This window comes from Pseudomonas alcaligenes (genome assembly GCF_014490745.1).
GTDB lineage: Bacteria > Pseudomonadota > Gammaproteobacteria > Pseudomonadales > Pseudomonadaceae > Aquipseudomonas > Aquipseudomonas alcaligenes_C.
Window position 1 is genome coordinate 4835676 of sequence record NZ_LZEU01000001.1, and the last position, 56012, is coordinate 4891687.

Consider the following 56012-nt stretch of genomic DNA (forward strand, 5'->3'; position numbering starts at 1 on the left):
TGCTGCTCGCTCCAGTCGCGCTCCACCGCCTGCAGGGCCAGATGGCGCAGGCCACGGCGGGCCGGGCCTTCGAGAGCGAAGGGCTCGTCGCTGGCAATGGCTTCCTCGGCATCGGCCAGACGCAGGCCCAGGCGCTGCTCGAGGAGGAAGCGCGCCGGGTTGCGGAAGCACAGCAGCAGCTGCGCCGGCTCGATGGTCAGCCAGTCCTCGCCCGGCTCCGGCAGCTGGGTGATGAAAGGCGGCGGGCTCAGCAGCGGCGCCTCGGCCAGGCGCTGAGCGGCGCGGAACCAGGAACCGGCGAAGCCCAGCTGCTGGCCGCTCTGCTGGAAGTTGCCAGGGGCGAACGGCTGCAGCGGATGGGCCACGCTGATCGCCGCGCTGGCCTTGCCGCTGGCCGCCACGGCGGTGATATCCACCGCTTCGAGCAGCTCGCTGACCAGCACCGAAGGCGGCAGCACGGCGTTGTCGCGCGGGTCGCGGCCGACGTAGCTGAGGTACAGGCCGTCGCGCGCCGAGAGCAGGGTTTCCAGCAGCAGGTAGCGGTCGTCCAGCCGTCGTGCGCGGTCGCCACGGCGGGGCTTGTGGCTGATCAGGTCGAAGCCGGCCGCCGGCGTGCGACGCGGCAGGGCACCGTCGTCCAGGCCAAGCAGGCAGACCAGGCGGAACGGCAGGCTGCGCATCGGCACCATGGTGCAGAAGGTCACCGCGCCGGTGAGGAAACCTGAAGCCCCGCCACCAGCCTCCAGCGCCGTGCCGAGCTGCTGGCGCACCAGGGCCAGCTCCAGCGGGCGCTCGATGCCCGCATCCGCCGCCTGGCGGGCCAGCGCGGCGCAGGCCTGGCTGAGCAGCAACAGGGTATCGCCGGCTTCGCGCTCGTCGAACAGGCTGTCGATCAGCCCTTGCAGATCCAGCGCCCAGTCGCCCAGCGGGCGCGGCCGCTGCAGGCTTTCGGCCAGGCCGGCGAGCTTGCCGACGAAGGCGCACAGGCGACCGAGCAGCTGGCCGCGCGCACCTTCCAGGGCATCCAGCGGCAGGTTGTCACCGAGCAGCGGGATGCCTTCGCCGGCCAGTTGCGGCGGCGCGGCGAAACCCAAGAGCAGACGGTCGAGGCCCTGGGCCCAGGTAAAGGCATTGTCTTCCGGCAGGCCGAGGGCGGCATGGTGGCCGGCATCGCGGCCCCAGCGCACACCGGCGTCGCGCAACCAGTCGCGCAGCAGCGGCAGGTCTTCCGGTTCGATGCCGGCACGGCGGGCAATGGCCGGCTGCTCCAGCCAGGCGAGGATTTCCTCGGCGGCGAAGCGACTCTCGGGCAGCGCCAGCAGATCGATGAAAGCTTCCAGCAGCGGCAGCTCGGCACGCAGGCTGCGGTCAGCCAGGCTGAAGGGAATGCGCGGGGCACCTTCACGCGGGGCAAACACCGCTTCGATGTAAGGAGCGTAGCGCTCGATATCGGGAGTCAGCACCACCACCTGATCCGGCGTCAGGCTGGGGTCGGCGGCAAAACGGGCAAGCAGCTGGTCATGCAGGATTTCCACTTCGCGCAGCGGCGAGTGGGCGATATGCAGCTCCAGCGAGCGGTCATCGGCGCGCAGCTCGATTCGCTCGTCCGCACTACGCGTTCGGAGCCGCAGGATATCGTGCTGCAGGGCATGCAGCAGGCTGTCGTCGTGCAGATCGGCGTCTTCGCTGTATAGCCCGGTTTCCTGGCCGCCCTCGGCCGAGGCCAGGCTGAACAGGCTGTCGAAGAAGTCGCGGCCCTGCTTGCCGAGGCTGGCCAGCAGCGGGTGGCCGACATCGAGGTACCACTCGTCCGGGCTCAGCTCCGGCTGCTTGGCCAGCTCGCGAATGTCGCGGATCTCGCCCCAGGCCTCGCGGCACGGGTTGAGGGCGAAAATGATCACCTCCGTATGCCGCGCCAGCCCTTCGAGCACGCGCAGGTGATGGGGCGGCAGCGAGCTGATGCCGAACACCAGCAGGCGCTCCGGCAGGCCAGTGATGGGCGCCGGGTCGTACAGCCGTTGCAGCAGGTCGTCGAGCAGGCGCGCGCGGTGCGGGTGGCCGTCCTTGGTCAGCTCGCGCCAGAGCAGGGCCTGCCAGGCTTCGTCGGCGCCCAGGTCGCACAGTTCGTCGCGTTCCCAGGCGGCCAGCCAGTCGTCGCGGTACAGCAGGTACTGGTCGAACACGTCGGCGATGCGCGTGGCCAGGGACAGCCGGCGACGCTCGTCGCCGCCTTCCAGGTAGCGCGCCAGGCGCGGCGCCAGCTCCAGGTTGGCCGACTCGCACAGCCAGTCGTACAGGCGCCAGCTGAGGGTCAGCGGGGTGAAGGCGGACTGCTCGGGCAGCTGGCCCAGCACCAGCCGCGACAGCTCCCAGACAAAGGCCGAGGGCAGCTGCACTTCCAGCTGCATGGCGATGCCCTGTTCGCGCGCCAGCTGCAGGGTCAGCCAGCGGCCGATGCCCTGGCTCGGTACAACCACCCGTGCCGGGGCGAACGGGTCGCGCGCCGGCGTGGCGAGCAGGCGGGTAGCCAGGGCGCCAAGGGTTTCCAGGTCGGGGGCGTGGTACAGGCTGAGCATCGGGCTGCGCGTCTCGAAAGCAGTGGCGGCAAGGGTAACAAGAAGCGCGGCCCGGGGAGGACGCCGGCGCGGATTATTTGCTACCGTGCCGGGGCCAACATAACAACCATTCAAGGAGGAAACATGGCATCCGGAAACCCCTCGCTCTCGGAAAAGGCCTTCAGCAACCTAGAGGTTGCCAGCGATCCGATGACCCTCGGCGGTACCGTCAACAAGACCGCCATATTGCTGGCCCTGATGCTGATCCCGGCCGTGTGGATCTGGGGCCGCTTCTTCGCCAACCCCGAAAGCGCCGGGCAGCTGCTGCCACTGATCTTCGGCGGCCTGGGTGCCGGTTTGCTGCTGTCGCTGATCGTGATCTTCTTCAAGCGCAGCGCCCCCTACCTGGCACCGCTGTATGCCCTGGCGGAAGGCCTGGTTCTTGGCGGGGTCTCGGCCTTCTATGAGGCGCAGTTCCCCGGCATCGTGCTGCAAGCCGTGGCGCTGACCTTCGGCACCCTGTTCTGCCTGCTGGCCGCCTACCGTAGCGGGCTGATCCGCGCCACCGAGAACTTCAAGCTCGGCGTCACCGCCGCCACCGGCGCCATCGTCCTGCTGTACCTGGTCAATATGGGCCTGCGCCTGTTCACCGATATCAGCATGCCGTTCATCCATGAAGGCGGCTGGTTTGGCATCGGCTTCAGCCTGTTCGTGGTGGTGGTCGCCGCACTCAACCTGGTGCTGGATTTCGACTTCATCGAGCAGGGCGTCGAGCAGCAGTGCCCGAAATACATGGAGTGGTATGCCGCCTTCGGCCTGATGCTGACCCTGGTCTGGCTGTACCTGGAAATGCTTCGCCTGCTGTCCAAGCTGCGCAAGTAAGCACACACCCGCAGGTAACGAAGGGCCGCCGATGCGGCCCTTTGCATTTGTGCGCAACGTGCTGCCAAGGCTGGCGCCCGCCGTGATCTGCAACTAAAGCTAACGGTAAGGGAGAAAACCGCCGCCCCGGCCGTCCAACAACAAGCTCCCGGCAAGCGAGCCCCACGGGAGGCTACGCCATGCTGACCCTGCTCAACCTGCTGTCTGCCATCGCCCTGCTGGTGTGGGGCACCCATATCGTGCGTACCGGCATCCTGCGCGTGTACGGCTCGCAACTGCGGCGCATCCTCAGCCACAGCGTGCAGCGGCGGCCGCTGGCGTTCGCCGCAGGCATCGGTGTCACCGCCCTGGTGCAGAGCAGCAATGCCACCGCCCTGCTGGTCACCTCCTTCGTCGCCCAGGGCCTGATGGAGCTGGCCCCGGCGCTGGCCATCATGCTCGGCGCCGACGTCGGCACGGCGCTGATGGCCCAGGTGCTGACCCTCGACCTGTCCTGGCTGTCGCCGCTGCTGATCTTCGCCGGGGTGGTGCTGTTCCTCTCGCGCAAGCAGAGCCGCCTGGGCCAGGTCGGGCGGGTGGCGATCGGCCTCGGCCTGCTGATCCTGGCGCTGCAGCTGATTGTCCAGGCAGCCAAGCCGATCGCCGAATCGCACAGCATCGAGGCGCTGTTCGCCTCGCTGACCGGCGACCTGCTGCTGGATGCCCTGGTCGGTGCCCTGTTCGCCCTGATCACCTACTCCAGCCTGGCTGCCGTGCTGCTCACCGCGACCCTGGCCGGCAGCGGCATGATCGGCCTGCCGGTGGCCATCGGCCTGGTGATCGGCGCCAATATCGGCAGCGGTGTACTGGCCCTGCTCGGCAGCGGCATGCAGTCGACGGCCGGGCGCCGGGTGGCCGTCGGCAGCCTGCTGTACAAGCTGCTCGGCCTACTGCTGGTGGTGCCCCTGGTCGATCCGCTGGTGCACTGGATGGCCGGCCTGGGCATCAACAGCGGCAGCCTGGTGATTGCCTTCCACCTGGCCTACAACAGCCTGCGCTGCCTGCTGCTACTGCCCAGCGTGAACCTGATGGCACGCCTGTGCAGCCTGCTGCTGGCCGAGCGTGGCAGCAGCAACGGCGTGGCCGCGCCGCGCCATCTCGACCGCACGGCCCTGGAGACTCCCAGCCTGGCGCTGGCCAACGCGGTGCGCGAGACCCTGCGCATCGGCGACCTGGTGGAGCAGATGCTGGCCCAGCTGCCGGAACTGCTGCGCGATGGCGACGCCGAGGTCGGCCGCGAGGTGCGCCGCCTGGATGACGATGTCGACGCCCTCTACAGCGCGGTAAAGCTGTACCTGGCGCAGATGCCGCGCGAGGATCTGCCGGCCCATGACAGCCGGCGCTGGGCGGAAATCATCGAGCTGGCGGTGAACCTGGAGCACGCCGGCGACATGATCGAACAGATGGTCGGCAAGCTCGACCACCACAAGCGCCCGCGCCACCAGGCCTTCTCCGAGACCGGTCTGGCCGAGCTGCTGGGCCTGCACCAGCAGCTGCAGGCCAACCTGCGCCTGGGCCTCAATGTGTTCGTCAGTGGCACCCGCGACAATGCCCAGCGCCTGCTGCGGGAAAAACGCCGCTTCCGCCTGCACGAGCGCCAGCTGGCCCATGCCCACGTCAATCGCCTGAGCCGTCAGGTGGTGCAGAGCATCGAGACCAGCGCCCTGCACCTGGAGCTGATCGCCGACATGAAGCGCCTCAACTCGCTGTTCTGCAGCAGCGCCTATGCCGTGCTGGAGAATGACGACAGCGCGCCGGCGGGCAACACCGACGGCCTCGACGACACGCCGCTGCAGACCCCGCCCGCCAGCTGAGGCGGTATCACTGGGGTTGCAGATAGCGCGCCTTGATCCGCTCCAGGCTGCCATCGGCGCGCATGCTCGCCACTGCCGCACTCAGACGCCGCACCAGCCGGTCAGTGCACTGCCGCGAACAGGCCAGGTACTGGCCGGTGGAGCCCAGCGCGGCGCCGCGCAGCAGCGCCGGGCCGCCCTCCTGACGCTGCAGCAGGTCGGCTTCCAGTACCGGGTTGTACCAGGCCTCGACCCGTCCGGCCTGGAGCATGTGCAGGGCCGACGGCCCCTGGTTGACCTCCACCAGTTGGCTGGGCGCAAAGCCCTGTTCGAGAAGGATGGTGTAGCCTGCCGAGCCGCGCGACACGGCAATGCTGTGCAGGCGACTGCGCGCCTCGGCAAAGGATGCAATGGGCTGCTCGCGGGTGTAGAAGGCGCGCTCGACCTGCATGATCTCGGCGATCCAGGTGAAACTGCTTTCGCGCTCGGGTAGACGTGCCAGGGGAATGATCAGGGTGTCCTGCAGCAGCGGCACGCTGCTCAGTGCCCGTGGGCTGGGCACCACGATCAGTTGGTAGCCGTAGCCGGCCCGGCGCAGGGCTTCGAGGGTGATATCACCGATGATGCCCTTGTGCTCGCCCTGGTTGACGGTGATCGGCGGGACTTCCATCAGGTACAGCGGCAGTTCCTGCGCCCAGGCGCCGGCCAGCTGCAACCCCAGCGCCAGCAGCAGCCAGCCTCCGCCTCGCGCACGTCGCGCTCCCTGCATCCCTCATCCCCTCTGTGGTTGTTTCTGCAGTGTTGACCCGCCGCCGCGGCCCCGCCAGTTTCCGCGCAGCGCCGGCCTGCTGGTATTCTGCCGGCTTTTGCGCCGCCCATCCGCCGTTCCGCCCGAAGTCGCCATGCCCAACTGGAAACCCCTGCTGCACCGCCTGCTCGCCCTGATGCAACGCTATCCCGGGCTGATCGCCCTGTTCGGCTTCCTCTCCGGGATGGCCAGCTTCATTCTGGTCGACCGCCAGGAGCGGGTCGGCAAGGTGATCGCCGTGCTCATGCTGCTGAGCTGGGCCTGGCTGCTGCTGGAGGGCTTGCTGACCCGCGGTGCGGCGCGCTGGCTGCGCCTGGAAGTACCGCCGGTGGTGCTGCGCTACCTGACCCAGATGATCCATCAGGAGAGTCTGTTCTTCGCCCTGCCGTTCTTCTTCGTCACCACCGCCTGGAACAGTGGCCAGCTGGTATTCACCAGCCTACTGGGCGCGGCGGCGCTGGTCGCCATCATCGACCCGCTGTACTACAAGTGGCTGGCCGCCCGGCGCTGGCTGTACCTGATCTACCACACCCTGGCGCTGTTCGCCGTGCTGCTCACGGCGCTGCCGCTGATCCTCCACCTGACCACCGCCGAGAGCTACCGGCTGGCCCTCGGCGTGGCCCTGGTGGTGGCCCTGCCGAGCCTCGGCGGGGTGCTCAGCATGCAGCGCTGGTGGCGCTGGCTGGCCTTCGCCGGGCTGACCCTGGCCCTTGGCGTCGGCGGCTGGCTGGCGCGGCCCTGGGTGCCGCCGGCGACCCTGTGGCTGACCGAGGTGGCGGTAACCGACGAGCTTCACGAGCGCTCGCCGGGCGCTGGCCTGGAGCAGGTCAGCAGCGCCCAGCTGCGCGAGGAAGGGCTGTACGCCTACACCGCGATCAATGCACCGCGCGGGCTCAACGAGCGCATCTACCATGTGTGGCGTCACGAAGGGGTGGAGATGGATCGCATCGCCCTGGATATCCATGGCGGACGCAAGGCCGGCTACCGCGCCTGGAGCCACAAGCGCGTGTTCCCGGCCCAGGTGGCCGGCGACTGGCAGGTGCAGGTGGTCACCGAGACCGGCCAGCGCATCGGCGTGCTGCGTTTTCGCGTAACCGATTAGCCACTCCGGCCGCTACAGGCGGAAGCGCTGCACCATGCCGTTGAGGTCGCTGGCCAGGCGCGCCAGCTGATCGCTGGCCACCGAGGTTTCATGGGCGCCGGTGGCGTTCTGCGCGGCGATGTCGCGGATCGCCACCAGGTTGCGATCCACTTCCCGCGCCACCTGGGCCTGTTCCTCGGCGGCGCTGGCAATCACCAGGTTCATCTCGTTGATCTGGCTGACCCGTGTGGAGATCAGCTCCAGCGCACCATCCGCCTCGCTGGCCAGGCTCTGGCTGCGCACCGCGTACTCGCTGCTCTGCGCCATGGCATCCACCGACTCCTGACTGGCGCTCTGGATGGCGCTGATCATCCGCTCGATTTCCTGGGTCGAGACCTGCGTGCGCTGGGCCAGGGCGCGCACCTCGTCGGCTACCACGGCAAAGCCACGGCCCTGGTCGCCGGCCCGCGCCGCCTCGATGGCGGCATTCAGCGCCAGCAGATTGGTCTGCTCGGCGATGGTGCGGATCACCTCCAGCACACGACCGATGGCGATGGCCTCCTCGGCCAGGGTACCGATGGTGCGCGAGGTCACCTGCAGGCGCTCGCTGAGCTGCTCGATGGTGCTGCGCGTGGTGCTGACCTGCCGGCGGCCGGCCTGCGCCGTCTGTTCGGCCTCGCGCGAGGAGTCGGAGGTATGGTTGGCGTTGCGCGCCACCTCGTCCACCGCCGCCGACATCTCGGTGACGGCGGTAGCTGCCATCTCGATCTCGTCGTTCTGCCGGGTGATGCCGCGTGAGGATTGCTCGGTCACCACATGCAGCTGCTCGGCCGCCGAGGCCAGCTGCACTGCCGCACCCTGGATGCCTTGCAGGGTGCTGCGCAGGTTCTCCTGCATCAGCTTGAGGGACTCCTGCACATCGGTGATCTCGTCATGGCCGCTGCACTGCACCGGCTGGGTCAGGTCGCCACCGGCATTGCGCGCCACCACGGCGCGCAGCTCGCTGAGACGCAGGTTGATGCCGCGGCTCATCACCCAGGCCTGGGCACCGCCGCCGAGCAGGATTACCAGCAGCAGGCCGGCGATCAGGGCGAAGTTGCTCTCGTACAGGGCCAGGCCCTCGTTGTACTTGCGCTCGGACTCCTGCAGCTGCACGTCGATCAGCTTGGAAAACTGCTCGGAGAGCGGGTCGATGCGTGGGTACAGTTCTTTGGCGGTGAAGGTCGCCAGGCCCTCGCCATCGTTGCCGCGCAGGATCGCCTTGAGCCGTTGTAGCGGATCACGCGCAGCCTGCATCAACGGCTCGATCTGGGCGATCAGCTGCTTCTCGTCGGTGATCAGTTCGGTGCGCTTGTAGGCCTGCCAGATCGTGTCGATCTTGCCTTCGGCCTCCTCCACCCGGCGCAACGCCTCGGCAGAGGTAATCCCGCCGTTACGCGCCTTGTGGCTGGCATCGACGATATTCACCGCGTAGAGGTCGGCGATCACCTTGAGGTCGCGCAACGGCACCACGCGATCCAGGTAAACGCTGTTGAGGTCTGCTAGTACGCCGCGCAGGCCGTTGAGGCCACTGACGCCTATAGCCAGGCTGCCCGCCATCATCAGGACGATGAGGACGAACAACCTTGTCCGAATAGTCCAGTTTTTCATGGTCGGCCACCTACAACTACAACAGGCGCATGCCTAAGGAAACCATAGTTGTATTTTGCCAGCAGTGCCCGGCCGGCACGGCTTGCCGACAGCCGGCGCAGGCCGCCGGCAGCGTGGCGGAAGGTTCGCGAGCGGCTGCCGTGCCGCTACAGGCGGAAGCGCTGCACCATGCCGCTCAGTTCGCTGGCCAGGCGCGCCAGCTGGTCGCTGGCCACCGAGGTCTGGTGCGCGCCGGTGGCGTTCTGCGCGGCGATGTCGCGGATCGCTACCAGGTTCTTGTCCACTTCCCGCGCCACGTGCGCCTGCTCCTCGGCGGCGCTGGCGATCACCAGGTTCATCTCGTTGATCTGGCTGACCCGCTCGGCGATCAGTTGCAGAGCGCTGTCCGCCTCGCTGGCCAGGCTCTGGCTGCGGCTGGCGTATTCGCTGCTCTGCGCCATGGCGCTGACCGACTCCTGGCTGGCGCTCTGGATGGCGCTGATCATCCGTTCGATTTCCTGGGTCGAGGTCTGCGTGCGCTGGGCCAGGGCGCGTACCTCGTCGGCCACCACGGCAAAGCCGCGGCCCTGGTCGCCGGCCCGCGCCGCCTCGATGGCCGCGTTCAGCGCCAGCAGGTTGGTCTGTTCGGCGATGGTGCGGATCACCTCCAGCACGCGGCCGATACCGATGGCCTCCTCGGCCAGGCGGGCGATGGTCACCGAGGTGTTGTCCAGGCGCTCGGTGAGCTGCTCGATGGTACTGCGCGTGGTGCTGACCTGCTGGCGCCCGGCCTCGGCGGTGGCCTCGGCCTCGCGCGAGGAATCGGAGGTGTGGTTGGCGTTGCGCGCCACCTCGTCCACCGCCGCCGACATCTCGGTGACGGCGGTGGCGGCCATCTGGATCTCGTCGTTCTGCCGGGTGATGCCCTGGGCCGAGTCGTCGGTCACCGCGTGCAGCTCGTCGGCCGCCGAGGCCAGCTGGGTGGCCGAGCCCTGGATGCTCTGCAGGGTGTCGCGCAGGGTGTCCTGCATGTCGCCGAGCGAGCGCTGCACCTGGGTCACCTCGTCAGCGCCCTCGGCCCGTACAGCCTGGGTCAGGTCACCGCTGGCGATGCGCTGCGCCGACACGGCCAGCTCGGCCAGCGGCTGGGTGATGCTGCGGCTGAGCAACCAGGCGGCCAGCAGGGTGAACAGCACGCTGGCGCCGAGGATCAGGCTGAACGTCCAGGTGGCGCTGTTGGCATGCTGCTCGGCGCGCTCGCCGGCCATGGCGGCACCGCGGTTGTTCAACTCGATGATGGCGTCCAGGGCATCGGTCAGCGCGGCGAAGCGGCTGGCCGACTCGCTGGCAGCGGCCTGGTCGAGCTGGCCGGCGCGAATGCTCGCCACCACCTTGCCGAGGGACTCTTCGTAAGCCTTGCTCTTGCCGCTGTAGTCGGTGAACAGGCGGCGATCCTCGTCGAGGATGATGGTTTTCTCGTAGGCCGCATCGTAGCCGGCGACCCGCTCGCGGATCGTCTTGGCCTCGGCACTGAGGCTGTCATCGCGATCCGGATGGGCCATCACTTCGTACTCGGCCAGGCGCAGGGCCTGGCGGTCGGACTTGATCTTGGCCATCAGGTCGAGGCCCAGCATCCACACGTCCTTCACTTCCACCAGCTCGCCGCGCAGGCTGGAAAGCTGGCTGAGGGCCATGCCGCCGGTGAACAGCAGGATCAGGGTGAGCACCCCGAAGCCGATCAGATTGCGTAGACCGACACTGACTGAGCGCAGAAACATGGCGTACTCCGGAACTGCTGGGCTGACTCCTGCAGTCTAGTCCCACGCAGTAGGCCGGCAAGCCGCACCGGCCGTGGCCTTCAGCCGAAGAACCAGTAGCACACCAGGATCGACGCCAGCACCCCGACCAGGTCGGCGAACAATGCGCAGCCCACCGCATGACGGGCGCGCTGGATACCGACCGAGCCGAAGTACACGGCCAGCACGTAGAAGGTGGTTTCCGTGCTGCCCTGCATGGTCGCCGCCACCAGCGCCGGGAAGCTGTCGACGCCCTGGGTCTGCATGGTCTCGATCAGCATGGCGCGTGCCGCGCTGCCGGAGAATGGCTTGACCAGGCCGGTGGGCAGGGCCTCGACGAAGCGGCTGTCCCAACCCAGCTGCTCGACACCCCAGCGGATGCCGTCGAGCAGCACGTCCAGGGCCCCCGAGGCGCGCAGCACGCCGACCGCGCAGAGCATGGCAACCAGGTAGGGCAGCAGGTTCTTGGCCACCTCGAAACCGTCCTTGGCGCCTTCGACGAAGCTCTCGTACACCGGCACCTTCTTCAGCGCACCGAGCAGCAGGAAGCTGAGGATCAGGCCGAACAGGGTGAGGTTGCCGAGCAGCGAGGACAGCGCGGTGAGCGCCGTGGCGCTCAGGCCGGCCAGCACCGCCATGAAGCCGCCGAGCAGCAGGGCACCGCCGCCGAACCAGGCCAGCAGCACCGGATCCCACAGTTTCAGGCGCTGCATGAAGGCCACCGAGAGCAGCGCGCTCAAGGTCGACACGCTATTGGCCAGAAGGATCGGCAGGAACACCAGGGCCGGGTCGCTGGCGCCCTGCTGCGCGCGGTACATGAAGATCGATACCGGCAGCAGGACGAAGGACGAGGCGTTCATCACCATGAACAACACCTGGGCGTTGCTCGCCGAGGTCGGGCTGGGGTTGAGCTCCTGCAACGCCTTCATCGCGCGCAGGCCGATCGGCGTGGCCGCGTTGTCCAGGCCCAGGCCGTTGGCGGTGAAGCTCAGGGTGACCAGGCCCAGCGAATGGTGGCCACGCGGCACCTCGGGCATCAGGCGGGCGAACAGCGGGCCGAGCAGGCGCGCCAGCAGCTCGACCAGGCCGGCCTTCTCGGCAATGCGCAGAAAGCCCAGCCACAGGGTCAGGGTGCCGAACAGCAGGATCATCACGTCGACCGAGGTCTTGGCCATGGTGAACAGGTTTTCCACCATGGCCGCCCATACCCCCGGGTCGCCGCCAATCCAGCGCACCAGGGCAGCCACCGCTGCCACCGCGAAAAATCCTAGCCACAGGCCATTGAGCATCGAGCGTCCCCCGTCGTTGGCCCGGATGATAACGATCCGCCGCCACCCGCGCGACCACCACCCACATTCCCCACGGAGACTGACCTACGCCGCCTGGTGCTCCACCAGACGACGGAACTGCCGTGCCGTCAGCGGCTTGGCGAACAGCCAGCCCTGGCCGCACTCGGCACCCTGCTCGGCCAGATACAGGGCCTGGGCCTCGTGCTCGATGCCCTCGGCCACCACCTTCAGTTGCAGCGCGGCGGCCATCTGGATGATGTGCGGCGCCACCCCGCTGCTGGCAGCGTCGTGGCCGAGGGCGTCGACGAACGACTTGTCGATCTTCAGCACATCGGCCGGCAGCTCCTGCAGGTAGGCCAGGCTGGAATAGCCGGTGCCGAAGTCGTCGATCAGCACCCGGTGGCCATAGCCACGCAGCTCGGCCAACACCCCCTTGGCCGCCTGGATATCGGCCAGCCCCGACTCGGTCACCTCGAAGGCGATCTGTCCGGCGCCGACCCGGTACTGCAGCAGCAGGCGGGTGGCCAGCGCGCCAATGCGCGGCTCGGCGACATCGCAGGCCGCCAGGTTGATCGAGATGTACAGCCCGGGGTGCTGGCGCAGGCAGTCGCCAAGCTGAACCAGCACCTGTTCCAGCACGTAGTCGGTGATGTCGCGGATCAGCCCGCTGCTTTCCGCCATGGGGATGAACATGTCCGGGCCCATCAGCCGGCCGTCAGCCCGGCGCCAGCGCACCAGGGCCTCGGCGCCGACGCAGCGGCGACTGGCCAGATCGTAGATCGGCTGGAAGCGCACGCGCAGGGCACGACGGCGCAACGCCGCCGGCAACGAGCCGGGCAGCGACAGCTGGTAGCTGACCAGGTGATAGGTCAGCACGCCGAAGAGCAGGGCCAATAGCACCGCCGCCGGCAGCCAGCCGGACAGCCCCTCGCGCAGACGCTGCTGCAGCACGCTGCGGTCGGCGAACAGCACCAGATCGAAGTCCGGGCTCTGGGTCGGCATGCGATAGACCAGTTGGTGCTGGCCGACCAGCAGGCTCTGACCGGTCGGCCAGCCACCTGCCGGCGGCCAGGCTTGCGGCGGGCCGAGCACCGGCAAGGCGCTGTTCGTAGCGTGGGTAACCAGCAGCAGGCTACCGCCGGGCGGCAGCTCGACTACATCGGCCAGATGGCCGCGAGCGGTGGACAGGCGGAAATAGCCGCGCTGCACCACCAGCGCGGCGAGGTCGTCGTCCGGCTGGGCGCTGGTATTGAGCCAGTAGCTCTGCTGTCGGCCCTGGATATCCGGCGGGCGCTCAGCGCCGAAGGAGCTGCGCTTGGGCGAGGATGAACAGTGCTGGTCGCCGCCGATAAAGGCCGCCTCATAGACGAAGCGGTGGCTGAAGGTCACCTGGCGCAGGGTTTCCACCATGGCCAGGTCGCAGCCGCGCAGGGGCTGGCGCTCCAGCAGGTCGAGGGTTTCCTCGAGCTGGCCGAAGATCTGCTCGAGGCGTTGCAGGAAGCGCTGGCCGGCGGCCTGCAAGCGCTCGCTCTCGGCCTGCTGGGCCTGGTGGTTGGCCAGCCAGAGGCCGCCCAGGCCGAGCAGAACGACACTGCACAAGGTAGCCAGCAGGGCCATCGGCCAGGGTCGATAGAGGGTGCGGCGCAGCCGCGGCAGCTGGGGCGGCATGGGCCGGACTCCACGCGAGGATTCCTCAAGGTATAGCCCAGCCCCCGGCACGCGCCGCAATAGCCGACAGGCAGTGCGGCGGCCTAGTGCGCCATGCGGTTGAGAACCAGCAGCAGGGCAGCGCTTTCGGCATCCGCCACCCCATCGTAGCGGGCCGGGCGGTACTTCATCTGGAAGGCGGCGAGCACCTTGCGCGTGGCCGCATCGAACTGCCCGCTCTGCGGCGTGCTGTAGCCCAGGCGCGCCAGTTGCTCCTGGAACCACGGCGCATCGGGCACCCGCTCACTCAGGGCCGCCTGCTCGCGGGCCACCTCGGCAGCGTCCGGCCAGCGGATCAGCCCGGCCTCGGCCAGGCGCCGCCAGGGGAACAGCGGGCCGGGATCGGTCTTGCGCTGCGGGGCGATATCGCTGTGGCCGATGATGCTGTCGATCGGCAGCTGGTGGCGCTGCACGATGTCCTTGAGCAGCACGATCAGGGCCTCGATCTGCGCCTCGCTGTAAGGCTGCCAGGCCTGCCCCGTGGGGGTCTCGGTATAGCCCTGGTTGACGATCTCGATGCCGATGGTACTGGCATTCAACCAGGTACGGCCCTGCCACTCGCTCTGCCCGGCATGCCAGGCCCGGCGATTTTCATCGACCAGACGGTAGATGGTGGCCGGCGCATCGTCGGCAATCAGGTAGTGGCTGCTTACCTCGCCGCGGCTAAGCAGCGCCAGGGAGCGGGCCAGGTCGGTGGAGGTGTAGTGCATCACCACGTACTGCACGCGGCTGCTCTGGCTGCGCGCGCTCAGGCTGTCGTTGATCTGCGGGCCGCCGGCACAGGCAGACAACAGCAGAGCGGTAAGGGCGAGCAGAACGAAGCGCATGGCAGGCAGGATGGCAAGGCAGGGAGCGGCAGTGTAGCCGCCCCCGGTTCAGGGAGCGATATGCAGGATGCTCTGCAGGTTATCCAGCAGCATGTCGACGCTGAGCATGATCAGCAGCATGCCGGTCAGGCGCTCCACCGCCATCAGCCCGCGCGGGCCGAGGAAGCGCTGCAGCCAGGAGGCCTGCAGGAGGATCGACGCCGTCGCCAGCCAGGCCAGGAATACCGCCAGGTACAGTTCCCACAGCTCGCCCTGGTGGGTATTGCGCAGGGTCATCAGCACCGCCAGCGCCGAGGGCCCGGCGACCGCCGGGGTGGCCAGCGGAACCAGCATCGGCTCGCCATCCGGCACATCGCCGAGCAGGCCCTGCGGGGTGGGGAAGATCAGGCGCAGGGCGATGATGAACAGGATGATGCCGCCGGCGATGGCCGTAGCCTCGCGCGACAGGCCCAGGCCGCTGAGGATCTTGTCGCCGAAGGTGAGGAACAGCATCAGCAGGCCGAGGGCGAACAGCAGCTCGCGCGCCACCACGCGCATACGCCGCTCGGGGGCGACATTCTTCAGCGCAGCCAGATAGATGGCGATATTGCCGAACGGGTCGGTGACCAGAAATACCAGTACGGCAATGCCGAACATATCCATGACGAACTCCTTAACGATGCACACAGTCTAAACGTGCGCAGTCCGTAGCGTCTGTCAGCAATGCGTCGAGCCGATAGCGACAGAGCGCGGCGGCTGCGGACGGACGGCAGTGCGTCCTGCCCACAGCGGCGTATTGTCAATGCCAAGGGCTCAGCAAGGAGAAGCACCATGCGCCGCCAGCTGCTCTGGTTCAAACAGGATTTGCGTCTGGACGATCACCCGGCCATGCAGGCAGCGCTGGACAGCGAGCGCCTGCTGCCACTCTATGTTTTCGACCCGACCTGGCTGCAACCCGGTTCACTGGGCCAGCGTCGCCTCGGCGTACACCGGGCGCGCTTTCTGCTGGAGAGCCTGGCCGCCCTCGATGGTGAGCTGCGTCAGCGTGGCTCTGCTCTGCTGCTGCTCAAGGGCCGCGCCGAGCAGATTATTCCCCGGCTGGTCGAACAGTTTTCCCTGCAGGAAGTGCTGACCCTAGAGGAAATCGCCCCCGAAGAGCGCGCCCAGGTCGCGGCCGTGCGCGCGCAGCTGGGCTCTATCCCGCTGCGCGAGCTGGCCGGCAACCAGCTGTTCCGTCGCGAGGAACTGCCCTGTACGGTCGAAATGCTGCCAGCGGTCTATAGCCAGTTCCGCGAGCTGATCGAACAGCGCCTGCAGGTGTTCCAGCCCAGCACTGCGCCCACTCGCCTGCCTGCCCTGCCGGAAAGCGCAGAAGCCTATCTGCAGCCATTGCCCAGCCTGTCCCAGCTCGGTCTGGGTGAGCCACTGAGCGTGGCCAACAGCGCCTTCCCCTTCTCCGGCGGTGAACCGGCGGCCCAGGCACGTCTGCGCGACTATCTCTGGTTGAGCCAGGGCGTACGCCAGTACAAGGACACCCGCAACGGCCTGATCGGCAGCGAATACTCTTCGAAGCTTTCGCCCTGGCTGGCCAACGGCAGCCTTTCTGCCCGCCGCGTAGTGGCGGAGCTACGCCGCCATGAGTCGCAGTACGGGCGCAATGACTCGACCCACTGCCTATGGCTGGAAATGCTCTGGCGCGACTTCTTTCGCTGGACGCTGGTGCGCCATGGCAGTGCCCTGTTCAAGGCCGGCGGCCTGAAGGCCACCGAGCGGGCCTCTATGCTGCTCGACCAGCGCTTCGGGGAGTGGTGCCAGGGCCGTACGGGGATGCCGCTGGTAGATGCCAACATGCGCGAGCTGGCCGCCACCGGATTCATGTCCAATCGCGGTCGCCAGGTCGTGGCCAGCTACCTGGTCAACGATCTGGAGCAGGACTGGCGGTACGGTGCAGCCTGGTTCGAGGAACACCTGCTGGATTACGACCCGGCCAGCAACTGGGGCAACTGGGCCTATCTGGCCGGGGTTGGCAGCGATCCCCGGCACAAGCGCCAGTTCAACGCCCTGCGCCAGGCCCGCCAGTACGACCCGGACGGCGCCTATGTCAGCCTATGGCTACCGGAGCTGCGCAGCATACCGCAGCACCTGCGCCACACCCCGTTCCTGCTGCCACAGCTGCAGCTCAACGCCATGGGCTATCCGCGCCTGGACAGCATTCCCGAGAGCTGGAAACCCTATCTGCCAACGGCCGCCTGAGGATCACGGGCACTGTCGCCAATATTTTCTGTTGCGCAAAAGCCAAACCCCCAACCCGATTGCTCGGATTGGGGGTTTGGGGATAGGAGCTTGACGATGACCTACTCTCACATGGGGAAGCCCCACACTACCATCGGCGATGCGTCGTTTCACTACTGAGTTCGGGATGGGATCAGGTGGTTCCAACGCTCTATGGTCGTCAAGCAATTCGGTTGGGGACTCGGTGTTTAGTCGCTTCCCCTAATTGGGTATGTGATGTCGTGGTATTGCGTGTTCTGGCAAATTTTCGGTCTGTTTGTCGACTTCACCGTCTAACAGCCAAATTGTTTGGGTGTTATATGGTCAAGCCTCACGGGCAATTAGTATTGGTTAGCTCAACGCCTCACAGCGCTTACACACCCAACCTATCAACGTCGTAGTCTTCGACGGCCCTTCAGGGAGCTCAAGGCTCCAGTGAGATCTCATCTTGAGGCAAGTTTCCCGCTTAGATGCTTTCAGCGGTTATCTTTTCCGAACATAGCTACCCGGCAATGCCACTGGCGTGACAACCGGAACACCAGAGGTTCGTCCAACCCGGTCCTCTCGTACTAAGGTCAGCCCCTCTCAAATCTCAAACGTCCACGGCAGATAGGGACCGAACTGTCTCACGACGTTCTAAACCCAGCTCGCGTACCACTTTAAATGGCGAACAGCCATACCCTTGGGACCGGCTTCAGCCCCAGGATGTGATGAGCCGACATCGAGGTGCCAAACACCGCCGTCGATATGAACTCTTGGGCGGTATCAGCCTGTTATCCCCGGAGTACCTTTTATCCGTTGAGCGATGGCCCTTCCATACAGAACCACCGGATCACTAAGACCTACTTTCGTACCTGCTCGACGTGTCTGTCTCGCAGTCAAGCGCGCTTTTGCCTTTATACTCTACGACCGATTTCCGACCGGTCTGAGCGCACCTTCGTACTCCTCCGTTACTCTTTGGGAGGAGACCGCCCCAGTCAAACTGCCCACCATACACTGTCCTCGACCCGGATAACGGGCCAGAGTTAGAACCTCAAGCATGCCAGGGTGGTATTTCAAGGATGGCTCCACGCGAACTGGCGTCCACGCTTCAAAGCCTCCCACCTATCCTACACAAGCAGGCTCAAAGTCCAGTGCAAAGCTACAGTAAAGGTTCACGGGGTCTTTCCGTCTAGCCGCGGATACACTGCATCTTCACAGCGATTTCAATTTCACTGAGTCTCGGGTGGAGACAGCGCCGCCATCGTTACGCCATTCGTGCAGGTCGGAACTTACCCGACAAGGAATTTCGCTACCTTAGGACCGTTATAGTTACGGCCGCCGTTTACCGGGGCTTCGATCAAGAGCTTCGCTTGCGCTAACCCCATCAATTAACCTTCCGGCACCGGGCAGGCGTCACACCCTATACGTCCACTTTCGTGTTTGCAGAGTGCTGTGTTTTTAATAAACAGTCGCAGCGGCCTGGTATCTTCGACCGGCATGAGCTTACGGAGCAAGTCCTTCACCCTCACCGGCGCACCTTCTCCCGAAGTTACGGTGCCATTTTGCCTAGTTCCTTCACCCGAGTTCTCTCAAGCGCCTTGGTATTCTCTACCCAACCACCTGTGTCGGTTTGGGGTACGGTTCCTAGTTACCTGAAGCTTAGAGGCTTTTCCTGGAAGCATGGCATCAACCACTTCATGTTCTAAAAGAACACTCGTCATCAGCTCTCGGCATTAAGACCCCGGATTTACCTAAGATCTCTGCCTACCACCTTAAACACGGACAACCAACGCCGTGCTGGCCTAGCCTTCTCCGTCCCCCCATCGCAGTAACTAGAAGTACAGGAATATTAACCTGTTTCCCATCGACTACGCATTTCTGCCTCGCCTTAGGGACCGACTAACCCTGCGTCGATTAACGTTGCGCAGGAACCCTTGGTCTTTCGGCGTGCGAGTTTTTCACTCGCATTGTCGTTACTCATGTCAGCATTCGCACTTCTGATACCTCCAGCAAGCTTCTCAACTCACCTTCACAGGCTTACAGAACGCTCCTCTACCGCATCACTTACGTGATACCCGTAGCTTCGGTGTATGGTTTGAGCCCCGTTACATCTTCCGCGCAGGCCGACTCGACTAGTGAGCTATTACGCTTTCTTTAAAGGGTGGCTGCTTCTAAGCCAACCTCCTAGCTGTCTAAGCCTTCCCACATCGTTTCCCACTTAACCATAACTTTGGGACCTTAGCTGACGGTCTGGGTTGTTTCCCTTTTCACGACGGACGTTAGCACCCGCCGTGTGTCTCCCATGCTCGGCACTTGTAGGTATTCGGAGTTTGCATCGGTTTGGTAAGTCGGGATGACCCCCTAGCCGAAACAGTGCTCTACCCCCTACAGTGATACATGAGGCGCTACCTAAATAGCTTTCGAGGAGAACCAGCTATCTCCGAGCTTGATTAGCCTTTCACTCCGATCCACAGGTCATCCGCTAACTTTTCAACGGTAGTCGGTTCGGTCCTCCAGTCAGTGTTACCTAACCTTCAACCTGCCCATGGATAGATCGCCCGGTTTCGGGTCTATACCCAGCGACTAAACGCCCTATTAAGACTCGCTTTCGCTACGCCTCCCCTATTCGGTTAAGCTCGCCACTGAATATAAGTCGCTGACCCATTATACAAAAGGTACGCAGTCACCCAACAAAGTGGGCTCCCACTGCTTGTACGCATACGGTTTCAGGTTCTATTTCACTCCCCTCTCCGGGGTTCTTTTCGCCTTTCCCTCACGGTACTAGTTCACTATCGGTCAGTCAGTAGTATTTAGCCTTGGAGGATGGTCCCCCCATATTCAGACAAAGTTTCTCGTGCTCCGTCCTACTCGATTTCACTTCTAAGATCCTTTCGCGTACAGGGCTATCACCCACTATGGCCGCACTTTCCAGAGCGTTCCGCTAAAATCAAAGAAGCTTAAGGGCTAATCCCCGTTCGCTCGCCACTACTAAGGGAATCTCGGTTGATTTCTTTTCCTCAGGGTACTTAGATGTTTCAGTTCCCCTGGTTCGCCTCTTGCACCTATGGATTCAGTACAAGATAACCATCTTATGATGGCTGGGTTCCCCCATTCAGAGATCTCCGGATCACAGTCTATTTGCCGACTCCCCGAAGCTTATCGCAGGCTATCACGTCTTTCATCGCCTCTGACTGCCAAGGCATCCACCGTATGCGCTTCTTCACTTGACCATATAACCCCAAGCAATCTGGTTACTGTCTCAATCGTGAAGACGACATTCGCCGAAAATTTGCATAGAGAACACGCAAATTTTACCTTGACTCGACTCATTACCAGTGAAAGTAATAAATCGGTCTACTTCTATCACATACCCAAATTTTTAAAGAACAGTTCTGGCGCAAAGACCAGAACTCAACATCTCAGCCACTTCAGTAGCAGATGCTCAGTTCTGAGCTTTCAGCGATCTCGAGTTAATGGTGGAGCCAAGGAGGATCGAACTCCTGACCTCCTGCGTGCAAAGCAGGCGCTCTCCCAGCTGAGCTATGGCCCCATCTACGGACTTGGCCACATCCCTTGACAATTGGTGGGTCTGGGCAGATTCGAACTGCCGACCTCACCCTTATCAGGGGTGCGCTCTAACCAACTGAGCTACAGACCCAATCGTCTAACTCTCGGGTCTAAACCCAATCGCTTTTCGCAAGTGAATCAAGCAATTCGTGTGGGAACTTATGACGAAGCTGATGTCGTCGATTAAGGAGGTGATCCAGCCGCAGGTTCCCCTACGGCTACCTTGTTACGACTTCACCCCAGTCATGAATCACTCCGTGGTAACCGTCCCCCTTGCGGTTAGACTAGCTACTTCTGGAGCAACCCACTCCCATGGTGTGACGGGCGGTGTGTACAAGGCCCGGGAACGTATTCACCGTGACATTCTGATTCACGATTACTAGCGATTCCGACTTCACGCAGTCGAGTTGCAGACTGCGATCCGGACTACGATCGGTTTTATGGGATTAGCTCCACCTCGCGGCTTGGCAACCCTTTGTACCGACCATTGTAGCACGTGTGTAGCCCTGGCCGTAAGGGCCATGATGACTTGACGTCATCCCCACCTTCCTCCGGTTTGTCACCGGCAGTCTCCTTAGAGTGCCCACCATAACGTGCTGGTAACTAAGGACAAGGGTTGCGCTCGTTACGGGACTTAACCCAACATCTCACGACACGAGCTGACGACAGCCATGCAGCACCTGTGTCTGAGTTCCCGAAGGCACCAATCCATCTCTGGAAAGTTCTCAGCATGTCAAGGCCAGGTAAGGTTCTTCGCGTTGCTTCGAATTAAACCACATGCTCCACCGCTTGTGCGGGCCCCCGTCAATTCATTTGAGTTTTAACCTTGCGGCCGTACTCCCCAGGCGGTCGACTTAATGCGTTAGCTGCGCCACTAAAATCTCAAGGATTCCAACGGCTAGTCGACATCGTTTACGGCGTGGACTACCAGGGTATCTAATCCTGTTTGCTCCCCACGCTTTCGCACCTCAGTGTCAGTATCAGTCCAGGTAGTCGCCTTCGCCACTGGTGTTCCTTCCTATATCTACGCATTTCACCGCTACACAGGAAATTCCACTACCCTCTACCGTACTCTAGCTCAGTAGTTTTGGAGGCAGTTCCCAGGTTGAGCCCGGGGATTTCACCTCCAACTTGCTGAACCACCTACGCGCGCTTTACGCCCAGTAATTCCGATTAACGCTTGCACCCTTCGTATTACCGCGGCTGCTGGCACGAAGTTAGCCGGTGCTTATTCTGTCGGTAACGTCAAAACAGCAAGGTATTAACTTACTGCCCTTCCTCCCAACTTAAAGTGCTTTACAATCCGAAGACCTTCTTCACACACGCGGCATGGCTGGATCAGGCTTTCGCCCATTGTCCAATATTCCCCACTGCTGCCTCCCGTAGGAGTCTGGACCGTGTCTCAGTTCCAGTGTGACTGATCATCCTCTCAGACCAGTTACGGATCGTCGCCTTGGTGAGCCTTTACCTCACCAACTAGCTAATCCGACCTAGGCTCATCTGATAGCGCAAGGCCCGAAGGTCCCCTGCTTTCTCCCGTAGGACGTATGCGGTATTAGCGTTCCTTTCGAAACGTTGTCCCCCACTACCAGGCAGATTCCTAGGCATTACTCACCCGTCCGCCGCTGAATCAGAGAGCAAGCTCTCTTCATCCGCTCGACTTGCATGTGTTAGGCCTGCCGCCAGCGTTCAATCTGAGCCATGATCAAACTCTTCAGTTCAATACTGCTTGGGTTTTGAGAAAACCCTAAACTTGGCTCAGCAATCGCAAATAAACTCTCGAATTCACGAGTGTTACTTGTGTTGCTGATAATCTGGTGACTATCAGTCTTACATCACAAGCACCCACACGAATTGCTTGATTCAGTTGTTAAAGAGCGTTTCGGCGAAGTCTTTCGTCTCAACCGAGGCCGCGCATTCTACAGCAGCCCTTCTTTCCGTCAAGCTGTTTTTGAAGAATTTTTCGTTTCCTCTCAACCGCTTGCGCCTCCGAGAAACTCTAGCTCCTCGTCAGCGGGAGGCGAATTCTACAGCGTTCAAATCCGCTGTCAACCACCTCTTTACCGCCCCTCGACTCTTTCGAACCGAAGCGCCAACAGGATCAAACCACCACCCCATCAGCCCGGCGCATTCTACTCGAATCCGCCGCCAGTGCAACCCTTTTTTTCGCCTAACTCATTGTTTAGCAAGGAGTTTTCAGATCAGGCTGCGCCGGAAGTGGTGCGCATTATAGGGGCGGCAATTCTCACGTCAACGCCTATCTGCCGTCTTTCTGGAGAAAACTGCGGCACGCGGGCAGGCCTATATATAGAGAAAGGCTGCCAAACCGGAAGAAGCTGCCGCTAGCCCAGCTCGACGCGGTTGCGCCCGCTGCGCTTGGCGCGGTATAGCGCCTGGTCAGCGCGCTCGAAGGCCTGCTCGCCATTCTCGCCTTTGGCAAAAGCGGTCAGCCCGGACGACAGGGTGATGGTCACCGGCTCGCCGCGGAAATGGAACGGGCAGGCTTCGATGGCGTGACGCAAGGTTTCCAGCAGTTGCTGCCCGCCTTCCAGCGGGGTGCTAGGGATCAGCAGGACGAACTCCTCGCCGCCGAAACGGGCCAAGAAGTCGGTCTTGCGCAGGCGCTTGGCCAGTTCGTTACCGATCAGCTTCAGAACCTTGTCGCCGGCAAGGTGGCCGTACTCGTCATTGATCCGCTTGAAGTGATCGATATCCAGGACGGCCAGCAGCAGTTCGCCGCCATAGCGCTGCCAGCGCGCCATCTCGAGCTCCAGGCGCTCGCCCCAGGCGGCTCGGTTGGGCAGCCCGGTGAGTGGATCGGTCAGCGCCTTCTGCCGCTGCTCTTCTATATGGTCGCGGAACTGCTGGGCCTCGCTTTCCATGTCGGCCACCTTCTGCACCAGGCTCTGCAAACGCTCGGCGACCTGATCCTCGCGACTGTCACGTAGCCGCTGATGCTCGCTGACGGTATGCAGAAGACCATCGAGGCGCGCCTCCAGAGCGCGCTTCAGGCCATCCAGGTCAGACGCTTCCTGAACACTGGCCTGCAGGCCGCTGACCTGCTCACGCAACTCCTGATTGAAGCTGCGGGCACTTTCGACTGACTCGCTGTAACCCTCATGGGCCTCGGTCAGGGTACCGAGAAAGGCGGCCAGGCGTTCGTTGAGCTGCTTGAGATAACCGGCGAACTCACGCTGGCCACTGTCGCTGACCGCCAGCACCAGCACCGCCAGATCGTCCAGCACCGGTACCAGCTCATACCAGTTGAGGCCACCCTGCAGGCGTTCACGCAGCGCATCACCCTGGGGCTGGTGGCGCGGCGGCAGATCCAGCTCATCGAGCAGCTTGAGCAAGCTCTCGGCCACATGGGGAGCGACCGCGCTATAGCCGGGCTCAGGACGATCCGGCAGGGCGAAGGCCGGATCGCCCTCGCCGGTGAGGATGCGTGCATCCAGCGGCAGACTGTCCAGCGACGCCGCCATTCCAGTGCTTGCTACGGCCGCCTCACGGAGCGCTACTGGGGCAGCAGGCGTGGCAACACCCTCAAGCGCGGCAACCGGTACCGGCTCAGCTGAAGCCGGGACGGCGGATTCCACCACTGCCGGCGCCTTGGCCGGCAGCTCGAGGTCATCGTCATCATCGTCCGCGTCAGTCGCCTTGGCAGGCGCAGGCTGCGTGGTCGTCTCGACAGCAGCCTGGCCTTCCAACGCCTGCTCTTCCTCGCGCCCGCCAAACAGGCGCTGCAACAAACCCGGGCGCGCGGTCTCGGTGCTGCCGATCACCGCCAGGGCCTTTTCCTGCAAACTGCTCAGTTCGGCCAGCAGGGCCGGTAGTTCGCGCGAGCTACTGGCCCGCTCATCGATACGCTTGGCGTACTGCTTGAGCGGCTTGCGGATCTCGCGCGGCAGCTCCAAGGCCAGCAATTGATTGGCCAGCCCGGTAAGGCCGGCAACGTTGCCCTCGACCCGCGCCTGGCGGCGCTGCTCGGAGTCGAGCACGGCCTTTTCCAGACGTGGAATCAGTGCCGACAGGCCCGCATCCATCTGCTCGCCACGAATGATTTCGCGCAATTCCTGCATGCATTGATCGACGGCCTTGTCCGAGCCCTCGGCCGCCAGCGAACTGCGCACCAAGCCGCGGCGCAGCAGATCCAGACGCTGATCCCAGCGTTTCTCCAGCTGCTCCTGCTGCTCCAGACTTTCCAGGTATTTGGCTTTCCAGCGCTGGGCATCATCGGTCATGGTGGCGATCCAGTAGCAGGCAGATTCAGCGTAGGTGGTGGCAGGTCGCCCAGCGCGACCGGCAGACGAATGTCCACGGCCACAGGCAGGTGATCGGAGACGGATTGACCGAGAACCTCGACCCGCTCCAGCGCCAGTTCGGAGCTGAGCAGGATGTGATCCAGGCAGCGCTGCGGACGCCAGCTGGGAAAGGTGGCCTCGATCTGTGGCGCAATCAGCCCCAGATCGCGCAGCGGTGAATGCTGCAACAGATCGGTGGCATGGGTATTCATGTCGCCCATCAGTACCAGATGGCGGTAGTGCCCGGCCAGTTCGCGGATATAGGCGAGCTGCCGGGTACGGGTTCGCGCGCCCAGCGCCAGGTGCATCATCACCACAGCCAGGGCATCGGCCCCTTCGCCGAAACGCAGTAGGATGGCACCACGGCCCGGCGGCCCGGGTAGCGGATGGTCTTCCAACTGGCTGGGTTGCAGACGGCTGAGCACGCCGTTGCCGTGCTGCGCCAGGCGGCCGAGGTTGCGATTGAGCTGCTGGTACCAGTAGGGGAAGGCGCCCAGCTCGGCCAGGTGCTCGACCTGATTGACGAAGCCGGAACGCAGGCTGCCGCCATCGACCTCCTGCAGGGCCACCAGATCATAGTTGCCGAGCAGGTTGCCGATGCGCTGCAGGTTGTCGCTGCGCCCGGCATGCGGCAGCAGGTGCTGCCAGCTGCGGGTCAGGTAATGACGGTAGGACGCACTGTTGATGCCTACCTGGATATTGAAGCTGAGCAGGCGCAGCCGACCATCACTGGGCAAACCGCCGGAATTCGGACAATGCTGGTTGACCCGCGCCTCGCGCAGGCTCGCCGAACGCCCGAAACTCCAGCGGCGCAACATGATGGGGCTGGACTCAGTTAGCCGCGCGCTCTTTGGCGATCAGCTGCTCGGCGACATCCAGGGTCTGCTCGGGGCCACCGGAGCTGCGCACGTCGAAACGGTACTTGCCGTTGACGATCAGGGTCGGCACGCCGGTGATCTGGTAGGCCACCGCCAGCTTCTTGGCCCGCTCCATCTGCCCCTTCACGGCGAAGGAGTTAAAGGTGCTGAGGAACTTGGCGCGGTCGATGCCCTGGGTCTCCAGGAAATCAGCCATTTCCTCCGGAGTGGACAGCTTCAGCTTCTGCACATGGATGGCATCGAAAACCGCGCTGTGCACGCTTTTTTCCACACCCATGGCTTCGAGGGTGATGAACAGCTGGCCGTGGACGTTCCATACGCCGCCGAACATGGCCGGGATGCGCACGAAATGCACGTCCTTCGGCAGCTTGGCGATCCAGGGGTTGAGGGTCGGTTCGAACTGGTAGCAGTGCGGGCAGCCGTACCAGAACAGCTCGACCACTTCGATCTTGCCGGGCTCGGAGACCGGCACCGGGCTGCTCAGCTCGACGTACTGCTTGCCGGCCTCGATGGTCTCGGCCTGGGCGCTGAGGCCGAACAGGCTGAGGGTGGCGAGGGCGGCGCTGAAAATCAGGTTACGCATGCAGAACTCCTTGGCAATGGGAACCGCGAGGGCGGGCGGCTGTTCGACCTGCGGGCCTTCGACGGGTTCCGGCATTGTAGCGGAGCCGCTGCCTTTTATGCGCTGGGCGATCAGCCTTCGCTGTGCAGCAGGAGCGGCAGCTGCTCGGCCAGCTTCTCGTTGTTCAGCGGCGCCCGGATGAAACCACGCTGGGTACCGTCCGGCGCCAGGATGACCAGGTTGCCGCTGTGGTCGACAGTGTAGTTCGGCTTAGTGGTATCGGCCGGGATATAAGGAATGCTGACAGCGCTGGCCAGCGCCTGGATATCGGCCGCGGCACCGGTCAGGCCGACAAAGCTGGCATCGAAATAGCCCAGGTACTGCTTGAGCTGCTGCGGGGTATCGCGGTTCGGATCGACACTGACCAGCACCACGCGCAGGCGCGCCTGGGCCTCGGCCGGCAGCATGCCCTTGAGCTGGCGCAACTGGGCGAGGGTGGCCGGGCAGATGTCCGGGCAGAAGGTATAGCCGAAGAACAGCAGGCTCCACTGGCCCTTGAGCTGATCCAGCGCCACTGCCTGACCGTCTTGGTTGGTCAGGCTCAGCCCCGGCAGACTGCGGCTCTGCGGCAGCAGGACGATGCCGGCATCCAGCTGCGCCACCTTGTCCAGGCCATCGCCCTTGCCGTTCAGCACCTTGTGCACGGTCAGGCCCAATACCAGGGCGACGATCGCGACCAGGATGAAGACTGTCTTGTGGGTTCGATTCATGGACTCGGTTCTCTAAGGCGATGGGGGCACGCGGGCGCAACGGCTGCCACGCCCGGCGCGCACCTTGCGCCGCCGCGTTACAGGCTCAGCAGCAGGTAGTGGTCGGCGAGCAGGGCGATGAACAGCAGGAACAGGTACCAGATACTGTACTTGAACGTATTGATCGCCGCGTGCGGTTTGCTGTCACGGTACAGCACCACGGCCCAGTACATGAAGCGCCCGCCCAGCAGCGCGGCACAGGCCAGATAGAGCGGCCCGCTCATGTGAATGGCATAGGGCAGCAGGGTCACGGCGAACATCACGGCGGTGTACAGCAGGATGTGCACCTTGGTGTAGTGCTCGCCGTGGGTCACCGGCAGCATGGGGATGTCGGCCTTGGCGTATTCCTCCTTGCGGTGGATGGCCAGCGCCCAGAAGTGCGGCGGCGTCCAGGCGAAGATGATCAGCACCAGCAACAATGGTTCAGCGCTGACATGCCCGGTGACGGCGACCCAACCGAGCAGCGGCGGCGCCGCCCCGGCCAGCCCGCCGATCACGATGTTCTGCGGCGTGGCACGCTTGAGAAAGCCGGTGTAGAGCACCGCATAACCGAGCAAGGAGGCCAGGGTCAGCCAGGCCGCCAGCTCGTTGGTGAAGGTCAGCAGCAGCGCCATCCCGGCCACCGCCAGCAGCAGGGCGAAGCCCAGCGCCGCCACGGGCGACAGGCGCCCGGCGGTGACCGGACGCTTGTGGGTGCGCGCCATGATCGAGTCGATACGCCGGTCCACCACGTGGTTGACCGCCGCCGCCGCGCCAGCGCACAGGCCGATGCCGAGGTTGCCGAACAGCAGCACCTGCCAGGCCACCCCGGCACGGGTGGCGAGGAACATGCCGACCAGCGAGGTGATCAGCATCAGCACCACCACGCGGGGTTTGGTCAGCTCCAGGTAATCGCGCCAGCTGGCGTGTTCCCGGTGGGCTTGCAGCAGAGTAGCCATGGGGGTCTCTCCTTGATTGTTCTTATTTGCCCAGCGCCAGCTCGGCGGGCGCCGCAGCCTGCACTGCGCGCACCGCGTTGGCGGCCCGCAGGCGGTAATTGACCAGCACCAGGCTCAGCAGCAGGGCCGCGCCCCCGGCGTTGTGGGCCACCGCCACCGCCAGCGGCAAGTGCAGCAGCACGTTGCTCACCCCCAGGCTGACCTGCAGGCCCAGCGCCAACAGCACCAGACCTGCCAGCCGGCCAAGCCCGCCAGCACGCAGGCGCCAGGCCAACAGCAGCAGGATCAGGGTCACCAGCACGGCGCCGAGGCGATGGGTCAGGTGGATGGCGGTACGGGCCTCGCTGTCCAGCTGGCCGCCGAGGTAGTTGGGGCCAATATGCTGGGTCAGGTGAAAACCGTTGGCGAAGTCCGCCGCCGGCCACCACTGGCCATGGCAGGTCGGCAGGTCGACGCAGGCCACTGCCGCATAGTTGGAGCTGACCCAGCCACCCAGGGCGATCTGCCCGATCACCAACAGCAGCGCCAGCATGGCCAGGCCACGCAGGCGCGTCGTCACTCCGGACAACACCGGCAGCGCAGCGGACAGGCGCAGGCTGAGCAGGAACAGCAGGGATAGGGTGGTGAAGCCACCCAGCAGGTGCGCCGTGACCACCTGCGGCCAGAGCTGCAGGGTGACCGTCCACATGCCGAAGGCGGCCTGAGCGATCACCACGCCGAGCAGCAGCAGCGGTAGCTTCAGCGGCTGATCGGGCTCTGCGCGGCGGCGCAGGGCCTGCACCGCCAGGGTTAGGATCAGCAGGCCCAGGCTGCCGGCGAAGTAGCGGTGGATCATCTCGTTCCAGCCCTTCTGCGCCTCCACCGGGGCATGGGGGAAATTGGCTTCGGCATGGGCCAGCTGTGCCTCGCTCTGCGGCACACTGATGAAACCGTAGCAACCGGGCCAGTCCGGGCAGCCAAGGCCGGCATGGGTCAACCGGGTATAGGCACCGAGCAGTACCACCAGCACCGCCAGCAGGGTGGCGAACAGCGCCAGGCGGTAGCCGGGCAGGGGTTTGCGTGCAGTCATCCAGGGCCTCTTCTTATTGTTCTGTGCGGGTATGTCAGCCGATCTGCGACAGCTTCAGCAGCAGGCGCAGGTCGTTGAGGATCGCCTTGCCCTTGACCGTGGCGTCGTAGCGCAGCACCAGGTTGCCATGCGGATCGACGATCCACAGCTGCGCCCCGCCGGCATCCTTGGCGACCGCTGCGTTGGTGTAGGTCGTCAGATCGAGCCGGTAGCGCCCCAGCTGCGGGTATTCGCGCTCCAGCTGGGCCTCGAGATCCGCCGCCAGCGGGGCGGCAATCGCCAGGCCGTGGCTGGCCCGCGAAGCGTCGCGATTCAGGCCGATATGGATCTGCCGGGCGGTATACACCAGTTGCCGACAGGCCTCGTCGCAGCCCTGCGGGGCGGTGACCAGCAGCTGCCAGCGTGCCTGCGCGGCATCCAGCACGCCCAGATCGCCGAGCGTCTGGCCATTACCGATCAGCACGCCGTGGTAGCTGCGCGACTCCGGCACCCAGAACTTCATCTTGTACATGGCCGTGGCCAGGATCATCGGGCCGATCACCAGGCTCAGCAGCAGGATCAGCTGCAGGCGCCCGCGACCGCGTGGAGCGGCGGCCTCAGAGGAGGGGCTGAGAGGATTCAGGGTCGTGCTCATGTTCAGGCTCCCGCGCATTGCGCAATCCGAAATAGAGGTAAAGGCAGCAGAGCGCCGCGGCCAGGGCGAACCACTGCACGGCGTAGCCGATATGGGTCTGCGGGGTCATGGCCACCACGGGCCATTGCACCTGATAACTGGCCGGCCCCGGCTCCAGCCGCACTTCATGGGCCATGCCGCCACGGCCGAGCTGTTGCCACAATGCTTCCGGCTCGACCCGGGTGATCAGCCGCGGCCAGCTCTGCCCAGGCGGATCGGCCTGCAACTGAAAGGCGTTGCCGGGTGGCAGATAGACCTGGGCCTGCAGCTCCAGGGTCTGCTCCGGGGTGGTGAACTGCGGCGGCGTGCGCCGATCCGGCCAGGGCAGCCAGCCGCGGTTGACCAGCAGCCACAACCCGCTGGGCTGGTCGTAGAAGGGTTGCAACAGTTCGACGCCGGGGCGGCCGTCGCGGGTGCGGTTATCCAGCAGCAGGCTGTGCCCGGCATCGAACTGACCGTGCAGGCGAATGCGCACGCCGGCCACATCCTGGCGCTGCTCCAACTCGGCCAGGCTGATCGGCGCGGCCTGCTGGCTGGCCTCGTGATGCGCCAGCAGGGCGCGCTTCTCCTCGGCCCGGGCCAGCTGCCAGAAACCGAGCGTCACCAGCAGCGGCAGCAGCAGGGCCACCACCACACTGGGCAGCACGCCGGGACGGAAGCGGCTCACTGCCGCCCTCCGAAAGCCGACAGGCGCCTGGCTATACTCAACCTGCAGTTCATTCCCCACCCCCGGAGTCACGCATGCTCAAGCTCGCGATCGTCCTCTTTCTGCTGGCCACCCTGGTCAGCCTGTTCAGCGGCCTGTTCTTCCTGGTCAAGGACGAGGGCCACGGCTCGCGAGTGGTCAATTCGCTAAGCGTTCGTGTTGCCCTGACCGCCGTGACCGTGGCGTTGATCGCCTGGGGTTTCTACAGCGGCCAGTTGTCCAGCCATGTCACCTGGTGACGGCAGTCCCGTCACAGCACGTAGACGAAGATAAACAGACCCAGCCAGACCACATCGACGAAGTGCCAGTACCAGCTGGCCGCCTCGAAGCCGAAGTGCTTGTCCCCGCTGAAATGCCCCTTGCTGATGCGGATCAGCATGATCGACAGGATCAGCGCACCCAGGGTGACGTGAGCACCGTGGAAGCCGGTGAGCATGAAGAAGGTCGCGCCGTAGATACCCGAGCCCAGGGTCAGCCCCAGTTCGGTGTAGGCCTCGTGGTATTCGTAGGCCTGCAGGAACAGGAAGCAGATGCCCAGCGCCACCGTCAGCGCCAGCCACAGCTTGAGCGGGCCGCGATGATCCTTCTTCAACGCATGGTGGGCGAAGGTCACGGTGAAGCTGGAGCTGACCAGCAGGATGGTGTTGATCAGCGGCAGGTGCCAGGGGTCGATGACTTCCTTGGGCGGCGGGAACAGCTTGGGATCGGGGGTATGCAGCAGCGGCCAGTTGAACTCGAAGTTCGGCCACAGCATGTTGGCTACGCCCTTGGCGCCATCGCCGCCCAGCCAGGGCCCGGCGAAGTGTCGTACATAGAACAGCGCACCGAAGAAGGCGGCGAAGAACATCACCTCGGAGAAGATGAACCAGCTCATGCCCCAGCGGAACGAGCGATCCATCTGCGGGCTGTACAGGCCGCCGCGGCTCTCCTTGATCACCGCGCCGAACCAGCCGAACAGCATGTAGGCGAGGAACAGCCCGCCGACGAAGAAGATCAGCGGCCCGTGGGAGTCCGGGCGGGCGGCCTTGAGGTCGTTGAACCAGGTGCCCAGGCCATAGACGGTGGTGAGCATGCCGATGGTGGCGATGATCGGCCACTTGCTCTGGGCGGGAACGTAGTAGTTCTCGTGACTCGACATTTCTTGTTCTCCTTATGGAGTCGGGGTCGCCTGCGCGACGGGCGGTTTGCGCGCAGTGATATCGAACAGGGTGTAGGCCAGGGTCAGGTGCTTCACATCGGCCGGCAGATCACGGTCGACGATGAAGCGCACCGGCATCTCGATGCGCTCGCCCGGCTGCAGCACCTGCTGGGTAAAGCAGAAGCACTCGGTCTTGTGGAAGAACGCCGCGGCCTTGGATGGCGCCACGCTGGGAATGGCCTGGGCGGTCATCGGGTGATCGCTGGGGTTGGAGGCGATGAACAGCATCTCGTTGCTCGCCCCCGGGTGCACCACCAGGTCATCCGCCTTGGGGCGGAACTCCCAGACCATGTCCACCGCATTGGTGGCGAGGAACTGCACGCGCACCTGGCGCTGCTCGTCCACCACCTGGCTCCCCTCGTAGGCCTTGGCCGTCTTGCCGTTGATGCCGAAGGCCTGGCACATCACGTCATAGAAGGGCGGCAGCACGAACACGCCGAAACAGAACATTGCCACCGCCAGCAGCAGCAAACGGACGATCAGCCGGCGGTTGTCCAGGGCAGTGCTCAAGGCCGTACTCCTACTTCACTTCCGGCGGGGTGGTGAAGGTGTGGTAGGGCGCCGGCGAAGGCACCGTCCACTCCAGCCCTTCAGCGCCATCCCAGGGCTTGTCGCCGGCCGGTTTGCCGCCACGGATGCACTTGATGACGATGAACAGGAACAGCAACTGGGTGGCGCCGAAGGTGAACGCGCCAATCGACGAGATCATGTTGAAGTCGGCGAACTGCAGGTTGTAGTCGGGAATCCGCCGCGGCATGCCAGCCAGGCCGACGAAGTGCATCGGGAAGAACGCCATGTTCATGCCGATGAAGCTCATCCAGAAATGCAGCTTGCCGAGGGTCTCGTCGTACATGTGGCCGGTCCACTTGGGCAGCCAGTAGTAGGCCGAGGCGAAGATGCCGAAGATCGCCCCGGGCACCAGCACGTAGTGGAAGTGCGCCACCACGAAGTAGGTGTCGTGGTACTGGAAGTCCGCCGGGGCGATGGCCAGCATCAGCCCGGAGAAGCCACCAATGGTGAACAGGATGACGAAGGCCACGGCGAACAGCATCGGCGTTTCGAAGGTCATCGAGCCCTGCCACATGGTGCTGGCCCAGTTGAACACCTTCACCCCGGTGGGCACGGCGATCAGCATGGTGGCGTACATGAAGAACAGCTCACCGGTCAGCGGGATGCCGACGGTGAACATGTGGTGCGCCCAGACGATGAACGACAGGAAGGCGATCGACGCGGTCGCATACACCATCGAGGTGTAGCCGAACAGCGGCTTGCGCGCGAAGGCCGGGATGATCGAGCTGACGGCGCCGAACGCCGGCAGGATCATGATGTACACCTCGGGGTGGCCGAAGAACCAGAACACGTGCTGGAACAGCACCGGGTCACCGCCACCGGCCGCGCTGAAGAAGCTGGTGCCGAAGTGCACGTCCATCAGCATCATGGTCACGCAACCGGCCAGTACCGGCATCACCGCGATCAGCAGGAAGGCAGTGATCAGCCAGGTCCAGACGAACAGCGGCATCTTCATCAGGGTCATGCCCGGAGCACGCAGGTTGAGGATGGTGGCGATCACGTTGATCGCGCCCATGATCGAGCTGATGCCCATCAGGTGGATGGCGAAGATGAAGTAGGTGACCGACTCCGGCGCGTAGGTGGTGGACAGCGGCGCGTAGAAGGTCCAGCCGAAGTTCGGTCCGCCGCCGGCGGTGAACAGGGTGCTGACCAGCAGGCCGAAGGCCGCCGGCAGCAGCCAGAAGCTGAAGTTGTTCATCCGCGGCAGGGCCATGTCCGGCGCGCCGACCATCAGCGGGATCATCCAGTTGGCCAGGCCGACGAAGGCCGGCATCACCGCGCCGAACACCATGATCAGGCCGTGCATGGTGGTCATCTGGTTGAAGAACGCCGGCTCGACGATCTGCAGGCCGGGCTGGAACAGCTCGGCGCGGATCACCATGGCGAACGAGCCGCCGAGCAGGAACATGATGAAGCTGAACCACAGGTACATCGTGCCGATGTCCTTGTGGTTGGTAGTCAGCACCCAGCGCATCAGGCCCTTGGCCGGCCCATGGTGGTGGTCATGCCCGGCATGACCATGGGAATCGATCACTGCACTCATGTCCTTACTCCTGAGCCTGTTTGAGGGCGAGCACGTCTTTCGGGGTGACCATGTCGCCCATGGCGTTACCCCAGGCGTTGCGCTCGTAGGTAATCACCGCGGCGATGTCCACTTCCGACAACTGCTTGCCGAAGGCGGCCATGGCGGTGCCCGGCTTGCCGAAGAACACGATGTGCAGGTGATCCTCTTTCGGCCCGGTGGCGATCTTCGAGCCCTTGAGCGCCGGGAACATCGGCGGCAGGCCCTGGCCCTCGGCCTGGTGACAGGCCACACAGGTGGTGTGGTAGATCTTGTCGCCGCGCGCCACCAGCTCTTCGCGCGTCCATTCCTTCTCGGTCAGTTCCTTGAGCTTGGCGGTTTCTTCCTTGCGCTCGGCCAGCCACTTGGCGAAGTCTTCCTGACTCTTGGCTTCGACCACGATCGGCATGAAGCCGTGATCCTTGCCGCATAGCTCGGCGCACTGGCCACGGTAGAGACCGGGCTTCTCGATGCGCGTCCAGGATTCGTTGACGAAGCCGGGGATGGCGTCCTTCTTCACCGCCAGGGCCGGCACCCACCAGGCATGGATCACATCGGCCGAGGTGATCAGGAAGCGCACCTTGGCGCCGACTGGCACCACCAGAGGCTGGTCGACTTCCAGCAGGTAGTGCTCGTCCTTCTTCGCCTGGTTGTGGATCTGTTCCTGGGGCGTGGCCAGGTTGCTGAAGAACTCGACGTCCTGGCCCAGGTACTTGTAGTGCCACTTCCACTGGTAGCCGGTGACCTGGATATCCAGGTCGGACTCCGAGGTGTCGTAGATATCGATCAGCGTCTTGGTCGCCGGCACCGCCATCACCACCAGGATGACGAAGGGCACGACGGTCCAGAGGATCTCTACCGTGGTGCTCTCATGGAAGTGGGCCGGTTCTTGGCCGGTAGAGCGGCGGTGGATCAGCATCGACCAGAACATGGCGCCGAATACCAGCACGCCAATCACGACGCAGATCCAGAAAATGGTCATGTGCAGGTCGAAGACGGTACGGCTGACCTCGGTGGCTCCGGGTGCCATGTTCACCGTCCAGGCGGCTTGCGCCGAGCTGAATGCCAGCCACAGCAGTAGGCCCATCCAGACTCGTGGATGTCGCATCATTGCGGGTTCCCCTCGTTGTTCTTGTTATCCCGCCGGCTAAGCCTGCGGCAAAGGGATCGACTGCCAAAACGGCTGGCTACAACTGTCGAAACCTCTCCGTGCCGAAGCCCGTCCGGTTCCATCAGGTTCACGCCTTGCGATTTCGAGTATAGCCAGCAAGTGCCGCAGCACAACGCGAAGGGAAAATTTGCGAAGGCTCTGCGCTGCACCTGCGCAGGCCGCGGCAGGCGCGGGGTGCAGCGCAGAGCCGGCGGCTTGTTATAGCGGCCTCGCATAACCTTTAAAAAATTATGACAATCCGTTCTTAAGCTTTGCCGATGGGCAGCTAAGGTCAATCCTCGCTTACGTCATGTCCTTGTCATGGGAGCCGTCATGAATACCCTCGCTTTGCGCGAACTGATCCAGCACGCCCTTGCTCACGAAGCCCGCACCGGGCACCTGGCCCACCTGCTGGAAGGCCAGCTGGCGCGCCTGCACCCGAGCATCCAGCTGCCCGCCGACGATGCCCAAGGCGTGCTCGAGCGCTTCGTCGCCGCCTATGTCGAGCAGGTGCCGGATGTGCTGGATGCGGCCCACGCCGTGGCCCAGGAAGCCGGCATCGAGGGCCAGGTCAAACCGGTGCTGCAACTGGCCGAGCAGTTCTTCCTCAGCCCGCCCGGCCTGCTGGAGGGGCACCAGGGCCTGGATGCCCTGCTCGACGAGTCCTACCTGGCCCACCGCCTGGTGGAAGAGGTCAACGACCGCTACATCGCCCATTTCGGCCAGCCGCTGATTCCGCTGGATACTACGGTGGCCAACCTGATCGCCCACCAGCTGATCGGCGAGCCCTTCGCCAACCAGCTCGACGAGGCGGTGCACCATGCGGTAGACGAAATGCTCGACCCGGCCGTGTTCCAGCAGGCCTCGGCCCAGGAATACCGGGTGCGCCTGAGCAACCCGCAGACCCTGGCGGCCTGGCAGAACTGGCCCTGCCTGTCGCGCCAGCTCGGCGTGGAGCTGGGCCTGCCGGCCTAGCGCCGGCAGAAAAAAACAGGCCCGCAACAGCGGGCCTGATTGTCACGCCTGCGGGTAGCGTGCTCTGGGCGTGGCCATCGGCACCACCTCGCCATCCAGCGCCAGGAAGCTGCCGCTTTCCGCATCGTAGGCACGAATCGCACTGGTCTCGATGTCGTAGACCCAGCCATGGATGAACAGCTGCCCGCTGGCCAGCTTGGCCGCCACCGAAGGGTGGGTGCACAGGTGGTTGAGCTGGGCGATCACGTTCTCCTCGGTGAGGATGCCCAGGGTGTCGTGGCCACCGCAGCCGCAGTTCTCCTCGACCACCTTGAGTGCCACCTCGCTGTGGCGCAGCCAGGCCTTGACCGTGGGCATGCGCTCCAGGGTTTCGGGCGCCAGCACCGCCTTCATCGCACCGCAGTCGGAGTGGCCGCAGACGATGATGTGCTGCACACCGAGCGCCAGCACCGCGTACTCGATGGCGGTGGAAACCCCGCCCATCATCTGCCCGTAGGGTGGCACCACGTTGCCGACGTTGCGGGTGACGAACAGGTCGCCTGGCGCACTCTGGGTGATCAGCTCGGGAACGATGCGCGAATCGGCGCAGGTGATGAACATGGCGCGCGGGTTCTGCGCGCTGGCCAGGGCCTTGAACAGCTCTTCCTGCTGCGGGAAGACCTCGTTGCGAAAGCGCTTGAAGCCTCCGACTATCGCGTTCAGCGCCTCGTCGGCGCTCTCCGGCGCAGTGCGCGCCTGCAGGGGAATGGCATTGTGCTTGTAGGGCATTGCGTCTACCTCATGCTGAACCGTTGCGCTGGGGCGAATTATCGACCCGCCATGCGGACAGTTGCCAGCCTTGAAGAGTCACAAATTACAGCAGCGCCAGCTGACCGCCGGGCGGCGCGAACTGGCTGCAGTCGAGATCGAAGTCGGCGCGGCGGTTCAGCCCCAGGCGCTTGATCGCCAGGGCGAAGCGCTGCGCCAGCAGCTCGGCGAATACTCCCTGACCACGGAAGCGATGGCCGAAGCGGCTGTCGTACAACTCGCCGCCGCGGCTCTGGCGGATCAGGCTCAGCACATGCTCGGCGCGCTGCGGGTGGTGGGCCTGTAGCCACTCCTCGAACAGCGGCGCCACCTCGCGCGGTAGGCGCAGCAGCATGTAGTTGGCGCTCTGCGCTCCGGCCTCGCGGGCCGCCTCCAGCAGGTTCTCCAGCTCCATGTCGTTGATCATCGGGATCATCGGCGAGCACAGCACGCCGACCGGAATACGCTGCTCGCGCAGCACGCGGATCACCCGCAGGCGGGCCGAAGGCGCGGCAGCGCGCGGTTCGAGGATGCGCTTGAGCTCGTCGTCGAGGGTGGTCAGGCTGATGAACACCTTGACCAGGCGGCGCTCGGCCAGCTGGCTGAGCAGGTCGAGGTCGCGCAGGATCAGTGCGCCCTTGGTGACTATCGTCAGCGGATGACCGTGGCGCAGCAGCACCTCCAGGCAGCGGCGGGTGAGCTGGTGCTCGCGCTCGATCGGCTGGTAGGGGTCGGTATTGCTGCCCAGGGCGATCGGCGCACACACATAACCGGGCTTGCCCAGCTGCTGTTCGAGCAGAGCCGGGGCATTGCGCTTGGCGATCAGCTTGGTTTCGAAGTCGATGCCCGGCGACAGATCCCAGTAGGCATGGCTGGGCCGCGCATAACAGTAGATGCAGCCATGCTCGCAGCCGCGATAGGGGTTGAGCGTGCGGTCGAACGGCAGATCCGGCGACTGGTTGCGGCTGATGATGCTCTTGGCCATTTCCACCCGCACCTCGGTGGCGCGGCTCGGCGGTACCTCCTGAAACCAGCCGTCGTCGCTGGCGATGATGCGCTGGGGCGCGTAACGGTTGTGCGGATTGCTGGCGGTTCCGCGACCGCGGGGAGGCAGGGCAGGCATGGCGAAGCACTCGAATACTGTATATATACACAGTATAGCGAGTCAGCCACAGCCACAAGCCGGTACTGCCGAATGGTCAGGCGTCGCGCAGCAGGTCGTTGGCGTTGAGGATCGCGTAGGCGATTTCCGGATGGCGCTCCAGGCTGCGGCGGATCGCCGTGGGGATGGCCTGGCGGGTCTTGCGGCACAGCCCCGGCTGCGCCTCGACGACGATGCTGATGCCGCGCATGGTGCGCACCTCGTTGAGGCTCGGGGTGATCTGCAGGCTGATGCCGAGCTGCTGGAACATGCGCAGCTGCATGCGCTGCAGGTCGGCCAGGTCGGCGAGGTTTTCCAGGCGCTCGAGCAGGCGCTTTTCCTCCTGCAGGGTCAGCTGCAGGATGCGCAGATCGGCGCCGGCCTGCTCCAGCAAGCGCTCGCGCTCGCAGATGCACAGGCCGGGCGGACATTCCTTGCGAAGCGGAAAGGCGGCGGTCATGCCGCCGATAATAGCTGCACGCGCGACGGCGTACAGCCTGCATCAGAACCTCTGGACGATCTCGCGAGCTAGAGATAAACGGTGGCGAAAGCGGCCGAGGGCGCGGAGTTTACGAGCTGTAAATGAGCAGTCCGAGGCTGCTTTCAACACTGTTTAGCCGACGCGCAGCAGAGCGTCTCAGGGATCGACCTGCTCCATCAGCTCGGCCACCGACTCCGGGCGCTGCGCATAGCGCTGCGCCAGCACCGCGCAGACCATCAGCTGGATCTGGTGGAACAGCATCAGCGGCAGGATCAACATGCCGATCCCTGCGCCGGCGAACAGCACCTGGGCCATGGGCACACCGGTGGCCAGGCTCTTCTTCGAGCCGCAGAAGAGGATGGTGATGCGGTCTTCCTGGCTGAAACCCAGGCGCTTGCCCAGCTGCCAGGTGCACAGCAGCACCAGCGCCAGCAGCACGCAGCAGACCAGCAGCAGACCGCCCAGCGCAGACAGAGGAATCTGCTGCCAGAGGCCCTCGACCACCGCCTCGCTGAACGCGCCGTAGACCACCAGCAGGATCGAACCCTGGTCGACGAACTTCAGCCAGTGCTTGTTGCGCGTCACCCAGGCGCCGATCCAGCGGCGGGCGATCTGCCCGGCGATAAACGGCAGCAGCAGTTGCAGGGTGATCTTGCCGATGGCGTCCAGGGTCGAACCGCCGTCGCCCTGGGTGCCGAGCAACAGCGCCACCAGCAATGGGGTGAGGAAGATGCCGAACAGGCTGGAAGCGGCTGCGCTGCAGATCGCCGCCGGGATATTGCCGCGCGCCAGCGAGGTGAAGGCAATGGCCGACTGCACCGTGGCCGGCAGTGCGCATAGGTAGAGCACGCCGAGGTACAGCTGCGGGGTTACCAGCGGCGCCAGCAGCGGCTTGAGCGCCAGGCCGAGCAGCGGGAACAGCACGAAGGTGCAGGCGAACACCAGCAGGTGCAGGCGCCAGTGCAGGGCACCGGCGATGATCGCCTCGCGCGACAGCTTGGCGCCGTGCAGGAAGAACAGCAGGGCGATGGCCAGGTTGGTGACCCAGGCGAACGCCAGCGCCGCCTGGCCGCTGCACGGCAGCAGGCTGGCGCAAACGACCACGGCGAGCAGGGTCAGGGTGAAACGATCGGGGAGCAGGCGGGACAGGGACATCAGGGCTTCTCGTGCTTGCAGGCCAATGGCGGCGACACTACCGTGTTCGCCAGTTACCGACTAACGCCAAAGAGCCAGCCAATGCCGTCTAACGGACAGCAAAAAGCCTACCGGCGCAGCATTCCCGGGCTCAAGAGCCTGCCCCGGCCGCTCTACGGGCGCATCGAATCGCTGCCCAATCGCGCCCTCACCCATCGCCACAGCCATCCCTGGGTGCAGCTGTCCTACGCCATCGCCGGAGTGCTGGAAATCCATACCGACGCCGGCCGCTTCGTCGCCCCGCCGCAGCGCGCCGTGTGGATTCCGGCCGGGCTGCCGCACCGGGTATACAGCTCGCCGCGCACCGAGATGCGCAGCCTGTATATCGACAACAGCGTGGCCGCGCGCCAGGCGGACGGCTGTCAGGTGCTGGTGGTCAGCCCGCTGCTGCGCGAGCTGATCAGCGCCTTCAGCGAGCTGCCGGTGGAATACCAGCTGGAAGGCAGCCAGGGGCGCCTGACTCAGGTGCTGCTCGACCAGCTCAACGGCGCGCCGCCGGTCGACCTGATGCTGCCGCTGCCGCGCGACGCCCGCCTGCGCACCCTGTGCCGCAGCCTGCAGGCGCAACCGGATGGCCAGGCCACCCTGGCGCAGTGGAGCCAGCGCCTGGCGGTGTCGGAGAAAACCCTCAGCCGCCTGTTCCTGCGCGACACCGGGCTGACCTTCCGTGCCTGGCGCCAACGTCTGCGCCTGCTCGGCGCGCTGACCCCACTGGAGCAGGGCCAGCGGGTCACCGACGTGGCCCTGGCCTGCGGCTACGACTCGACCTCGGCCTTTATCGCCGTCTTCCGCCAGCAGTTCGGCTGCACCCCGGGCGAGTTCTTCCGCACCGGCTGAGTCAGAGCAGCGCGCTGAACAGCGCGTACAGCCCGCCGGACAGCAGGATGGCCGCCGGCAGGGTCAGCACCCAGGCCAGCAGCATGCTGCGGATGGTCTGCCACTGCAGGCCGCTGCCGCTGGCCAGCATGGTGCCGGCCACGCCCGAGGACAGCACCTGGGTGGTCGATACCGGCATGCCGTAGAGATCCGCCGCGCCGATGGTGAGCATCGCCGTCAGCTGCGCCGAGGCGCCCTGGGCGTAGGTCATGCGCATGGTGCCGATGCCCTCGCCGACCGTGGCGACGATGCGCCGCCAGCCGACCAGGGTGCCCAGGCACAGGGCCAGGGCCACGGCGATCTTGACCCAGGGCGGGACGAAGTTGATGGTCGCCTCGGCCTGGCTGCGCAGCGCCTGCAGCTCGCTCCAGGTCTCCAGCGGCAACGCCGGGCCGCGGCGGTCGAGCAGGCGCACGGTCTCGGCGGCGAGGAACAGGTCGTCGCGCAGCGCCAGCGTCTGTTCGTCACCCATCCCGCCGAGCGCGCCATCGGCCGGCACCCGCGCCACCACATCGCCGAGCACCGTGGCCAGGGCGCCGAGCACCTGCGGCATCTCACCCTCGTTACGCTGGAAGGCCAGCAGCATCTGCTGCGCATCGCCTGCACCGACCGCCCCGGAACGCAGCAAGCCCAGGCGCCCCTGCTCGGCATGCTGCACCAACAGCGCCACCGCCGCAGGCGGGCTGGCACGGTCGAGGGCGAAGGCCAGCGGCATGGCGCCGACCAGGATCAGCATGATCAGGCCCATGCCCTTCTGCCCGTCGTTGGAGCCGTGGGCGAACGACACCCCCGAGCAGGTCAGGATCAGCAGGCCGCGAATCCACCAGGGTGGCGGCGTGCGCCCCTCAGGCGCCTGGAACAGCGCCGGCTGCCGGTGCACCAGGGCCAGGCGCAGCAGCCACAGCAGCAGCGCAGCGGCGCCGAGGCCAACCAGCGGCGACAGCAGCAGCGCGTAGCCAACCTTGCTCAGCATGTGCCAGTCGCCCTGCAGCACGGACGACTGCTCGGCCATCAGCCCATGGGCCAGGGCGACGCCGACGATGGAGCCGATCAGGGTATGCGAAGACGACACCGGCAGGCCCAGCCACCAGGTGCCGAGGTTCCACAGGATGGCAGCGATCAGCAGGGCGAAGATCATCGCCATGCCGACGCCGCTGCGCAGGTGCAGCATCAGCTCGGCCGGCAGCAGGGCGACGATGGCGAAGGCCACTGCGCCGCTGGAGAGCAGCACGCCGAGGCCGTTGCACAGCCCCGACCAGAGCACCGCGACGTTGGGCGGCAGGGCGTTGGTGTAGATCACCGTGGCCACCGCGTTGGCGGCGTCATGGAAGCCGTTGATGAACTCGAAGCCGAGGGCGATCAACAGCGCCACCACCAGCACCGTCAGCGCCAGGCCGGCCTGCAGCTCGCCGCTGGCCTGCAGGTCGCCGGCCAGGCTGAGGAAGGTGTAGAGCAGCGCGCCGGCCAGGGCCAGGAAGAACAGCAGATGCCCGCGCGGCCCGGCCCGAGTCTGCAGCACCGGGCTCAAGGGCGACGGGGACAGGCGCGCGGCGCGCAGGTTGGCGAGTAGCTGGTAACGATCAAGCATGAGGGCGGGGCCCGTACGGCATGACGTATCCTCCCGATGCGTCCGCCTTGAGCCTAGCGCCTCCTGGCTATTCCGGCCTCTTCAGGCCCGCCCGGCGTGACGGCCCCGAGGGGCCGTCGCCAGGCGCCGTTAACTATGACCTGCGGTCATTTCTTCAGCTTGGGATTGGGGAAGAACTGCACCGTCTGGCCCTTGCTCGCCGCCGGCTTGGCGGCGGCCTGGTTGACCCGCGTGCCGATCTCCTTGGGTACCGACTGGCCCTGGGCGTTGAGGGTGTCGGCGTAGCCGCAGCTCACGCACTCGCGGTGCGGGGTGCCGTCCTCGTCCCACATCTTGATGGTGTCCATGGCACTACACGCCGGGCACACGGCGCCGGCGATAAAGCGCTTCTTCGGCTCGCTCATCACGCTGCCTCCTGGCTCAGGCCGAGGTGGCGCAGCAGGGCGTCAATGGAGGGTTCGCGACCACGGAAGTCGACGAACAGCACCATCGGCTCCTGCGAGCCGCCACGGGCCAGGATCGCCTCGCGGAAGGCACGGCCGGTGGCCGGGTTGAGCACACCGTCTTCCTCGAACTTGGAGAAGGCGTCGGCGGACAGCACTTCGGCCCACTTGTAGCTGTAGTAACCGGCCGCGTAACCGCCGGCGAAGATGTGCGCGAAGCTGTTGGCGAAGCGGTTGAAGGCCGGCGGACGGATCACCGCCACCTCGTCGCGGATGCCTTCGAGCACCTGCAGCACGCTGCGGCCGTCGCCGTGGCTGGCGTGCAGCTCGAAGTCGAACAGCGAGAACTCCAGCTGGCGCACCATCATCAGGCCGGACTGGAAGTTCTTCGCCGCCAGCATCTTGTCCAGCAGCGCCTGGGGCAGCGGCTCGCCGGTCTCGTAGTGGCCGGAGATCAGCGCCAGGCCCTCGGGCTCCCAGCACCAGTTCTCCATGAACTGGCTAGGTAATTCGACGGCATCCCACGCGACCCCATTGATACCGGAAGCGCCGGCATGCTCGACGCGAGTCAGCAGGTGGTGCAGGCCGTGGCCGAACTCGTGGAACAGGGTGGTGACTTCGTCATGAGTCAGCAGCGCCGGCTTGCCGCCGACGGCCGGGGTGAAGTTGCACACCAGGTTGGCCACCGGGCTGATCAGGCTGCCCGAGGCCGCGCGGCGCTTGTCGCGAGCGCCGTCCATCCAGGCACCGCCTCGCTTGTTGGCGCGGGCGTAGAGGTCGAAGAAGAAGCGGCCGACGTGCTGGCCGTTCTCGCGGATCTCGAACAGGCGCACATCCGGGTGCCAGGTGTCGAAGTCCTTGAGCTCGCTGATCTCGATGCCATAGAGCTTCTGCACGATGGCGAACAGGCCGGACAGCACCTTGTCGATCGGGAACCAGGCGCGCACTTCCTCCTGGGAGATGCTGTAGCGCTGCTGGCGCAGCTTCTCGCTGAAGTAGCCGACGTCCCAGCTCTGCAGGTCGCTGACGCCCTGTTCGGCGGCGAAGGCCTTGAGTTCTTCCAGGTCCTGGGCGGCGAAGGGTTTGCTGCGCACGGCCAGATCGCGGAGAAAATGCAGAACCTGGGCGGTATTTTCGGCCATCTTGCTGGCCAGGCTCAGTTCGCTGTAGTGCGCGAAGCCGAGCAGGCGGGCCAGTTCCTGGCGCAGGTCGAGCAGCTCGGCCATCACCGGGCCGTTGTCGTTCTGCCCGGCGTTCGGGCCCTGGTCGGAAGCGCGGGTGCAGTAGGCGGTGTACACCTCTTCGCGCAGGGCGCGGTCGTCGGCGTAGGTCATCACCGCGTAGTAGCTGGGGAATTCCAGGGTGATCAGCCAGCCGTCCAGCTCCTTGGCCTGTGCGGCCTGGGCCATCTGCGCCTTGGCCGAGTCGGTGAGGCCGGCCAGGGCCGCTTCATCAGTAATGTGCTTGGTCCAGGCCTGGGTGGCGTCGAGCAGCTGGTTGGAGAAGCGGCTGCCCAGCTCGGACAGCTTCATCTGGATCTCGCCGTAACGCTTCTGCTGCTCGGCCGGCAGGTCGATACCGCTCAGGCGGAAGTCGCGCAGCGCGTGTTCGAGGATGGTCTTCTGCGCCACGTCGAAGCCTTCTGCGGCCGGGCTCTTGGCCAGGGCGTCATAGGCCTCGAACAGCGGCTTGTTCTGGCCCATCTCGGTCCAGAACTCGGACAGCTTGGGCAGGCAGGCCTCGTAGGCGCCGCGCAGCTCGGCGTTGTTGCACACCGCGTTGAGGTGGCTGACCGGGCTCCAGGCGCGGCCCAGGCGGGCGTTGAGTTCGTCCAGCGCCAGCACCAGGCCGTCCCAGCTCGGCTTGGCCTGCTGGGTCTTGAGCAGCTCGGCGATGGCCGCGCGGTTGTCCGCGAGGATGGCGTCCACGGCCGGCTCGACATGCTCGGGCTTGATCAGGGAATAGGGCGGCAGGTCGAAGTCTTGCAGCAGGGGGTTGGCAGCGGTCACGGCGAGGCACCTTTGATTGTGCGAATGCAGATACTGGTTATGGGGTCGCGGACGACCTTTAACAACCGGAATGCGGTGAATGTTAATTACAATCGGCGCCATCCGCAGCCTGAAGGAGACTATCGTGGCGATTCGAACTTACCAGGGCACTGCTCCGCAGCTGGGCCCGCGCGCCTTTGTCGACGCCTCGGCGGTGGTACTCGGCGACGTGGTGCTGGGCGAGGATGCCTCGGTGTGGCCGATGGCCGTGGTACGCGGCGATATGCACCGCATCCGCATTGGCGCACGCACCAGCGTGCAGGACGGCAGCGTGCTGCACATCACCCACGCCGGCCCCTTCAACCCGGACGGCTACCCGCTGCTGATCGGCGACGAGGTGACCATCGGCCACAACGTCACCCTGCATGGCTGCACCCTGGGCAACCGCATCCTGGTCGGCATGGGCAGCATCGTGATGGACGGCGCGGTGGTCGAGGACGAGGTGGTGATAGGCGCCGGCTCCCTGGTGCCGCCGGGCAAGGTGCTCGAAAGCGGCTACCTGTATGTCGGCAGTCCGGTAAAACAGGCCCGCGCCCTGAGCGACCAGGAGCGCGCCTTCTTCGCCTACAGCGCAGCCAACTACGTAAAGCTCAAGGATCTGCACCTGGCCGAGGGCTACGACCAATGAGAATCCTCGCCGCCATCCTGCTGCTGAGCCCCGCACTAGCCCTGGCCGACGATGTGCGCTGCCTGCAATCGAGTGGCAGCGGCAAGCCGATCCAGCTGCAGCTGACCCTGTTCACCAGTGCGCAGGGCGGCTGGCGTGGCGCCGGCCAGGTGCAGTACCGCGGCCAGCCCGACAGCCTGCCGATCGTGTTCAAGGACAGCGAGGAGATCATGGCCGTCGAGGGCCGCCCCTCGGAGTTCCGCAGCACCTGGCTGGAAGTGCTGCCGGCCGCGGAGAAGCTCGGCGGCCGCTACCAGTTCCATCACCAGGGCGCGGTGCTGTTCGCCTTCACCTACACATCCGCCAGCGGCAAGGTGTTCGCCTTCGAGGAAACCCCGGCCGCCCTCGACGCCAACAACACCTGCAGCTGGTAAATCCGCAGTACAGAGTCCCCCATGCACGCACAGAACATCCTCTTCGACCTCGACGGCACCCTCACCGACCCGCGCGAGGGCATCACCCGCTCGGTGCAGTACGCCCTGGCCCAGCTGGATATCCACGAGCCCGACCTGGCGGCGCTGGAGCACTTCATCGGCCCGCCGCTGCTGCAGTGCTTCATGCACAGCTACCAGCTCAGCGAGGAACGCGCCTGGCAGGCGGTGAACCACTACCGCGAGCGCTTCAAGGTCACCGGCCTGTACGAGAACCGCGTGTTCGACGGCATCGACGCGCTGCTCGGGCAACTGGTCGCGCAGGGCCGCACCCTGTACATCGCCACCAGCAAGCCGACCGTGTTCGCCCGCGAGATCGCCCGCCACTTCGGTTTCGCCCGCCACTTCAAGGTGATCTACGGCAGCGAGCTGGACGGCACCCGTACCGACAAGGTCGAGCTGATCCGCCACCTGCTCGCCGAGGAAGGCCTGGATCCGGCCGACTGCCTGATGATCGGCGACCGCAAGCACGACCTGATCGGCGCCCATCGCAATGGCCTGCAGGCCGTCGGCATCGGTTACGGCTTCGGCAGCCACGCCGAGCTGATGGCCGAGGCGCCGGCCTGGTACTTCGCCACGCTGGCCGAGCTGCAGCAGGCCTTTACTGGCTGACAACTAGCGGCCAGGCAATACCGCGAATCGGCGAATACCCGGCTCAGGCTGCCACAGCCACCACCGGCTGCAACCGACAGCATCCACCGCGAATCAGTCGTTTTTCTGGTAGATGATCTTCTTGCTGCCGCCGGCGCAGCTGCCGACCACCATGCTGGCGTCCTTGACCTCTTTGACCGCGACTATCTCCAGGGTGTAGCTGGTGACCCCGGAGGCCTGCACCTTGATCTCGATCTCGCGCTTGAGCTCTTCGCAGGGCTTGGGCGCGGCCACTGCCGCACCGCTCAGCAGGCCCAACAGCAGCAGGGCTATCGCCTTTCTCATCGCACACCTCCTCGTTTCACGCCCCTTGTCCATTCGACTGGCGTGCTGGTTGCCTAGTTCTCGGCCGCGGCCAGGGCCTCAAGAGCCTGCTGGCGCTGCGCCAGCGGCAGCGCGCCCAGCGCCGCAGCGCTGCGGTAGAACGCCGGCCAGTCGCCGCCGGCCTGCGCGAAAAGGTGAGCGAAGGCGGCTACCCACTGGTCATAGAGGCCGAAGGGCAGCAGCTTGGCATTGTTCAGCGGGGCGTTGATCCAGGCATCGTAGCGGCGATCGCCGCCCCACTGCTGATCGCGCAGCTGGCGGTACTCGGCGCGCAGGCGGGCAAACTCGGCAGCCTTGCCGGCACGCTTGGTCGCATCGTCGAGCGGGCTGGCGTAGAGCGCCTCCAGGCGCGCCCGGCTGGCCAGCACCAGGGCGGTGAACTGCCGGCGCTGATGGCCACCGTCGGCCAGCGGCAGGCCGCGGTGCGCCTGCCACTGGCGCAGCCCCTGCTGCTCGACGAAGCTGGCGAAGGATTCGTTGAAAGCGCTGTCGTCGGCCACGTACAGCCGCTGGTGGGCCAGCTCATGGAACAGGGTCGCGGCCAGGCGCTGGTCGTCCCAGCGCAGCATGCTGCTGAGGATCGGATCGTCGAACCAGCCCAGGGTGGAATAGGCCTCGACGCCGGCCACGTAGGTGTCCATGCCCTCGACCCGCAACAGGGCGGCGGCACCACGGGCACGGCCCTGCTGGTAGTAGCCGCGGTAGGCGACGCAGCCGGCGACGGGGAAACAGTGGGTCTGCGGCGCCAGCGACAGTTCCGCGGTGGCAAACAGGTTCCACACCACATAAGGGCGGTCGAGCTGGGTGTACAGGCGATAGCTGCGGTTGTCCGGCAGGCCCAGCGCCGCGCTGGCGAAGTCGCGCGCCTGCTGGGCCAGGGCCAGGCGCCGGCGCAGCTCGGGGTCACGCGCGGGGTCGGCGAGCACCTCGGCGACCGGCTCACGGGCGGCCAACAGGGCCAGCTGGCCGCGGCCGAGCTGGGCGTAGTAGTCCAGCGTCGCACAACCGCTCAGCAGCAGGCCGAGCAGCAGCGGAACTGCCGGGCGGCGGATGCGGTCGAGTAAGGCAACGACAAGGGAAGGCGACATGCCGCGAGCCTATTGCATCGCCCCCGTTCTGCGCCACCGCCACGGAGTTCCGCCATGCGCCGTCTGCTGCTCAGTTGCCTGCCCGTCCTGCTCACCGGCTGCGCTCTGCTGCCGCCGCGCCACGATCCGAACCAGGCCTGGATCGAGCTGCACAGCAGCGCGGACGAGCAGCTGCAGGCACTGCAGGTGGACGAAAAGCCCCTCGATGACGATCGCTTCTTCCAGGTCAGTCCCGGCCAGCACGAGCTGCAGGTGCGCTTCCAGTTCGAAGTCGATCCCAGCAATATCGGCCCGCAGAGCGAGGCACGGGCGCGCACCTGCCTGCTGACCATCGCCTACGCCGACTTCGCCGCTGGCGGCACCTATCGCCTGGAAGCCGACAGCCGGGGTTTCCGCCCCCGCGTGCAGCTCTACGATGCCCGTGGCCAGCAGCTGGCGCGCGCTCGCGAGGGGCGCTGCGGCGAGGTGTGAACGGCGCTATGCTGCAGGCAATCCGCGTCGCCCGGGGTCGTCATGCGCCATCTTCTGCTGCTCAGCCTGTTCGGCCTGGCTGCCTGTGCCGGCCCGCTGCCCACGCCCGACCCGCAAAAGGCCTGGGTCGACCTGTATGCCCTGCCGGGCTACCTGTTGATGGCCGACGAGCTCGACGGCCGCGACCTGCGCGACGGGCGCTTCTTCCAGGTGGCACCCGGCGAACATGAGCTGGAGGCACGCTTCCAGTTCGATGTGAACAACGGTGGTGGCGCTACCGGCGATTTCAACTCGGGCCCGATGCAGATCACCTGCTACCTGCGGCTGCGCTACGACAACTTCGTCGCCGGCCAGCGCTACCGCCTGGAGGCACGCCCGCTGGCGATGAGGGCCCAGGGCTGGCTGTACGACGAGCAGCGCAACGTGCTGGCCCGCGCCCGCGTGCTGCGCTGCGGCAGCTTCTAGCGATCCAGCATCGCCTGCAGGCTGATCTCGGCCTTCAGCAGCGAGGAGCCAGGCCGCGGCAAAGCTCGTTCTATCTAACTGCGCAGTCCGGCGACTATCTCGAAGCTGCGCAGGCGATGCTCGTGCTGGTACAGGTCGCCGGTGAAGATCAGCTCGTCGGCACCGGTCTGCTCCAGCAGCACTTCCAGGCGCGCGCGCACCTTGTCCGGCCCGCCGATCACCGCCAGGCCAAGGAAATCACCGACCGCCTGCTGCTCGTGGGGCTGCCAGCGCCCGGCCATGGACTCCACCGGTGGGCGCAGCACCAGGCTCTGCCCGCGCATCAGGGCGAGCACCCGCTGGTAGGCGGTGGTGGCGAGGAATTCGGCCTCCTCGTCGGAGGGCGCGGCGATCAGCGGCACGCCGATCATCGCGTAGGGCTTGGCCAGCACCTTGGAGGGCTGGAAATTCTCGCGGTAGATGCGCAGCGCCTGGTGCACATAGCGCGGCGCGAAGTGCGAGGCGAAGGCATAGGGCAGGCCGCGCTCGGCAGCGAGCTGGGCACTGAACAGGCTGGAGCCGAGCAGCCAGATCGGCACGTTGCTATCCATGCCGGGCATGGCGATCACCTGCTGCCCCGGCTGGCGCGGGCCGAGCAGGGCCTGCAGCTCGGCGACATCCTCGGGGAAATCCTCGGCACTGCCCAGGCGGTCGCGGCGCAGGGCACGGGCAGTGGCATGGTCGGCGCCCGGTGCACGCCCCAGACCCAGTTCGATACGCCCGGGATAGAGCGCGGCGAGGGTGCCGAACTGCTCGGCCACCACCAGCGGCGCATGGTTGGGCAGCATGATGCCGCCCGAGCCCAGGCGCAGGGTCGAGGTGCCGGCGGCCAGGTAGCCGAGCAGCACGGCAGTGGCCGAGCTGGCGATGCCTTCCATGTTGTGGTGCTCGGCTACCCAGTAGCGCGAGAAGCCCAGGCGCTCGGCGTGTTGCGCCAGGGCCAGGGAGCGCTGCAGGGCGTCGGCGGGGCTGGCATCATCATCGCGCATCGGCGCCAGGTCGAGCACGGAAAAAGGTGTGGCGGACAGTTTGCGCATACGGCCTCCTCGGGTCATACCTGCTTTATGGGGGCACCTGGGCGAAAGGCAATCCTGACCGGATGAACAACCTGCGCAGCGCACAGAAAAAAGCCGGCACGAGGCCGGCTCTTTTGCGGGACGGGTGGTCAGCCGCGCTGGTAGACGATTTCCTTGCTGCCCTTGTCGCAGCTGCCGACCACCTTCTTGTCGGTCGCGCTGCCCTTGTCCACCACCTCCAGGCTGTAGGACGCCACGCCCTTGGCCTTGAGCTTGGCGTCGATTTCCGCCTTGAGCTCGTCGCACGGTTTGCCGGCGGCCAGGGCCGAGCCGGCCAGGGAGAACAGGGCGATGCTCAGCATCAGTCGTTTCATCGGTCACGCTCCTTCGTTGTACGAACGACCCAAACAGGTCATGGCGGGGCAATCCACCCCCAGACTGAAAGGCGTGCGCTGTTGTTCGAACCGCCGCGCCACGCCGCCAGACTCAGGCAGCCTAGCGCAAGGCCGGCAACACTGCCGGCGGCGCTTCAGCTATTGCCGATGCGGAAGCCGACCTTGAGGGTCACCTGGTAGTGGCCGACCTTGCCGCCCTCGATATGCCCGCGGGTTTCGGTGACCTCGAACCAGTCCATGTTGCGCACGGACTTGGCGCATTCGGCCAAGGCGTTGTTGATGGCGTCCTCGATGCTGGTCTTCGACGAGCCGACGACTTCGATTTTCTTGTAGGTGTGGTGATCGGACATGGCAGCGACCTCAGGCAGTCAGTTTCCTGTTTGAGGCTAGTCCAGTTTCAGCCACCCAGCTCCGCGCGCAGCCACTGCGCCAGGCGCTCGGCGCGGCTGTCGCGGGTACGCCCGGGCACCCACAGGGCCAGGCGCGCCGGGGTTTCGACAAAGCCCCAGGGCGCCAGCAGGCGCCCGCCGGCAAGGTCGTCGGCCACCAGTTGCTGCGGGGCGATGGCCACGCCAAGGCCGGCGGCCGCCGCCTCCAGCAGGTAGTAGAGGTGCTCGAAACCCTGGCCCAGCTGCAGACGCTCCACTGCCAGCCCCTGGGCCGCGGCCCACTGCGGCCAGGCCTGCGGGCGCGACACCGTGTGCAGCAGCGGCACGCCGAGCAGGGCGCTGGCCGGGGCATCGATCAACGCGGCATGGCCGGCATAGCGCGGGCTGAGGACCGCGCCGATGCGCTCGGCGGCCAGCTCGAACACCTGCATGTCCGCCGGCCAGGGCGGCGCGGCGAAGCACAGGGTGGCATCCACGCCCGGGCGGCGCGGATCCAGTTCGCCCTCGCTGGCCGACAGCTGCAGACGCAGTTCGGGCAGCTCGCGGTTGAGCCGATCCAGGCGCGGGATAAACCAGCGCGCCAGCAGGCTGCCCGGGCAACCGAGCACGAAGGGCGCGTCGTGGCTTTGCCGCTTGAGTTCGGCACAGGCGGTGCGCAGGCGCTCGAAGGCCTCGCTGGCGGCATCGCGCAGGCGCAGGCCGGCGTCGCTGGGGCGCAGGCCGCGGCCTTCCTTGACGAACAGGGCGACGCCGAGCTGTTCCTCCAGGGTCTTGATCTGCCGGCTCACCGCCCCGTGGGTCACGTGCAGCTCATCCGCTGCACGGCTGACGCTGTGCAGGCGGGCGACCGCCTCGAAGGCGTGCAGGGCGTTGAGCGATGGCAGTTCCTGGCTCATGGTTCAGTCCGCCAGTTCCGGCAGGAAGCTGACGTCCATGCTGTAGCGCTTGGGCTTGTTCGGGTCGATCAACACGCGTACCTGCTTCTCGGTGATATAGGGGCTGGGGTCGAACCACAGGTTGTCGCTGGAGAACAGGTGCAGCTTGTTGGTTGCCGGGTTGAGCCACTGCGCGTCGATCTTCCACGGGTGCACGCCGTTGATGCTCAGCGACTCGTTGAGGCGCACGCTGACCAGGTCGGCGAACACCGGCAGGCCGCTGACGCGCAGCTCGGCGGCGCGGCGCTTGGCGAATAGCGGAGGGAGCACGAAGACCAGGCCGAGCAGGGTAAATAGCGCGCCGATGCCGCCCAGTATCAGGCTGACAAACCAGTTCTCCATGAAGCTGTCGAGCTGCGCATGGCTGGGATTGGCCGCCTCGTAGAGCACCGCCACCGACTCGCCGATAGCGAAGCTCGGCGGGTTGCTGCACACCCCGCCACGGAAGCTCACGGGCTCGCCATTACCCGTTGAAAACTCAATGGTCGGGCAGCCGCCGGCGATATCCGTCACCGTGCCGGTGGTGGCCAGCATGTTCACCTGATCGCCCACACGGTGCACCTGTACCGCCACCGCGCCGGCCAGCAGCGCAACACCGATCAGCGGAAAAATCCATAGCCAGGCCATTCTCATCGGTACACTCCTTTGTCCTAGATGCCGTATTTATAATTGATTAAATCTCACAGTTACGAACGGAATTATCGGTTTTTCTCCACCGCTGTCCAGCCGTAAACTGACGCCATTGTCTGACTACCCCACGGATGCCCGCCATGCCTGGTTCACAGAATTCCCTCCGCACCGGCCCCGACGCCAACGGCCTGTTCGGCTCGTTCGGCGGCCAGTACGTCGCCGAAACCCTGATGCCGCTGATCCACGACCTCGCCGCCGAATACCAGAAGGCCAAGGCCGATCCGGAGTTCGCCAAGGAACTGGCCTACTTCCAGCGCGACTACGTTGGCCGTCCGAGCCCGCTGTACTTCGCCGAGCGCCTGACCGAACACTGCGGCGGCGCCAAGATCTACCTCAAGCGTGAAGAGCTGAACCACACCGGCGCGCACAAGATCAACAACTGCATCGGCCAGATCCTGCTGGCCAAGCGCATGGGCAAGAAACGCATCATCGCCGAGACCGGCGCCGGCATGCATGGCGTGGCCACCGCCACCGTGGCCGCGCGCTTCGGCATGGAATGCGTGATCTTCATGGGCACCACCGACATCGATCGCCAGCAGGCCAACGTGTTCCGCATGAAGCTGCTGGGCGCCACCGTGATCCCGGTCACCGCCGGCACCGGCACCCTCAAGGACGCGATGAACGAAGCGCTGCGCGACTGGGTGACCAACGTGCACAACACCTTCTACCTGATCGGCACCGTCGCCGGCCCGCACCCGTACCCGGAGCTGGTGCGCGACTTCCAGGCGGTGATCGGCAAGGAAACCCGCGAGCAGATGCAGGAGCACGAAGGCCGCCTGCCGGATTCGCTCATCGCCTGCATCGGCGGCGGCTCCAACGCCATGGGCCTGTTCCACCCCTTCCTCGATGACGCCAGCGTCAAGATCATCGGCGTCGAGGCGGCCGGCCACGGCATCGAGACCGGCAAGCATGCCGCCAGCCTCAACGGTGGCGTCCCGGGCGTGCTGCACGGCAACCGCACCTTCCTGCTGCAGGACGACGACGGCCAGATCATCGACGCCCACTCGATCTCCGCCGGCCTCGACTACCCCGGCATCGGCCCCGAGCACGCCTGGCTGCACGATATCGGCCGCGTCGAGTACACCTCGATCACCGACGACGAAGCCCTGGCTGCCTTCCACCAGTGCTGCCGCCTGGAGGGCATCATCCCGGCCCTGGAGAGCTCGCACGCCCTGGCCGAAGTGTTCAAGCGCGCGCCGAAGCTGCCCAAGGATCACCTGATGGTGGTCAACCTGTCGGGCCGTGGTGACAAGGACATGCAGACCGTCATGCACCACCTCGATCTGTCCAAATCGGAGAACAACTGATGAGCCGTCTGCAGAGCCGATTTGCCGAGCTGAAACAGCAGAACCGCGCCGCCCTGGTGACCTTCGTCACCGCCGGCGACCCCAACTACGACGCCTCCCTGGCGATCCTCAAGGGCCTGCCGGAAGCCGGCGCCGACGTGATCGAGCTGGGCATGCCGTTCACCGACCCGATGGCCGACGGCCCGGCCATCCAGCTGGCCAATATCCGCGCCCTGGCGGCCAAACAGAACCTGGCGAAAACCCTGCAGATGGTTCGCGAGTTCCGCGCCGGCAACCAGAGCACCCCGCTGGTGCTGATGGGCTACTTCAACCCCATCCACTACTACGGCGTGGCGCGCTTCATCGCCGACGCCAAAGAGGCCGGCGTCGATGGCCTGATCGTGGTCGACCTGCCGCCGGAACATAACGTCGACCTGTGCGATCCCGCCCAGGCTGCCGGCCTCGACTTCATCCGCCTGACCACCCCGACCACCGACGACCAGCGCCTGCCCACCGTGCTCAACGGCAGCTCGGGTTTCGTCTATTACGTCTCGGTGGCCGGCGTCACCGGTTCCGGCTCGGCCACCATCGAGCACGTCGAAGAGGCGGTAGCCCGCCTGCGCCGCCACACCGACCTGCCGATCTGCATCGGCTTCGGCATCCGTACTCCGGAACACGCCGCAACCATCGCCCGCCTGGCCGACGGCGTGGTAGTCGGCTCGGCGCTGATCGACCAGATCGCCAATGCCGAGAACGACGATGCGGCAGTCAAAGGCGTGCTCAACCTGTGCAGCCAACTGGCCGAAGGGGTTCGCGGCGCGCGCCGCTGAATTCACCGTGCCAGGAAAAAGCCGCCCGAGGGCGGCTTTTTCGTTTTCGTCTCAGCCGCGGCTGCTGACCAATCGCAACACCTGCCAGTAGCTCGGCGGCTCTGGCGTCAAGCCGCGCTGGCGCAGAAGGGCGTGTAGTTGTGGCAGGCGGAAGAAGGGCACCGAAGCCATCAGGTGGTGCTCGATGTGGTAGTTGACCCGGATCGGCGCGACGAAGGCGCGGGCCAGCCAGCCGGCGCGCGTGGTACGGGTATTGCGCAGGGTGTCGCGGCTCGGTTCCAGGCAGGCGTGTTCGGCCATCGAGCGGATGCGGATGAACAGTGGGAAGGGCGTGATGTAGGCCAGGGCCCAGACGCCATACAGCCAGGCGTGGCCGCAGGCCCAGAAGGCGGCCAGCAGCAGGCCGTTGGTGATCAGCATGCCGGCGGCATTGCCGAGGAAGGTCAGTGGGTAGTCCCACCAGCGACGACCGGCCTGGGGCAGGGGCTGGACATCGTTGGCCACCGTCCACTTGAGCACGCCGGCATCCATCAGCACGCGACCCAGCACGAACTTCGCCCCGGTCACGCCGAACAGATCACGGGCCAATTTACGCAGCAGCGAGCGGCGCGTGGTCGGAAAGCCGGCCACCAGGGAAAGGTCTGGGTCGTCCTCTGTCGAGGTCTTGGCGTGGTGCACCAGGTGGTAGGGGCGGTACTTGTGCAGCTCGTTCCACACCGGCCGCGCGCACAGCCAGTCGGCCAGCACGTCGTTGCCCCACTTGCTCTTGAACAGGGTGCCGTGCGCCGCATCGTGCTGCAGGATGGCCAGGCACAGCTGGCGCCCGCCGATGATCGCCAGGGCGAGCGGCAGGGCCAGGAACAGCGCCCACAGCGGCAGGCTCACCTGCACCCAGGCCAGTGCGGCGAAGGTCAGTGCCAGCACGGCCCAAGTCGAGAGCACGGCCCAGGCGCCGCGCCAGTCGGAGCGCTGGGTCAGGGCTTTGATTTCTTCACGGCTGAACAGGTCGCTTATTTTTGTTTTTGTCTGCATGACGGGGACTCAGTGAACGCGGCCAGCCGCTGGCCGCTGTAGGGTTTCCGGTAGGGTTTGGGCGCTGTCGAACAGGCCGCGCCAAATCTGCTGGCCGTGCTCGACAAAGCGCTGTACGCAGTCGATGAATGCCTGGCGCGCGGCGGTGTCGACCATCGGCTCGGGCAGCAGCGGATCGAAGCGCACCTGGCGAATCGCCCGGCTGCCGAGCAGGAACACTTCGCGGGCCGCCACGTCGGGCTCCAGCTCGTTCGACGTGCCGCGCCAGGCGTCCAGCTGGCGGCTGGTCTGCAGGTAACCGGCGGTCAGCGCCTGGCCGTCCCAGAGCCGGCGGATTCGCGCTTCCTGCTGCGCCTCGAAATGCGCGCCGACAAACACCAGCGCCTCCGGCTCCAGGCCCAACGTCAGCAGGCGCTGACGCACCGCCGCGCTGTTCGCCTCGAGATTGTCCGGGCGGATGTACAGGCCCTTGTCGAGTGCCTGGAACCCCAACATCTGCAAGGCCCGCTCGCGTCGGCGCAGGGCCAGGCGGTCGGTACGGCCGAGGCCGGCGCAGGCCACCATCAGGTAATCGCCGTTCCAGGGCCGCAGGCTAGCCTCGACACTGCGCCAGGTCGCCAGCTCGCCAGACAATTGCAGCGCTTCCGCGCCCAACCGGTAGCTGCCGCGCCCAGCGCCGGCGATCAGGGATTCGGCCGACAGCCGTGCCAGGGCCACGCGCACGTTATTCGGGCTGATGCCGAACAGCTGGCAAGCGCGGATCGCCTCGCGCGCCTGCAAGGGCTCACCGTTGCTGGCAACCAGCAGCTCGAGAATCAGGCTCTTGGCCGAAGGTTTCATCGCAGGGATTCTTTCTAAAATTACACTTAACGAATTTATATTCCCAACATCGTAATATTTCAACAGCAGAAATCTTCTGCTCCCGTTTGTACCTATTTTTGGCCGAAATCACTGCTGATCGGCCTGGATGATCGGCTGAACTTGGTTGGCGAGCGCCATCTGCGCCAGACTCATGCAATAAATAGCGTTGACCGCCGCAATACTTGCCAGGAAAGCAAAGATGAAAACCACCCTGGACGAACTGCTTGCCCTCACCCATGTGGTCGATGGCGGCTCCATTACTGCCGCTGCCGAACAGCTGGGGCAGACCG

The 56012-nt window shown here is 65.4% G+C and carries 51 protein-coding genes, 2 tRNA genes and 3 rRNA genes (2 of these 56 cut by a window edge); 15 read left to right on the forward strand and 41 right to left on the reverse strand.

Annotated features, from left to right (window positions below; translation table 11 throughout):
• A protein-coding gene (gene recC / locus A9179_RS22210; RefSeq protein WP_187808352.1) for an exodeoxyribonuclease V subunit gamma crosses the window boundary here: on the reverse strand, positions 1–2576 show its 5' portion. 697 nt of this gene lie to the left of the window's left edge; the window shows 2576 of its 3273 coding nt (coding positions 1–2576); it begins with the start codon at positions 2574–2576; its stop codon lies off the left edge, out of view.
• 123 nt (positions 2577–2699) lie between these two features.
• Here recC and A9179_RS22215 point away from each other — a divergent pair, with 123 nt between their 5' ends.
• Both A9179_RS22215 and A9179_RS22220 read left to right on the forward strand, forming a co-directional pair.
• On the forward strand, positions 2700–3437 hold the full coding sequence (locus tag A9179_RS22215; protein ID WP_187808353.1) for a Bax inhibitor-1/YccA family protein: 738 nt from the start codon (positions 2700–2702) through the stop codon (positions 3435–3437).
• Positions 3438–3616: 179 nt separating this feature from the next.
• Complete coding sequence (locus tag A9179_RS22220; protein ID WP_187808354.1) at positions 3617–5290, forward strand: Na/Pi cotransporter family protein; 1674 nt, start codon at positions 3617–3619, stop codon at positions 5288–5290.
• A gap of 7 nt (positions 5291–5297) precedes the next feature.
• Here A9179_RS22220 and A9179_RS22225 read toward each other — a convergent pair whose 3' ends face one another.
• Complete coding sequence (locus A9179_RS22225; protein WP_187808355.1) at positions 5298–6038, reverse strand: substrate-binding periplasmic protein; 741 nt, start codon at positions 6036–6038, stop codon at positions 5298–5300.
• 133 nt (positions 6039–6171) lie between these two features.
• Between A9179_RS22225 and A9179_RS22230 the strand changes: the two genes are divergently transcribed.
• Positions 6172–7179: a DUF5924 family protein gene (locus A9179_RS22230; RefSeq protein ID WP_187808356.1), complete on the forward strand. Its 1008-nt coding sequence runs from the start codon at positions 6172–6174 to the stop codon at positions 7177–7179.
• 12 nt (positions 7180–7191) lie between these two features.
• Here the strand turns inward: A9179_RS22230 and A9179_RS22235 are convergent, their stop codons facing one another.
• The 6 genes from A9179_RS22235 to A9179_RS22260 all read right to left on the reverse strand — a co-directional run bounded on the left by A9179_RS22235 (position 7192) and on the right by A9179_RS22260 (position 15048).
• The gene (locus tag A9179_RS22235; protein WP_187808357.1) at positions 7192–8808 is read right to left on the reverse strand and encodes a methyl-accepting chemotaxis protein; all 1617 of its coding nucleotides are present in this window, start codon (positions 8806–8808) and stop codon (positions 7192–7194) included.
• 146 nt (positions 8809–8954) lie between these two features.
• The gene (locus A9179_RS22240) at positions 8955–10565 is read right to left on the reverse strand and encodes a methyl-accepting chemotaxis protein (protein WP_187808358.1); all 1611 of its coding nucleotides are present in this window, start codon (positions 10563–10565) and stop codon (positions 8955–8957) included.
• An 80-nt stretch (positions 10566–10645) separates the two neighbouring features.
• Positions 10646–11872 (reverse strand): nucleoside recognition domain-containing protein, encoded by a 1227-nt coding sequence (locus A9179_RS22245; protein ID WP_187808359.1) that lies wholly within the window; start codon positions 11870–11872, stop codon positions 10646–10648.
• Between the two features lie 84 nt (positions 11873–11956).
• Entirely contained in the window at positions 11957–13540 is a 1584-nt protein-coding gene (locus A9179_RS22250) for an EAL domain-containing protein (RefSeq protein WP_187808360.1), read from the reverse strand.
• Between the two features lie 83 nt (positions 13541–13623).
• Positions 13624–14406 carry an N-acetylmuramoyl-L-alanine amidase gene (locus tag A9179_RS22255; RefSeq protein ID WP_187808361.1) on the reverse strand — a complete coding sequence of 261 codons (783 nt, stop codon included), beginning with the start codon at positions 14404–14406 and terminating at the stop codon, positions 13624–13626.
• A gap of 48 nt (positions 14407–14454) precedes the next feature.
• Entirely contained in the window at positions 14455–15048 is a 594-nt protein-coding gene (locus tag A9179_RS22260; protein WP_187808362.1) for a MarC family protein, read from the reverse strand.
• 168 nt (positions 15049–15216) lie between these two features.
• Here A9179_RS22260 and A9179_RS22265 point away from each other — a divergent pair, with 168 nt between their 5' ends.
• Positions 15217–16638 carry a DASH family cryptochrome gene (locus A9179_RS22265; protein ID WP_187808363.1) on the forward strand — a complete coding sequence of 474 codons (1422 nt, stop codon included), beginning with the start codon at positions 15217–15219 and terminating at the stop codon, positions 16636–16638.
• A gap of 88 nt (positions 16639–16726) precedes the next feature.
• Here the strand turns inward: A9179_RS22265 and rrf are convergent.
• The 13 genes from rrf to A9179_RS22330 form a co-directional block, all read right to left on the reverse strand.
• A 5S ribosomal RNA gene (rrf, locus tag A9179_RS22270) occupies positions 16727–16842 on the reverse strand.
• A gap of 134 nt (positions 16843–16976) precedes the next feature.
• A 23S ribosomal RNA gene (locus tag A9179_RS22275) occupies positions 16977–19868 on the reverse strand.
• 244 nt (positions 19869–20112) lie between these two features.
• Positions 20113–20188, reverse strand: a tRNA-Ala gene (locus tag A9179_RS22280).
• A gap of 31 nt (positions 20189–20219) precedes the next feature.
• A tRNA-Ile gene (locus A9179_RS22285) sits at positions 20220–20296 on the reverse strand.
• Between the two features lie 93 nt (positions 20297–20389).
• Positions 20390–21926 (reverse strand): 16S ribosomal RNA (locus tag A9179_RS22290).
• The 16S, 23S and 5S rRNA genes sit together here with 2 tRNA genes alongside, the layout of an rRNA operon.
• A gap of 621 nt (positions 21927–22547) precedes the next feature.
• Positions 22548–24446, reverse strand: coding sequence for a GGDEF domain-containing protein (locus A9179_RS22295; RefSeq protein ID WP_187808364.1), 1899 nt, complete (start codon positions 24444–24446; stop codon positions 22548–22550).
• The gene (locus A9179_RS22300; protein WP_187808365.1) at positions 24443–25324 is read right to left on the reverse strand and encodes an endonuclease/exonuclease/phosphatase family protein; all 882 of its coding nucleotides are present in this window, start codon (positions 25322–25324) and stop codon (positions 24443–24445) included. Before A9179_RS22300 ends, A9179_RS22295 begins: the two co-directional genes overlap by 4 nt.
• Before the next feature lie 13 nt (positions 25325–25337).
• On the reverse strand, positions 25338–25967 hold the full coding sequence (locus tag A9179_RS22305) for a thiol:disulfide interchange protein DsbA/DsbL (RefSeq protein ID WP_187808366.1): 630 nt from the start codon (positions 25965–25967) through the stop codon (positions 25338–25340).
• A 110-nt stretch (positions 25968–26077) separates the two neighbouring features.
• Complete coding sequence (locus A9179_RS22310; protein ID WP_187808367.1) at positions 26078–26716, reverse strand: SCO family protein; 639 nt, start codon at positions 26714–26716, stop codon at positions 26078–26080.
• A 77-nt stretch (positions 26717–26793) separates the two neighbouring features.
• The gene (gene cyoE, locus A9179_RS22315) at positions 26794–27693 is read right to left on the reverse strand and encodes a heme o synthase (protein ID WP_187808368.1); all 900 of its coding nucleotides are present in this window, start codon (positions 27691–27693) and stop codon (positions 26794–26796) included.
• A 22-nt stretch (positions 27694–27715) separates the two neighbouring features.
• A complete protein-coding gene (locus A9179_RS22320; protein ID WP_187808369.1) occupies positions 27716–28762 on the reverse strand; it encodes a COX15/CtaA family protein in 1047 nt (348 codons plus the stop codon).
• Between the two features lie 34 nt (positions 28763–28796).
• Complete coding sequence (locus tag A9179_RS22325) at positions 28797–29396, reverse strand: hypothetical protein (protein WP_187808370.1); 600 nt, start codon at positions 29394–29396, stop codon at positions 28797–28799.
• On the reverse strand, positions 29359–30102 hold the full coding sequence (locus A9179_RS22330) for an SURF1 family protein (protein ID WP_187808371.1): 744 nt from the start codon (positions 30100–30102) through the stop codon (positions 29359–29361). The genes A9179_RS22325 and A9179_RS22330 overlap by 38 nt, the downstream gene beginning before the upstream one ends.
• 74 nt (positions 30103–30176) lie before the next feature.
• Here A9179_RS22330 and A9179_RS22335 point away from each other — a divergent pair, with 74 nt between their 5' ends.
• The gene (locus A9179_RS22335; protein ID WP_187808372.1) at positions 30177–30380 is read left to right on the forward strand and encodes a twin transmembrane helix small protein; all 204 of its coding nucleotides are present in this window, start codon (positions 30177–30179) and stop codon (positions 30378–30380) included.
• A gap of 11 nt (positions 30381–30391) precedes the next feature.
• On the opposite strand, the gene A9179_RS22340 is transcribed toward A9179_RS22335, so the two are convergent.
• The 4 genes from A9179_RS22340 to coxB are packed head-to-tail and all read right to left on the reverse strand — an operon-like array spanning position 30392 to position 34581.
• The gene (locus A9179_RS22340; RefSeq protein WP_187808373.1) at positions 30392–31279 is read right to left on the reverse strand and encodes a cytochrome c oxidase subunit 3; all 888 of its coding nucleotides are present in this window, start codon (positions 31277–31279) and stop codon (positions 30392–30394) included.
• Positions 31280–31291: 12 nt separating this feature from the next.
• Positions 31292–31849 (reverse strand): cytochrome c oxidase assembly protein, encoded by a 558-nt coding sequence (locus tag A9179_RS22345; RefSeq protein ID WP_187808374.1) that lies wholly within the window; start codon positions 31847–31849, stop codon positions 31292–31294.
• Positions 31850–31859: 10 nt separating this feature from the next.
• The gene (gene ctaD / locus A9179_RS22350; RefSeq protein ID WP_187808375.1) at positions 31860–33452 is read right to left on the reverse strand and encodes a cytochrome c oxidase subunit I; all 1593 of its coding nucleotides are present in this window, start codon (positions 33450–33452) and stop codon (positions 31860–31862) included.
• A gap of 4 nt (positions 33453–33456) precedes the next feature.
• On the reverse strand, positions 33457–34581 hold the full coding sequence (gene coxB, locus A9179_RS22355; protein WP_187808376.1) for a cytochrome c oxidase subunit II: 1125 nt from the start codon (positions 34579–34581) through the stop codon (positions 33457–33459).
• Between the two features lie 372 nt (positions 34582–34953).
• On the opposite strand from coxB, the gene A9179_RS22360 reads away from it, so the two are divergent.
• A complete protein-coding gene (locus A9179_RS22360; protein WP_187808377.1) occupies positions 34954–35595 on the forward strand; it encodes a hypothetical protein in 642 nt (213 codons plus the stop codon).
• A gap of 42 nt (positions 35596–35637) precedes the next feature.
• Here the strand turns inward: A9179_RS22360 and A9179_RS22365 are convergent, their stop codons facing one another.
• The 4 genes from A9179_RS22365 to A9179_RS22380 form a co-directional block, all read right to left on the reverse strand.
• Positions 35638–36363, reverse strand: coding sequence for a carbonic anhydrase (locus tag A9179_RS22365; RefSeq protein WP_187808378.1), 726 nt, complete (start codon positions 36361–36363; stop codon positions 35638–35640).
• Positions 36364–36448: 85 nt separating this feature from the next.
• On the reverse strand, positions 36449–37504 hold the full coding sequence (locus A9179_RS22370) for a PA0069 family radical SAM protein (protein ID WP_187808379.1): 1056 nt from the start codon (positions 37502–37504) through the stop codon (positions 36449–36451).
• 76 nt (positions 37505–37580) lie between these two features.
• Positions 37581–37982, reverse strand: a complete 402-nt coding sequence (locus A9179_RS22375) for a hypothetical protein (RefSeq protein WP_187808380.1) — start codon at positions 37980–37982, stop codon at positions 37581–37583.
• Positions 37983–38159: 177 nt separating this feature from the next.
• The gene (locus A9179_RS22380; protein ID WP_187808381.1) at positions 38160–39158 is read right to left on the reverse strand and encodes a bile acid:sodium symporter family protein; all 999 of its coding nucleotides are present in this window, start codon (positions 39156–39158) and stop codon (positions 38160–38162) included.
• 81 nt (positions 39159–39239) lie between these two features.
• Here A9179_RS22380 and A9179_RS22385 point away from each other — a divergent pair, with 81 nt between their 5' ends.
• Positions 39240–40034: an AraC family transcriptional regulator gene (locus A9179_RS22385; protein ID WP_187808382.1), complete on the forward strand. Its 795-nt coding sequence runs from the start codon at positions 39240–39242 to the stop codon at positions 40032–40034.
• Position 40035: 1 nt separating this feature from the next.
• On the opposite strand, the gene A9179_RS22390 is transcribed toward A9179_RS22385, so the two are convergent.
• From A9179_RS22390 to prlC, 3 genes are all read right to left on the reverse strand, one after another.
• Complete coding sequence (locus tag A9179_RS22390) at positions 40036–41661, reverse strand: inorganic phosphate transporter (RefSeq protein WP_187808383.1); 1626 nt, start codon at positions 41659–41661, stop codon at positions 40036–40038.
• 146 nt (positions 41662–41807) lie between these two features.
• Positions 41808–42065 (reverse strand): YheV family putative zinc ribbon protein, encoded by a 258-nt coding sequence (locus tag A9179_RS22395; RefSeq protein WP_187808384.1) that lies wholly within the window; start codon positions 42063–42065, stop codon positions 41808–41810.
• Positions 42065–44113 (reverse strand): oligopeptidase A, encoded by a 2049-nt coding sequence (gene prlC / locus A9179_RS22400; RefSeq protein ID WP_187808385.1) that lies wholly within the window; start codon positions 44111–44113, stop codon positions 42065–42067. Before prlC ends, A9179_RS22395 begins: the two co-directional genes overlap by 1 nt.
• Before the next feature lie 124 nt (positions 44114–44237).
• Between prlC and A9179_RS22405 the strand changes: the two genes are divergently transcribed.
• The 3 genes from A9179_RS22405 to A9179_RS22415 are packed head-to-tail and all read left to right on the forward strand — an operon-like array spanning position 44238 to position 45862.
• The gene (locus A9179_RS22405) at positions 44238–44780 is read left to right on the forward strand and encodes a gamma carbonic anhydrase family protein (RefSeq protein ID WP_187808386.1); all 543 of its coding nucleotides are present in this window, start codon (positions 44238–44240) and stop codon (positions 44778–44780) included.
• A complete protein-coding gene (locus A9179_RS22410) occupies positions 44777–45193 on the forward strand; it encodes a hypothetical protein (protein WP_187808387.1) in 417 nt (138 codons plus the stop codon). Before A9179_RS22405 ends, A9179_RS22410 begins: the two co-directional genes overlap by 4 nt.
• A gap of 21 nt (positions 45194–45214) precedes the next feature.
• Positions 45215–45862, forward strand: a complete 648-nt coding sequence (locus tag A9179_RS22415) for an HAD family hydrolase (RefSeq protein ID WP_187808388.1) — start codon at positions 45215–45217, stop codon at positions 45860–45862.
• Between the two features lie 93 nt (positions 45863–45955).
• On the opposite strand, the gene A9179_RS22420 is transcribed toward A9179_RS22415, so the two are convergent.
• Both A9179_RS22420 and A9179_RS22425 read right to left on the reverse strand, forming a co-directional pair.
• A complete protein-coding gene (locus A9179_RS22420; protein ID WP_187808389.1) occupies positions 45956–46186 on the reverse strand; it encodes a DUF1161 domain-containing protein in 231 nt (76 codons plus the stop codon).
• Between the two features lie 53 nt (positions 46187–46239).
• On the reverse strand, positions 46240–47313 hold the full coding sequence (locus tag A9179_RS22425; RefSeq protein WP_187808390.1) for an aminopeptidase: 1074 nt from the start codon (positions 47311–47313) through the stop codon (positions 46240–46242).
• Between the two features lie 54 nt (positions 47314–47367).
• On the opposite strand from A9179_RS22425, the gene A9179_RS22430 reads away from it, so the two are divergent.
• Both A9179_RS22430 and A9179_RS22435 read left to right on the forward strand, forming a co-directional pair.
• Positions 47368–47784: a PA0061/PA0062 family lipoprotein gene (locus tag A9179_RS22430; RefSeq protein ID WP_187808391.1), complete on the forward strand. Its 417-nt coding sequence runs from the start codon at positions 47368–47370 to the stop codon at positions 47782–47784.
• A 42-nt stretch (positions 47785–47826) separates the two neighbouring features.
• Positions 47827–48249: a PA0061/PA0062 family lipoprotein gene (locus A9179_RS22435; protein WP_187808392.1), complete on the forward strand. Its 423-nt coding sequence runs from the start codon at positions 47827–47829 to the stop codon at positions 48247–48249.
• A 74-nt stretch (positions 48250–48323) separates the two neighbouring features.
• On the opposite strand, the gene A9179_RS22440 is transcribed toward A9179_RS22435, so the two are convergent.
• The 5 genes from A9179_RS22440 to A9179_RS22460 all read right to left on the reverse strand — a co-directional run bounded on the left by A9179_RS22440 (position 48324) and on the right by A9179_RS22460 (position 51656).
• Positions 48324–49325, reverse strand: coding sequence for an LLM class flavin-dependent oxidoreductase (locus A9179_RS22440; RefSeq protein WP_187808393.1), 1002 nt, complete (start codon positions 49323–49325; stop codon positions 48324–48326).
• Between the two features lie 128 nt (positions 49326–49453).
• Positions 49454–49678, reverse strand: coding sequence for a DUF1161 domain-containing protein (locus A9179_RS22445; RefSeq protein ID WP_187808394.1), 225 nt, complete (start codon positions 49676–49678; stop codon positions 49454–49456).
• Positions 49679–49833: 155 nt separating this feature from the next.
• Positions 49834–50049 carry a dodecin gene (locus tag A9179_RS22450; RefSeq protein WP_187808395.1) on the reverse strand — a complete coding sequence of 72 codons (216 nt, stop codon included), beginning with the start codon at positions 50047–50049 and terminating at the stop codon, positions 49834–49836.
• Positions 50050–50096: 47 nt separating this feature from the next.
• On the reverse strand, positions 50097–50984 hold the full coding sequence (locus A9179_RS22455; protein WP_187808396.1) for a LysR family transcriptional regulator: 888 nt from the start codon (positions 50982–50984) through the stop codon (positions 50097–50099).
• A 3-nt stretch (positions 50985–50987) separates the two neighbouring features.
• Complete coding sequence (locus A9179_RS22460) at positions 50988–51656, reverse strand: DUF3592 domain-containing protein (RefSeq protein ID WP_187808397.1); 669 nt, start codon at positions 51654–51656, stop codon at positions 50988–50990.
• A 137-nt stretch (positions 51657–51793) separates the two neighbouring features.
• Between A9179_RS22460 and trpB the strand changes: the two genes are divergently transcribed.
• Together trpB and trpA are read left to right on the forward strand one after the other, a co-directional pair.
• A complete protein-coding gene (gene trpB / locus A9179_RS22465) occupies positions 51794–53020 on the forward strand; it encodes a tryptophan synthase subunit beta (protein ID WP_187808398.1) in 1227 nt (408 codons plus the stop codon).
• Positions 53020–53829 carry a tryptophan synthase subunit alpha gene (gene trpA, locus A9179_RS22470; RefSeq protein WP_187808399.1) on the forward strand — a complete coding sequence of 270 codons (810 nt, stop codon included), beginning with the start codon at positions 53020–53022 and terminating at the stop codon, positions 53827–53829. Before trpB ends, trpA begins: the two co-directional genes overlap by 1 nt.
• A gap of 51 nt (positions 53830–53880) precedes the next feature.
• Here trpA and A9179_RS22475 read toward each other — a convergent pair whose 3' ends face one another.
• The gene (locus A9179_RS22475; protein WP_187808400.1) at positions 53881–54861 is read right to left on the reverse strand and encodes a fatty acid desaturase family protein; all 981 of its coding nucleotides are present in this window, start codon (positions 54859–54861) and stop codon (positions 53881–53883) included.
• 9 nt (positions 54862–54870) lie between these two features.
• Positions 54871–55701, reverse strand: a complete 831-nt coding sequence (locus A9179_RS22480) for a PaaX family transcriptional regulator C-terminal domain-containing protein (RefSeq protein WP_187808401.1) — start codon at positions 55699–55701, stop codon at positions 54871–54873.
• 220 nt (positions 55702–55921) lie between these two features.
• Here A9179_RS22480 and A9179_RS22485 point away from each other — a divergent pair, with 220 nt between their 5' ends.
• Positions 55922–56012: the 5' portion of a LysR substrate-binding domain-containing protein gene (locus A9179_RS22485; RefSeq protein WP_187808402.1), read on the forward strand. 812 nt of this gene lie beyond the right edge of the window; the window shows 91 of its 903 coding nt (coding positions 1–91); it begins with the start codon at positions 55922–55924; its stop codon lies beyond the right edge, outside the window.

Bases quoted from the DNA above. Each gene is read 5' to 3' on its own strand.
- A9179_RS22445 (WP_187808394.1), bottom strand. From the start codon at position 49,678: ATGAAACGACTGATGCTGAGCATCGCCCTGTTCTCCCTGGCCGGCTCG.
- A9179_RS22295 (WP_187808364.1), bottom strand. From the start codon at position 24,446: ATGACCGATGATGCCCAGCGCTGGAAAGCCAAATACCTGGAAAGTCTG.
- A9179_RS22385 (WP_187808382.1), top strand. From the start codon at position 39,240: ATGCCGTCTAACGGACAGCAAAAAGCCTACCGGCGCAGCATTCCCGGG.
- A9179_RS22375 (WP_187808380.1), bottom strand. From the start codon at position 37,982: ATGACCGCCGCCTTTCCGCTTCGCAAGGAATGTCCGCCCGGCCTGTGC.
- A9179_RS22265 (WP_187808363.1), top strand. From the start codon at position 15,217: ATGCGCCGCCAGCTGCTCTGGTTCAAACAGGATTTGCGTCTGGACGAT.
- ctaD (WP_187808375.1), bottom strand. From the start codon at position 33,452: ATGAGTGCAGTGATCGATTCCCATGGTCATGCCGGGCATGACCACCAC.
- A9179_RS22380 (WP_187808381.1), bottom strand. From the start codon at position 39,158: ATGTCCCTGTCCCGCCTGCTCCCCGATCGTTTCACCCTGACCCTGCTC.
- A9179_RS22430 (WP_187808391.1), top strand. From the start codon at position 47,368: ATGCGCCGTCTGCTGCTCAGTTGCCTGCCCGTCCTGCTCACCGGCTGC.
- A9179_RS22230 (WP_187808356.1), top strand. From the start codon at position 6,172: ATGCCCAACTGGAAACCCCTGCTGCACCGCCTGCTCGCCCTGATGCAA.
- A9179_RS22245 (WP_187808359.1), bottom strand. From the start codon at position 11,872: ATGCTCAATGGCCTGTGGCTAGGATTTTTCGCGGTGGCAGCGGTGGCT.
- A9179_RS22425 (WP_187808390.1), bottom strand. From the start codon at position 47,313: ATGTCGCCTTCCCTTGTCGTTGCCTTACTCGACCGCATCCGCCGCCCG.
- A9179_RS22340 (WP_187808373.1), bottom strand. From the start codon at position 31,279: ATGTCGAGTCACGAGAACTACTACGTTCCCGCCCAGAGCAAGTGGCCG.
- A9179_RS22310 (WP_187808367.1), bottom strand. From the start codon at position 26,716: ATGAATCGAACCCACAAGACAGTCTTCATCCTGGTCGCGATCGTCGCC.
- A9179_RS22255 (WP_187808361.1), bottom strand. From the start codon at position 14,406: ATGCGCTTCGTTCTGCTCGCCCTTACCGCTCTGCTGTTGTCTGCCTGT.
- A9179_RS22240 (WP_187808358.1), bottom strand. From the start codon at position 10,565: ATGTTTCTGCGCTCAGTCAGTGTCGGTCTACGCAATCTGATCGGCTTC.
- A9179_RS22440 (WP_187808393.1), bottom strand. From the start codon at position 49,325: ATGCGCAAACTGTCCGCCACACCTTTTTCCGTGCTCGACCTGGCGCCG.
- A9179_RS22365 (WP_187808378.1), bottom strand. From the start codon at position 36,363: ATGCCCTACAAGCACAATGCCATTCCCCTGCAGGCGCGCACTGCGCCG.
- coxB (WP_187808376.1), bottom strand. From the start codon at position 34,581: ATGATGCGACATCCACGAGTCTGGATGGGCCTACTGCTGTGGCTGGCA.
- A9179_RS22260 (WP_187808362.1), bottom strand. From the start codon at position 15,048: ATGGATATGTTCGGCATTGCCGTACTGGTATTTCTGGTCACCGACCCG.
- cyoE (WP_187808368.1), bottom strand. From the start codon at position 27,693: ATGGCTACTCTGCTGCAAGCCCACCGGGAACACGCCAGCTGGCGCGAT.
- trpA (WP_187808399.1), top strand. From the start codon at position 53,020: ATGAGCCGTCTGCAGAGCCGATTTGCCGAGCTGAAACAGCAGAACCGC.
- A9179_RS22480 (WP_187808401.1), bottom strand. From the start codon at position 55,701: ATGAAACCTTCGGCCAAGAGCCTGATTCTCGAGCTGCTGGTTGCCAGC.
- A9179_RS22250 (WP_187808360.1), bottom strand. From the start codon at position 13,540: ATGCCGCCCCAGCTGCCGCGGCTGCGCCGCACCCTCTATCGACCCTGG.
- A9179_RS22220 (WP_187808354.1), top strand. From the start codon at position 3,617: ATGCTGACCCTGCTCAACCTGCTGTCTGCCATCGCCCTGCTGGTGTGG.
- A9179_RS22420 (WP_187808389.1), bottom strand. From the start codon at position 46,186: ATGAGAAAGGCGATAGCCCTGCTGCTGTTGGGCCTGCTGAGCGGTGCG.
- A9179_RS22475 (WP_187808400.1), bottom strand. From the start codon at position 54,861: ATGCAGACAAAAACAAAAATAAGCGACCTGTTCAGCCGTGAAGAAATC.
- A9179_RS22450 (WP_187808395.1), bottom strand. From the start codon at position 50,049: ATGTCCGATCACCACACCTACAAGAAAATCGAAGTCGTCGGCTCGTCG.
- A9179_RS22410 (WP_187808387.1), top strand. From the start codon at position 44,777: ATGAGAATCCTCGCCGCCATCCTGCTGCTGAGCCCCGCACTAGCCCTG.
- trpB (WP_187808398.1), top strand. From the start codon at position 51,794: ATGCCTGGTTCACAGAATTCCCTCCGCACCGGCCCCGACGCCAACGGC.
- A9179_RS22415 (WP_187808388.1), top strand. From the start codon at position 45,215: ATGCACGCACAGAACATCCTCTTCGACCTCGACGGCACCCTCACCGAC.
- A9179_RS22460 (WP_187808397.1), bottom strand. From the start codon at position 51,656: ATGAGAATGGCCTGGCTATGGATTTTTCCGCTGATCGGTGTTGCGCTG.
- A9179_RS22320 (WP_187808369.1), bottom strand. From the start codon at position 28,762: ATGACTGCACGCAAACCCCTGCCCGGCTACCGCCTGGCGCTGTTCGCC.
- A9179_RS22300 (WP_187808365.1), bottom strand. From the start codon at position 25,324: ATGTTGCGCCGCTGGAGTTTCGGGCGTTCGGCGAGCCTGCGCGAGGCG.
- A9179_RS22235 (WP_187808357.1), bottom strand. From the start codon at position 8,808: ATGAAAAACTGGACTATTCGGACAAGGTTGTTCGTCCTCATCGTCCTG.
- A9179_RS22225 (WP_187808355.1), bottom strand. From the start codon at position 6,038: ATGCAGGGAGCGCGACGTGCGCGAGGCGGAGGCTGGCTGCTGCTGGCG.
- A9179_RS22395 (WP_187808384.1), bottom strand. From the start codon at position 42,065: ATGAGCGAGCCGAAGAAGCGCTTTATCGCCGGCGCCGTGTGCCCGGCG.
- A9179_RS22305 (WP_187808366.1), bottom strand. From the start codon at position 25,967: ATGCGTAACCTGATTTTCAGCGCCGCCCTCGCCACCCTCAGCCTGTTC.
- A9179_RS22435 (WP_187808392.1), top strand. From the start codon at position 47,827: ATGCGCCATCTTCTGCTGCTCAGCCTGTTCGGCCTGGCTGCCTGTGCC.
- A9179_RS22360 (WP_187808377.1), top strand. From the start codon at position 34,954: ATGAATACCCTCGCTTTGCGCGAACTGATCCAGCACGCCCTTGCTCAC.
- A9179_RS22325 (WP_187808370.1), bottom strand. From the start codon at position 29,396: ATGAGCACGACCCTGAATCCTCTCAGCCCCTCCTCTGAGGCCGCCGCT.
- A9179_RS22335 (WP_187808372.1), top strand. From the start codon at position 30,177: ATGCTCAAGCTCGCGATCGTCCTCTTTCTGCTGGCCACCCTGGTCAGC.
- A9179_RS22390 (WP_187808383.1), bottom strand. From the start codon at position 41,661: ATGCTTGATCGTTACCAGCTACTCGCCAACCTGCGCGCCGCGCGCCTG.
- A9179_RS22370 (WP_187808379.1), bottom strand. From the start codon at position 37,504: ATGCCTGCCCTGCCTCCCCGCGGTCGCGGAACCGCCAGCAATCCGCAC.
- A9179_RS22215 (WP_187808353.1), top strand. From the start codon at position 2,700: ATGGCATCCGGAAACCCCTCGCTCTCGGAAAAGGCCTTCAGCAACCTA.
- A9179_RS22455 (WP_187808396.1), bottom strand. From the start codon at position 50,984: ATGAGCCAGGAACTGCCATCGCTCAACGCCCTGCACGCCTTCGAGGCG.